This window comes from Mesorhizobium sp. ES1-4 (genome assembly GCF_020164745.1).
Taxonomy (GTDB): Bacteria; Pseudomonadota; Alphaproteobacteria; order Rhizobiales; family Rhizobiaceae; genus Mesorhizobium.
This window is the reverse complement of record NZ_JAIUGV010000024.1, coordinates 1-54,149: the sequence shown is the minus strand read 5'-3', so window position 1 is coordinate 54,149 and position 54,149 is coordinate 1. Positions and strand designations below refer to the sequence as shown.

Below are 54,149 nucleotides of genomic sequence, written 5' to 3'. Positions count from 1 at the left end.
GACTCTGGCAGAGCTTTGGAACTAGCCCTTAGCGAGGGAGTGACGCGCCACACCGATCCCGATCGCGGCAATGGGTTTCGACCGCTTTTTGTAGGCTTAGCTAACATTAGCCGCTTCATTCGCTTCAGGTCGGATGATCACAGTCGAGAGCTCATAAGAGCTGATGACGGGACCATCACCGCACTGACCAGGCAAGTTTCAAAGCTGAGTGGCTTCTTCTGCTCCGTGCTTTGTGAAGCAGTGGGTTCAACTTATCCATAGTTGTCCACAACGACTATGCTTATTCCTCCACCGCGCAGCTTCAACGCCGCGCTGGCGGGGGGCCCGCTGCCTCCGGCAGCTCCCCCGCTTTCGAAGCCTGTCATCGATCCACCGGATCGATGACTTGGCGCTACGCGCCAATCGGCTTCTCAATCCCCCATCTTCAGCGCCTGGATAAACGCCTCCTGCGGAATATCCACTTTCCCAAACTGGCGCATCCGCTTCTTGCCCTCTTTCTGCTTGTCGAGCAGCTTGCGTTTGCGCGAGACGTCGCCGCCGTAGCACTTCGCGGTGACGTCCTTGCGCAGGGCGGAAATGGTTTCGCGGGCGATGACCTTGCCGCCGATCGCGGCCTGGATCGGGATCTTGAAGAGGTGGTGCGGGATCAGCTCCTTCAGCTTCTCGACCATTTGCCGGCCGCGCTTTTCCGCCGCCGTGCGGTGCACCAGCATCGACAGCGCGTCGACCGGCTCCTCGTTGACCAGGATCGACATCTTCACCAGGTCGCCCTCGCGATAGTCGGTCAGGTGATAGTCGAAGGAGGCATAGCCTTTTGAAATCGATTTCAGCCGGTCATAGAAGTCGAAGACGACTTCGTTGAGCGGCAGGTCGTAGGTCAGCATGGCGCGTTTTCCGACATAGGACAGGTCGGCCTGGATGCCGCGCCGGTCCTGGCAGAGTTTCAGGATTCCGCCGAGATAGTCGTCGGGGGTCAGGATGGTGGCGCGGATCCATGGCTCCTCGATGGCCGTGATCTTCACCACGTCGGGCATGTCGGCCGGGTTGTGCAGCTCCTTCATCGAGCCGTCATTGAGCAGCAGCCGGTAGACGACGGAAGGCGCGGTGGCGATGAGGTCGAGGTTGAACTCGCGCTCCAGCCGTTCCTGGATGATTTCGAGATGCAGGAGGCCAAGGAAGCCGCAGCGATAGCCGAAGCCGAGTGCGGCGCTTGTCTCCATCTCATAGGAGAAAGAAGCGTCGTTGAGGCGCAGTTTGCCAACCGCGGCGCGCAGATCCTCGAAATCGGCGGCGTCGACCGGGAACAGGCCGCAGAACACCACCGGCTGCGCCGGCTTGAAGCCGGGCAGGGCGTGCGCGGTCGGGCGCTTGTCCTCGGTGATGGTGTCGCCGACGCGGGTGTCGGCCACTTCCTTGATCGAGCCGGTGAAGAAACCGAACTCGCCGGGGCCGAGCTCCTCGACATTGATGCGGGCGGGCGTGAACACGCCGGTGCGCTCGACCAGGTACTTGGCCCCGGTGCCCATCATGCGGATGGTCTGGCCCTTCTTCAGCACGCCGTCGATGATGCGCACCAGCACGATGACGCCGAGATAGGCGTCGTACCAGCTGTCGACCAGCATCGCCTTCAGGGGGGCTGACGCGTCGCCCTCGCGCGGCGGCGGCAATTGGTGGACGATGGCTTCCAGCACGTCGGGAATGCCCAGCCCGGTCTTGGCCGAGATCAGCACGGCGTTGGAGGCGTCGATGCCGATCACCTCCTCGACCTGCTCGCGGATGCGCTCGGGCTCGGCGGCCGGCAGGTCGACCTTGTTGAGCACCACGACGATCTCGTGGTTGTTGTCGATCGCCTGGTAGACATTGGCCAGCGTCTGCGCCTCGACGCCCTGGCTTGCATCGACCACCAGCAGCGAGCCCTCGCAGGCGGCGAGCGAACGCGACACTTCATAGGCGAAGTCGACATGGCCGGGCGTGTCGATCAGGTTGAGGATATAGTCCTCGCCATTGTTGGCGCGGTATTTCAGCCGCACGGTCTGCGCCTTGATGGTGATGCCGCGCTCGCGCTCGATATCCATCGAGTCCAGCACCTGCTCCTTCATGTCGCGCAGTTCCAGCCCGCCGGTCAGCTGGATCAGGCGGTCGGCAAGCGTGGATTTGCCATGGTCGATATGGGCGACGATGGAGAAATTGCGGATGTGGTCGAGGGGCGTGCTCATGCCGCGCGCTTTAGCAGGGGCGGCAAGCGGCGGCAAGGCTTGCGGCGCAAGGGCTGCCTTGCCGCTCACAAAGCGGTGACATCGGAAAAAAAACCGCAGAAACCGGCCTGTGGGCCAAGAATGCATAAACTTTGATCGATCACATTAGACCTTGGTTTGTCGGCTGCATGGTAATTGCAGGGTCACTAATGGTTGTTGGGGGTTCGAAATGTTCAGGGTTATGCGTGGCTTTGCCCATTCCCGCAGCGGGTCGATGATGCCGCTCTTCTTGGTGAGCCTGATGCCGCTGATCGCGGTCATCGGCTTTTCGGTCGACTATACCAGCGCGGTCCAGACCAGGTCCAACCAGCAGCAGGCGCTGGACGCGGCGATCCTGGCGATCACCACGATGGACACCACCTCGACGCTGGCCCAGCGCCAGACGCTGCTGCAGGATGCCTTCGCCGCCAACGGCGGACAAGGCAGCGCGACGCTGACCAACTTCGTGGCTGGCACCACTGCCACCTCCACCACCGCCCAGGCCACGGCAAGTTTCGCCATGCCGACCGTTTTCATGCAGATCGCCAGGATCGACACCGTGCCGATCACCGTCGGCGCGGCGGTAGCCAAGCCGCCGTCGCTGGTCGCGGCCACCTTCAAGGTCACCGGCGTGTCGGGCTACTGGAACAAGACGATGACGCTCTACGGCACGCAATTCGGTGCGACCGTGGCCAAGCCGCTGATGACGATCGACTACACCTACGGCAAGACCGGTGACCCGAAGGGCTACGGCACCACCAATGTCAACGTCCTGACCACCGATTCAGCCGGCAAGACCGTCACCACCCTGGTCCAGAAGCAGGTCTGTACCGTCGGCAAGGCGCCAACGGGCGTGACGCAGCTGCAGGACGCGAGCGGCACGAAATATTACTGCGTCGATACGATGTACCCGGCCAACAGCGCCGGCGCGGCGATCGACGTCAGCCAGATGGGCGGCCTTTACCTGCAGATGGACGTGCCGTCGGGCAACCCGAAAAAGCTGCTGTCGAACGACCCGACGACGTCCAACCGGCTCTATAGCGGGCTGAGCGCGAGCACCGTCACCGAGACCGCCACCGGTCAGCCCGTCGACATCTTCAGCGTCGTGCCTTGCGGCGCGACCAGCTATCAGGCCTGGGAAGACGGCGGCAACGCGGTCCCGGCGCCGGTCAGCAACGCCGACTTCTTCTACAACGTCACCGGCAAGTGCGACTTCAACAAGCGGCCCTCGGACACGGCCCTGACGCAGTGACGCTGCCTTCTTCCTTCTGCCCTTGAGGGAGAAGGTGTCGCCGAAGGCGACGGATGAGGGGTGTTCCAGCGGAGTGAGGCGTTGGCGTTCCCTGGAACACCCCTCATCCGTCTCGGCGCTGACGCGCCGATCCACCTTCTCCCACAAGGGAGAAGGAAGCGGCGTCGGCGCATCGATCACAAACCGGTGAGCGCTGTAACGAAGCGACAAGTGGCGGCGAAGTGGGGACATGACGGGCGCATCGTGGCGCCCTCCCCACGGAGCAAGCCGATGTCGCCAGTCAAAACCAGCAGGGTCCTCGCACTGTCCGGCCTCGCCGCGCTGGCGCTCGCCGGCACGCTCGCCGGCGCCGCCGCCCAGCCGCTCACCGTGGTCGAGCTGTTCACCAGCCAGGGCTGCTCGTCCTGCCCGCCGGCCAATGCCAACCTCATCAAGGTCAAGGACCAGCCCGGCGTGCTGGCGCTGTCGTTCAACGTCACCTACTGGGACTATCTCGGCTGGAAGGACACGTTCGGCAAACAGGAATTCACCCAGCGGCAAGTGCGCTACGAGCCGCCGCTCGGCCATGACGGGCCGTTCACCCCGCAAGTGGTGGTCAACGGCCATGCCGATGTCGTCGGCGCCGCGCCCGGCGAGATCCAGCACCTGATTTCGGCCAGCGGCCGCGTCAAGGGGCCGGCGCTGTCGCTCGCCGGCGGCAAGGTCAGCATCGGCGCCGGCGCGGCGCCGGGCGGCAAGGCCGACGTCTGGCTGGTGCGCTACACCAAGGGCGTCGTCGAGGTGCCGGTGGCGCGCGGCGAAAACACCGGCCGGACCCTGCCGCACGCCAATGTCGTCCACGCGCTGGAAAAGCTCGGCAGCTGGACCGGCGACGCCAAGACGCTCGACCTGCCGGCAGCCTCGGGCGGTCTCAGCACCGCCGTGCTGGTGCAGTCGCCCGGCGGCGGGCCGATCCTGGCCGCCGCCGCCAACTAGATCACGTTCCAGCAGAGATTTGCGCCGCCGCATGGGCGGCGGCGCAAAAGCCCGGCCGCCCGAAAGGGCGTGCCACCAACCCCACAAGGAAGCCTGCCATGACCAATTTCTCCCGCCTGACGCTGCCGGCGCTCGCCCTCGCTCTGTGCTCGACGGCGCTGTTTGCCGGCGGCATCGCGCGCGCCGACGATGCCACCAATGCGATGAAGCCCGCCGTGGACGCCATGAAGCCGGCCACCGATGCGATGAAGCCGGCAACCGACGCGATGAAGCCGGCGGACCCGATGGCCACCAATTCGATGAAGCCCGCCGCGGACGCCATGAAGCCGGCCACGGACGCCATGAAGCCGGCGACCGATGCGATGAAGCCGGCAACGGATGCCACGGCCAACTGAGATCGGTGCGTGGCCTTCTGTCCCTGGCGGGCTCCCTGTCCAGCCGGGGACAGTTGCCGGAGTCGTCCGGGAAAGCCTCAAACAGTTTTGGAATTGCGCCAGGACAAAAATGCGGGGGCGCACGCGAATGTGAGCCTTCGCCGCAACTCGCGCATCGCGCCACCGTAGCTGATCCAATAGAATGATACCCCAATGGACTGATCCCAGGGGAAGCCATGAGGAGTGCAACCATGACCAATATCAACAACCGTTCTATGGGCGTTGTCCGGGGTGCGCTGGCCGCACTCGCTCTTGCCGTCGCGGGCGCCGCCTTCTGGCTCAGCCCGGCCGTCTCCGCCGAGGACGCGGTGAAGATCCCGCCGCCGGCGATGGATGAAAAGGCGGCCTCGGGCAGCGAGACGGCGATCTTCGCCGGCGGCTGCTTCTGGGGCGTGCAGGGCGTGTTCCAGCACGTCAAGGGCGTCAGCAAGGCCGTCTCCGGCTACACCGGCGGGTCGAAGGAAAATGCCGTCTACGAAACCGTCGGCACCGGCCGCACCGGGCATGCCGAATCCGTCGAGATCACCTACGACCCCTCGAAGGTCACCTACGGCCAACTGCTTCAGGTCTATTTCTCGGTCGCCCACAACCCGACGCAGCTCAACTACCAGGGGCCGGACTCGGGCACCCAGTACCGTTCGACGATCTTTGCCGAAAACGACGCGCAGAAGAAGATCGCGCAGAGCTATATCGCCCAGCTCGACAAGGCCAAGGTGTTCCCCGAGCCGATCGTGACCACGCTGGAGACCGGCAAGACCTTCTACCCGGCCGAAAACTACCACCAGGATTTCCTGACGCTGAACCCGACCTACCCCTACATCGTCTACAACGACCTGCCCAAGGTGGCGAATTTGAAGGCGCTGTTCCCGGCGCTCTACAGCGAAAAGCCGGTGCTGGTGCTGTCGGCGAGCAATTGAGCATAATCTCCCCCCTCGAGGGGGAGATGGCCGGCAGGCCAGAGGGGGTCGGTCCGACCGGGCGCCGGCGCCCTCCGGCGAATGGAGGTTAGCGCCTCACGCGCGGCAACCCCCTCTGTCGCCTTCGGCGACATCTCCCCCTCGAGGGGGGAGATTACCCCTCAATCGTAGGTCAGATCCGTCGCCTTGCCGCCGAACACGCGGTAGGCATAGAACGAATAGAAGATGATGATCGGCAGCACCACCACGGTGCCGGCCAGGATGATGGCGAGGCTTTCGGTCGCCGCCGCCGCCTGCCAGATGGTCAGGCGATCGGGCACCACGAACGGATAGAACGACCAGGCAAGGCCGGCGAAGCCGAGCGCGAAGATGGCGGCCAGCGTCAGGAACGGCGTCAGCGCATGGCGGTCATCGGGCCGCGGCAGATGAAAGGTCTGCCGCCACAGCCAGACAAACAGCAGCGCCGACAGGATCGGCAGCGGCGACAGATAGAGCATCTGCGGCCAGACGAACCATTTGGCGAAGATGCGCGGGCTGGCGAAGGGTGTCGCCAGCGACACGGCGGCCATGCCGAGCGCGGTCAGCACCAGCGCCGTGCGCAGCCAACCCACCGCCTTCTTCTGCAGCGCGCCTTCGGTCTTGTAGATCACCCAGGCAGCGCCCATCGCGGCATAGGCCGCCGCCAGGCAGAACGCCACCAGCACGCCGAACGCCATGCCGCCCGGCCTGATATCGAGGCCGAGCACGTAGACGCCCAACATGTAACCCTGCGCCAGCGAGGCGATCAGCGAGCCCAGGAAGAAAATACGGTTCCAGCGATGTTTCTTGCCCGCCGGCACCTTGGCGCGGAAATCGAAGGCGACGCCGCGCAGGATCAGCCCGACCAGCAGCACGAAGACGGGAATATAGAGCGCGGTCAGGATGACGCCATGCGCCAGCGGGAAGGCGACCAGGAGCAGGCCGACGGCCAGCACCAGCCAGGTCTCGTTGGCGTCCCAGAACGGACCGATCGCCGCGATCATCGTGTCCTGCTCGGTGTCCTCGGCGAGCGAGAACAGGATGCCGATGCCGAGGTCGAACCCGTCGAGGATGACGTAGATCAGGATGGCAAGGCCCATCAGGCCGGCGAAGATCAGCGGCAGCAGGATTGGCCAGTCGTAGGTCATCTTTTCACTCTCCCGCGGCCGGTTGCGACAGCGCTGCGTTGAGAACGCCCGGCAGCGGCGAGGTGTCGCCGTCCTTGGCCGCCTTCAGTGCCAGGTGCACCAGCACGCCAAGATAGGCGATCAGCAAAAGCACGTAGAGGATGAGGTAGACGGCGAGCGTCAGCGCGACATGGCTGCCGGCCACCGGCCCGACGGCGTCGGCGGTCTTCAGCACGCCGGTCACCAGCCAGGGCTGGCGGCCGATCTCGGTCGTGTACCAGCCGGCCAGCGTCGCCAGCCAACCCGACAGCGCCATCGGCACCATCAGCATGGCGAGTGGCCTCGGCAGCGTATGCCGGCGCTTGAGGAAGAAGGCGGCCGACCACGAGACGGCGAGCATCAGGAGCCCGGTGCCGACCATGATGCGGAAGCTCCAGAAGAGCGGAAAGACCGGCGGATGGTTGCCGGGATAGTCGTTCAGCCCCGGCACGACACCGTCGGTGCTGTGCCGCAGGATCAGACTGGCCCCATCCGGAATCGCGACCTCGAATCTGTTTTCCCTGGCCGCCTCGTCGGGCAGCGCGAACAGCACCAGCGGCACGTTGGGGCCGGTGTTCCAGTTGGCCTCCATCGCGGCGATCTTCTGCGGCTGGTGCTCCAGCGTGTTGAGCCCGTGCTGGTCGCCGGCCAGGATCTGGATCGGGATCAGGATGGCGGCGGTGAAGACGCCGGTGCGCAGCGCCTTCCACATCGATTCCGAACGGTCGCCCTTGAGATAGCGCAGCGCCGACAGGCCGGCGATCAGGAACGACACCGTCAGCCCCGAGGCAAGCAGCATGTGCACCAGCCGGTAGGGCATGGACGGGTTGAAGACGATGGCCCACCAGTCGACGGCATGTGCGACGCCATCGCGCATCTCGAAGCCGGCCGGCGTCTGCATCCAGGAATTGAGCGCGATGATCCAGAAGGCCGATACAGTGGTGCCGCCGGCCACCAGCACCGTCGCCAGCGTGTGGACGCGGTTGGAGACGCGGCGGAAGCCGAACAGCATGATGCCGAGGAAGGCCGCCTCGAGGAAGAAGGCGGTGAGGATCTCGTAGGCGAGCAGCGGTCCGGCGATGTTGCCGACATGCTCCATGTAGCCCGGCCAGTTGGTGCCGAACTGGAAGCTCATGGTGACGCCTGAAACCACGCCCATGGCAAAGGACAGCGCGAACACCTTCACCCAGGTGAAATAGGCGCGCATCCAGGCGGAATCATTGGTCGCGTTGTAGCGCAGCTTGAAGAACAGCAGCACCCAGCCAAGGGCAATCGTGATCGTCGGAAACAGGATATGAAACGAAATATTCGCGCCGAACTGCATGCGCGAAAATATGAGCGGGTCCATGGCGGGCTCCGGCTGCTGCAAGTATCGGCGAAGGATAGGCCCGAAGCGGCTCCGGGTCAAAGCGGCGTCCTGCCGCGAGGCTGAACGCCACAGGACAATTTTGCCGGTTGCATGCCGCTGATTTCAGCGTGCGCCGGGCTTCGATGTCGAGAACTGTCAGCAGCGCCATTGACTTGCGGTTGCATGCAACGACAACAGGCCTATATCAGGGGACCTCTTTCAAGCAGCCGTTTTCAGCCATGCCCTCCATTCTCGCCATTTCCGGGGTCTCCAAGACCTACGCCACCGGCTTCACCGCGCTCAAGGAGGTCAATCTCGACATCCAGCGCGGCGAGATTTTCGCGCTGCTCGGCCCCAACGGCGCCGGCAAGACGACGCTGATCTCGATCGTCTGCGGCATCGTCAACCGCTCGTCGGGCACCGTCACCGTCGATGGCCACGACATCAGGAAGGACTATCGCGCCGCGCGCAGCCTGATCGGGCTGGTGCCGCAGGAACTCACCATCGACGCCTTCGAAACCGTCTGGGCAACCGTCAATTACAGCCGCGGCCTCTTCGGCAAGCCGCCCAATCCGGCCTTTGTCGAGAAGGTGCTGCGCGATCTCTCGCTCTGGGACAAGAAGGACGCCAAGGCGATCACCCTGTCGGGCGGCATGAAGCGGCGGCTGATGATCGCCAAGGCGCTGTCGCACGAGCCGCGCATCCTGTTCCTCGACGAGCCGACCGCCGGCGTCGACGTCGAGCTGCGCCAGGACATGTGGGCGATGGTGCGCCGGCTGCGCGAGGACGGCGTCACCATCATCCTCACCACGCACTATATCGAGGAAGCCGAGGCCATGGCCGACCGTGTCGGCGTCATCAGCCGCGGCGAGATCATCCTGGTCGAGGGCAAGGCCGAACTGATGCGCAAGCTCGGCCGCAAGCAGATGACCCTGGAGCTGCGCTCGCCGCTGGACAGTGTGCCCGACGGGCTCTCGCGCTACGCGCTCGAACTGTCGCCGGACGGCAGCCAGCTCACCTACACCTACGACAACCAGAGCGACCGGCCGGGCGTCGCCTCGCTGATCCGCGATCTCGAAGCGGCCGGCGTCCAGTTCCGCGATCTCGACACCAAGAACAGCTCGCTCGAAGAGATCTTCGTCAATCTCCTGAGGCAAGAGCCATGAATCTACGTGCGGTGTGGGCGATCTACCGGGTCGAGATGGCGCGTGCGTTCCGCACCGTCCTGCAGAGCATCATCTCGCCGGTCATCTCGACATCGCTCTATTTCGTTGTCTTCGGCTCGGCCATCGGCTCGCGCATCACCGAAATCGACGGCATCAGCTACGGCGCCTTCATCGTGCCGGGGCTGATCATGCTGTCGCTGTTGACGCAGTCGATTTCCAACGCCTCGTTCGCCATCTATTTCCCAAAATTCGTCGGCTCGATCTACGAGCTCCTGTCGGCGCCGGTGTCCTATCTGGAAATCGTCATCGCCTATGTCGGCGGTGCGGCCACCAAGTCGATCATCCTCGGCCTGATCATCCTGGCCACCGCCTCGCTGTTCGTGCCGTTGCACATCGAACATCCGTTCTGGATGCTCTCCTTCCTGGTCCTGACGGCGGTGACCTTCAGCCTGTTCGGCTTCATCATCGGCATCTGGGCGAAAAGCTTCGAGCAGCTGCAGCTGGTGCCGCTGCTGATCGTCACCCCGCTGACCTTCCTCGGCGGCAGCTTCTATTCGATCCACATGCTGCCAGGCATCTGGAAGACGATCACGCTGTTCAACCCGGTGGTCTACCTGATCAGCGGATTCCGCTGGAGCTTCTACGGCAAGGCCGATGTCTCGGTCGGCGTCAGCCTCGGCATGACGTTGGTGTTCCTGGCCGTCTGCATCGCGATCGTCGCCTGGATCTTCCGGACCGGCTACCGGCTGCGGAACTGATCGGCTGTAGGCGCCCCGCAGCCCGAGATTTGCCGATCTCCTAAATGGCCTTGACCAGCCGCAGCAAGCCCAGCATCTCGATATAGGTCCCCGATCGAAAGGCGATGAAGACCGGCTCCTCGGCGCCGTGGAAGCGGCGCTTGAATGCCGCCTGTCCCTGCAGGTTGAACCTGCGCCGGTTGACCCAGGGTGAATCGTAGGCGCGCTGGAAGGTGTCGCGCCAGAATGCGCTTTCGGCAAATCCGCTCGGGCCGACATCGACGAGCGGCGACAGGCCGAGCGTCACCACCGAAATACCCTCCTCGCGAAAGCGGTCGACGGCGAATTTGGTCAAGCCGATCTCGGCATGCGGCGAGGCATCGACATGCTTGCGCTTGAAGGCGGTGGTGTAGCCGATCACCTTGCCGTCGGCGAACAGCGGATCGAAGTCGAGCAGGGCAACCAACTCGCCATCGGGATGGTGCAGGACGAAACGGCGCATGTCGCTGCCGAGCTGATCGTAGAACGGACGGTTGAGGAAACCCATCTCCCAGCGCTTGACGATGCGGTCGCCGCGCCAGTTTTGCGAGAGGCGGGCAATCTCGTCGAGGTGGATCGTGCGTTTGTCCTCCTCGAACGAAAAGCCTTTCTTCAGCAGCCAGCGCTCGGAATAACGCACCGTTTCGTTGCGCTTGCCGGAAAAATCGTGCTCGGGGAGCTGCAGGCGGGTGTCGATGCCCAGCCGGTTGACCTTGTAGCCGAGCCCGGCCAGCACGTGTGCGGTCTTCGCGCCGACCTGCACGAACCACGGATTGCCCGCGGTCTCGACGAAGCGCCTGATCATGTCGGGCCGGCGGGCCGGAGCCGCCACCGGGTCGCCAAGGGCGAAATGATGCTTCATCTTGGTGCCGAAGGCGATGTAGCCGTCCGCGTCGCCGAAATAGGAAAGCTTGGGCTGCACGGCGGTGGAATAGGCGAGCGAGAAGTCGCCATGGCGGCGAACCAGCGCCAGCCGTTCGACATGCGTCAGCGCCAGCCGCTCGACCTTGGGCGAGGCGCCCTCGAGGATTTTGTCGAAATAGATCCGCAAGGAGGGCATGGTCGAGGATTCCGCGTGCCGTCTGCGGCGTCGCATGCCTTGAATGGCAAGCAAGACCGCCGTGGCGCCTTGATTTCTAGCGGGAAGCCGAATGGGTTACGGTTTCGAATTCCGCCGTCGGAAGAGGTCCGCCCGAACCTCGAATCAATCACATTGCCGCGACCTGATTATCGCCGATGCCGCGCATATGCCATATAGGGCTGGACGTATTCGGGCAGAAGCGGGCAACTGTTTCATGTCGTTGTTTTTGGCCGCTGTTGCGCGACCGACTGTTTTGCCAGGCGGCGGAATGCTCCCGAGCGAGACCGCGGCCTGGCGCAGGGCCTGGAAGATCGGCATCGATTCGCGTTCGGGCTTGCGCGCGATCAAACTGTTACAGCGGCCTGCGAGCCTTTCGGGCTTGCCGCAGGGGCGAATGGGATTCGAAAGTGGATGGCTGATACGACACCCGGGACCATGATGGAGCAGTTGGTGAGGGTCGAGCCTGCAATCGTCATTGGCGCCGGCGCTGCCGGGCTGACCGTCGCGCAGGCATTGATGAAGGCCGGCGTGGCGACGGCGATCCTGGAGAAGGAAAGCCGGCTGGCCGAGCCCTGGCGCCGGCGCCACGTGCAACTGCACCTCAACACCCACCGTGATCTCTCGGCGCTGCCCGGCCTTACCTATCCCAAGGGCACCCCCGCCTTTCCGCACCGGGATGTCGTCATCCGCCATATGAGCGATTTCCATGAGGCGAATCGTTTGCCGGTGGAGTTTGGCGTTTCCGTCGAGGCCATCGTGTCCGGGGGCGACCACTGGGTGGTGCACACCAGCGCCGGCTCGCGACTGGCGCGTCATGTCGTCGTTGCCACCGGCCGCGACCGGGAGCCCTACACGCCGCAATGGAAGGGCATGCAGGCGTTCGCGGGCCGGATCATCCATTCGGCGGATTTTGGCGATGCCCAGGCCTATGCGGGCAAGAAGGTGCTGGTTGTCGGCGCCGGCAATTCGGGCTTCGACGCCCTCAATCATCTGTCGGGCATCGATACCGCAGCTGTCTGGCTGTCGGCCCGCAACGGACCCGTCCTTTTGCCCAAGCGCGTCGGCAAGATCGCCGTGCATCGCCTCTCGCCGCTCATGGCGCGCCTTCCTTTGCGCGTCGCCGATGCGGTGATGGCGGTGACGCAGCGCCTGGTTTTCGGCGATCTCACCAAATTCGGCATGCCGCCGGCACCTGCCGGTGGCGCCAGCCGCCTGACTTCGGACTACACCGCGATCGCCGCGGACGACGGCGCCGTCGACGCCATCAAATCGGGCAGGATCGTTGTGGTGCCGGCGATACAGGAGTTCACCCGCGATGGCGTCATCCTGGCCGATGGCAGCTTGGTTGCACCCGACATCGTCATCGCCGCGACGGGCTACCGTACCGGGCTGGAGCGCATGGTCGGCAATCTCGGCGTGCTCGACGACAAGGGCGTTCCGCTCTTCAACGGCGGCCAGACCGATCCGAAACTGCCCGGCCTGTGGTTCACCGGCATGCGGCCGAGCATCCGCGGCTGCTTTGCCAATGCCGCCATATTGGCCAAGGCGATCGCCAGGCGCATCGCGGGTCCCGGCCAGCCGGGCGGCTCACGCTGATTTCGGCTCCAGCCGCCGGAAACCGACAGCCTCGGTCAGCGTGTCCTCGTCGACCATGCCGGCATTGTAGAGGGCAAGCAAGGTGAGAGCCAGTTCACGTGCTTCGGCGGATTCGGGATGAGCTTCGCGTCGGCGGCAAGCCTCGTCGAAGACACGTTGCAGGGTGGCCACTTCGGCCGGCTTGAGCAAGCCACGATCGTAGATCGACTTCGGCATGGCGGTGATCTCCTGATCACGATCTAGGGCGCCACGTGTAAATTGCCAATCTTTCCCGAGACTTGAGCAAGCCGATGCGAAAAAAGAGAGGCCTCGGTCCCCGAAGCCCCTCTCGTTTTGTCTCACCCGGCGTCAGATGGCGATCTTGCCGCCGCCCTGTCTGGTGATCGCCACGACCGCCGGCCGCACAGGCATGTCGGGCTTGAAATCGGGCCAGCGGGTCGACGGGTCCTCGTAGTAGGAGGGCCGGCCGAACGCTTCCCAGTCCTCGCCGCCGTCGCCTGGATGCTGGACGGCGACGAAGGCGGTCTGATCGTCCGGCGCGAACAGCGGGCCGCACATTTCTGCGCCGATCGGCACCCGGAAGAACAGTTTCGAGGTCGCCCGCGCCGATCCTTCCGTGTCCACCGCCCACAGGCCGTCGGTGCGGCCGGTGGCCTTCGGGCCCTGGCCGTCGGTGGCGACCCACAGACGCCCGGCCGAATCGACCGCGCAATTGTCCGGCATGCCGAACCAGCCATTGGCCGTCGTCGCGGTGGAGAAGGTGGCGCCGACATCGGCCACCGACGGGTCGCCGCATTTCAGCAACACTTCCCACTTGCCCTTCGTGGCGGCGAAATCGCCGCCGTCCTCGACGATCTCGATGATATGGCCGAAGGCATTTCCGGCGCGCGGGTTGGCGGCGTCGACCTGATCGGCCTTGCGCTTGGAGTTGTTGGTCAGCATGACATAGACCTTGCCGTTGCCGGCATTGGGCTGGATGTCTTCGGGCCGATCCATCTTGGTGGCGCCGAGCAGGTCGGCGGCGCGGCGCGTCTCGATCAGCACGTCGGCCTGGCCGGCAAAACCGTTTTCCGCCGTCAGCGGACCCTGGCCGAACACGATCGGCATCCATTCGACCGAGCCGTCCTCGCCGAATTTGGCGACATGCAGCGTGCCGTCGTCGAGCAGGTCCTTGTTGGCAGCGCGATCGTCGGCATTGAACGCGCCCTTGGTGACGAACTTGTAGACATAGTCGAAGCGCTCGTCGTCGCCGAGGTAGAAGACGACGCGGCCGTCCTTGGCGACGATCGATTCGGCGCCCTCATGCTTGAAGCGGCCCATGGCGGTGCGCTTGCGCGGCACCGAATTCGGGTCGTCGACGTCGACCTCGACGATCCAGCCGAAGCGGTTGGGCTCGTTCGGCTCCTTGGCGAGGTTGAAGCGGTCGTAATGCGCGCCCCATTCATAGGCGCCTTCCGGGATGCCGAGGCGCTTGTAGTTGGCGGCTTCCTTGTGGCCTTCCGGCAGCTCGCCGGAGAAATAGCCGTGGATGTTCTCCTCGGCCATCACATAGGTGCCCCAGGGCGTGACGCCGCCGGCGCAGTTGTTGATCGTGCCGAAGACTTTCGTTCCGGACGGATCGGCATTGGTCTTGACGCGGTCATGGCCGGCGACCGGGCCGGACAGCGCCATCTCGGTGTTGGAGGTGATGCGGCGGTTGAGCTTGCCGTCGCGCACAACCTGCCATTTGCCGCCATCCTTGCGGATTTCGACGATGGTGCCGCCATGGGCGGCCATCTCGACATCGACCTGTTCCTTCGAGAGCGGCGCCACCTCGGCCGACTTCTTGCCGTCCTTGTCGACGATCTTGACGATGCCGGGGAACATCAGATGCGGATTGGTGTATTCGTGGTTGACCACCAGCAGGCCATGCTCGGCCGAGCCGTCGATCGCGATATAGCCGACATAGTCGTTGTTGTAGCCGAACTGCCTGGCCTGCGCCTGCGCCGACTGCTTCGTCGGGTCGAATTCCGGCGAATCGGCGAACAACGGATCGCCCCAGCGCAACAGCACGTCGGCATCGTAGCCTGGCGCGACATGGTGCTTGTCGTCGATACCGGCCTCCAGCTCGTCGAATTTGAAGGCGGAGCCTTCCGCGGCGCGCGCATCGTCGGCGGCGATCATGGCCAGCGGGCTGACAGTGGCGGCGATCGCCGAGACGGCGAGCGAACCCTTGAGGAAGCCACGGCGTGAAAACCGCGCGGCGATGATCTCGCCCATCGTGCGGTTTTCGCTGGGATTGTTGGCCGGGCCTTCGTTTTCCTCGAGCAGGCTGGTGCGGAATCGGGCGTCGGGGGAGCGATGTTCGGTCATGGGAGCCTCTGGCTGGATTTGGCTGGAGCTTGTTGACTGCTCGACCGCCTTACAGTCGGCTGATCACATTTTCGTGACATGATGCTGCGCTGCCACCTCCAAACGCGGCTGGTCTAGGACTTTGGTCCAATCTTGCGCCTGCAAAGGTCCTGGGAGACAAACGCAACGGTCGGAGGCCGCTTCCGGTCGCCACGTCTTTCGGCGATGTTGGTTGCACTGCAACGTTGGGGTGGGCGCGCCGGCCCGATCGACGGAGATCAGTATGCACGGATCGATGACGGCCCGTTTTTGCCGTTTGGCTCTCGGATCAGCGGCCCTCCTGGCGCTGACCGTCGCTCCCTATGAGATTGCCTTCCATGGCTTCGTGCCAGGAATCGAGGGCGCGACCGCGCATGCCAAGGGTGGCAATGGCGGCGGCGGCAACAACGGCAATGGTGGTGGCAACAGTGGCAGCGGCGGCAACAGTGGAAATGGCAACGGTGGTAACAGCGGGAACGGAAACGGCAACGGCGGTAGCAACGGGAACGGGAACAGCGGCGGCAATTCCGACAACGGTGGCGGCGACGCGGGATCCGGCAAGGGTCAGAGCGACAACAACTCCAGCCATGTCAACGCCACGACCGGCGACCAGGTCGACGTGGACGGCAACCAGATTTCGGTCCAGCACCCCGACGGCATGACGGAAAAGATCGAGAACGGCCGTTTCAGGATGAAGGACGCGCTTGGCCGCACGATCATCGACCGCCGGGCCACACCGGCCGACTTTACCCGTCTCAAGGCCCTCTGAATCCAGGCCCTCCGGATTCAGGTCTTGTGAAGCTGGTCAACAGGCAACGACCAGTTTCACATGTCACCTCCGCCGCCCCCGGCGGAGGTGACCTCGTTTCGCGCGGCCTTCCATGCCGCGATGGCTCTATGGCCGGTCCCTCTCGCGGTCGCGGAACTCGCGCATCATGAGGGCCGCTTCAGTGCGGTTTCGCACGTTGAGTTTCGACAGCACCCCCGTCATGTGGTGTTTGACGGTCTTCTCCTGCAGCTCCAGGCGCAAGGCAACTTCCTTGTTGCTCAGTCCCTCCGCCACCAGCCGCAGGATTTCGGTCTGTCGGACGGTGAGTTGCCGCAGCCGGTCCGCTACGCCGTTGGCAGGCTGCAGGGACTGCACATCGGAAAGCAGCCGGGCCGACAACATCGGCGAAAGATAGCTTTCGCCAGCCGCCACGCTGCGCAGGATATCGGCGAGCCCGCGTGATCCCACTCCCTTGAGGACATAGCCGCGCACACCCGCGTTCAGGGCCTTGGTTACGTCGGCATTGGCCTCTGAAACGGTCAACATGACGATCTTCTGCGCGGGATGGCCGGCAAGGATGCCTGCAACCGCAGCCAGGCCGCCGCCCGGCATGGAAATGTCGAGCAGCATTATATCGGGCTGCATGGTCGAGGCGATGCGTTCCGCGTCCTGCGCGGTCGCACCTTCGCCGACCATCTCGAAGCCGCCGATCTCCGACAGGCTGCGCGTCACGCCTTCGCGGAACAGTGGATGATCGTCGACAATGGCGATGCGGATGGCGCCCATCATGCTTGCTCCTCGACCGAAAGACGGATCACCAGCTTGGTGCCTTTTGGCCCTGTCTCCGTCTCGAACTGTCCGCCAATGCTTTCAACCCGCTCCCGAATGCCGGCCAGCCCCAACCCCTCGGCCCGCGCCGGATCGAAGCCGGGCCCGCCATCCGACACTTCAACGAAAAGCCTGCCGTTCTTCATGCCCGCACGCACCGCCTGATCCTTGCCGCGCCCGTGGCGGTAGGCATTGTTCAGCCCCTCCTGCACGCAGCGATAGATGCTGATCTTTTCAGAAGGACCCGGTTCGGGCAAATGTCCGGGCAGCGTGAGCCTCACCGACGTGCCCGTCCGGCGCTCATGTTCGTCGACGGCCAGCCGCAACACGTCCACCACCGCTGCCGTTTCTATCTGCGGCAGCACCAGGCCGGTGCAGATGCCGCGTATCTCGCGCATCGCGTCCTCCAGCGTCTTGCGGATCATGGCGACCTCGGTCGAGCGGCCTTCGCTGCCATGGCTGTCGCCGGTAAACACCGGACTGTCCATGCGCAGCGCCGCCAGGGCCACGAGCTGGGCAGGGCCGTCATGCAGGTCGGCGCCGATCCGGCGCAGATATCTTTCGTTGAGCGCGGCGGCGCGGCGGGACGCCCGCTGCACGCGTTGCCGCAAGGCGCTGTTCTGCGTCACCAGGCCCTGCAGCTCAGACACCTGGCGGCGAAGCGCCCCGCGCTGATCGTCGATGGTGCGGCTGGCGCGCAGGACGATGCCCGACAGAAGCAGGAATGCCGTCAAGGTGGTGCCGGCCACGACCAGCCAGCTCGACAGCAGGGCGGAAGCCAGGGTGGCTTTGAAATCGGTCGCGATCTCATAGAATTCGGTGACCGCGACCACGTCGCCGGACCAGGGTTCGCGCACCGGATTGTAGATCTCGAGCAACGGCACAGCCGTGGTCCGTTCCTTGTCTTCGTTTTCGTCGAACGTATCGAACTGGGCAACGACACTGCCCTGGAAGGCGGAACGCAGATTTCTGTTCAGGTCGAAGCGGCGGCCGATCAATCTGGAGTCCTTCGCGTAGAGCACCGTGCCGTCGCGCCGCCAGAGCCTGAACGAGGCCAGGCGTTTACCGAGCGCGCCCTGGCCGAGCGTCTCGTCGAGTGCCTGTTTGACGGATTCGCTGAGCTGCTCGCTCGTGCGCAGGTCGGGCAGCAGCGGTGCGATCACGCTGTCGACATAGAGTGCCGTCGTTGCGGCCGAATTGCGGGTGACGCCGTCCCGGATCTGCGTCGTCACCCAAGTGCCTACGATCAGCATGACGCCCAGGAGGCCAAAGCCGCCGGCAATGACGAATTGCACGGCGAGGGAAAGCTCGCTCCAGCGCCGCGTCAAGTTCTGATGAATACGAATCATGGGCCCCTGACCGCCCTTCTATCGACAGACCGGGCGATTCCGGCACATTGAGCTTCACTCTCGCCGTTGCCAAGACCTTCCTTGGAACGGGTAGTGGGTCAGCTTGGAATTCCATTCAGGACGGGTGGCCGAAAACAATCAAGATAAGCGCCATCACACCGAAGGTGCCGAAAAAGACGATAGCGCCATATGCTATTGTACGACGCGCCATCTGGAAGCGGGGCGACGAAAATTCAGCATGAAGCCTGGAATCCCGGCTTCCCATTCGCTCGCTCCAAGGAAGGTTCTGCTCATCAATCGAGCCATAGAAATCGGTGCGTAGAATTATGCTTGCGAGTGAGACGAACATAGTTGCGAAGCTCAGCGCCAATACAACGGCGCAGGCTGTTACTGGAATAAACAGGTGAGGATTGTCCGCCCATTCGTACTTCAAATTTCCTCGCTCCGCTTTTTGCAGGCACAGCGAACCATTGGCTTCTCTGCCTCTCTAGCCTCGATCAGCGCAACAATATCGCCGATTTCCCATAGCTTGTGAGTGACACCTGCAGCCATTGCCGGGGTCATCCGCAGAGAAGCATGAATGCGGACAAAATTGTAGTAGATGAAATGCGGCGCAGCCGCTTTAGCGTGGGCCTCAACCTTCTTTGAGAACCCGTTGGTCAGGCGGGTGAAGAAACTGACCCACTATCTTGGAACGACGTCGCTTGACGTCTTGGCGCGCTTCGGAAACAACGTCCGCGATATCAGGCGAAAGCCGCTTCGAGGGGGACGGGACGTTGAGTTTTTCGGGACTGCTGCAGCTTGTCTTTTCGACCGTGATCTTCCTTCTGGCGGCGACTGCCGCCAAGCAATGGGGACTGGCGCCGAGCCTGGGCAAGATCCTGCTGACGCTGGCGCTCTATTCGCTGGGCAATTTGATCATGCTGCGGCTGATCCGCGAGTTCGGCATGTCGGTGTCGTTCAGCCTCTCGGCGGTGATCCAGCTGGTCTCGGTCAATGTCGTGGCGCTGGTGTTCTTCGGCGAGCGAGTCAACGCGCTGCAGGCGACCGGCATCATGCTGGCGATCGCCGCGGTGGCGCTGATCACGCTCGGGCCCTATCTGCAAGGGCGGTTGTAATGGTGCCGATGAAAAACGTCGCGAATGCCCTGCTCAACCGGGTCGAATTCCCGGTGCTGCTGGCCGGCCTGGTCATCGCCGGCGGGCTGTGGGCATTCGAGGAATTGATGGAGGTGGCACGGGCCACCACGCCGCACGCCTTCGATACCGAGATCCTGCTTGCCTTCCGCCAGAGCGGTCAACCCGGAATCCCAATCGGCCCGCCATGGCTGGAAGGGGCGATGCGCGACATCACCAGCCTCGGCAGCACCAGCGTGCTGGTGCTGATCACGGCGGCGACGATCCTCTACCTGCTTTTGATCCGCAGGCGGGGAACCGCGCTTCTCATCTTCGTCGCCGTCGCCGGCGGCCAGGTCTTGTCGAGCCTGCTGAAAGTCGGCATCGACCGGCCGCGCCCGGAACTGGTTTCACATCTGGTCAACGAGACGTCGCTTTCGTTCCCGAGCGGCCACGCCATGCTGTCGGCGGTGACTTATCTGACGCTCGGTTCGCTGGCGGCGCGCTTCCTGCCGGGCCGGACGACCAAGGTCTACGTGTTGTTCCTGGCGGTGCTCACGACGGTGCTGGTCGGCGTCAGCCGCGTCTATCTCGGCGTCCACTGGCCATCGGATGTGCTGGCCGGCTGGTGTGCCGGCTTCGCCTGGGCGATGCTATGCTGGTTGGTGGCGAGGCTTCTGCAGCGGCGCATGGCGGTGGGCGACGATGCCTGACCTCGCCGTCAGATCAACCTGTTGATGAGGTGTCCACCACAGCCCGCCAGTGCCAGAACCATCGACAGCAAGCATGCCGATGTCATCAAAGTCTTGAAAACGGTCAACCGCGTTACCCCTGCCCGGATGGACACCATCCTAGCTTGAAATCCTCGGGAGCACAAAAAATGGGCAACCATGCGACGACGATTACGTTTGTCGCATCTATAATGATGCTTGAAACATCATAATGATGGTATTATACATTATTTCCGCAGACTCAGACATGGGTTCCGGCCAATGATCACTGCCGCACAGATGCGTGCCGCGAGGGCCCTGGCCGGCATCGACCAGAAGACGCTCGCCGAGCGCGCCGGCGTCTCGCTTCCGACCATCCAGCGCATGGAAGCGAGCGATGGCGTGGTCAGGGGCGTGGTCGACACGCTGATGAAGGTCATCCAAGCTCTCGACGGGGCCGGGGTGGAGTTGATCGGCGAGAACCAGGCCAGCGAGCGCGGCGGCAGGGGCGTGCGCCTCAAGCCCGCCGTATCGCCGGATCCCAAGGCTGAGCCGGCATAAGTCGCGACGACGACCGCCGACAGTCCTGCCGACGATCCCGCCGCCATTGCAGGTGCGGAAGGCAGTCCATGGACCAAGCGCGTCAAGCAGTGCATGAATCGGTCCATCAACCGGTGACGCCGACATTTTCCGAATTGTTCACGCCGAAGCTGGTGACAGTCTGGCGGGAGGGTTACCACCTGCCGCAATTCAAGGCCGACTTCATGTCCGGCCTGACCGTCGCCATCGTCGCGCTGCCGCTGTCGATGGCAATCGCGATCGCTTCGGGCGTGACGCCGGAACGTGGCCTCTACACCTCCATCGTCGGCGGCTTCATCATCTCGGCCCTTGGCGGCAGCCGCTTCCAGATCGGCGGGCCGGCCGGCGCCTTTATCGTGCTGGTGGCGGCGACGGTCGCGCGCGTCGGTGTCGACGGCCTGCTGCTGGCGACGATGATGGCAGGCATTTTCCTGCTTGCCATCGGGTACCTCCGGCTCGGCACCTACATCAAGTTCATTCCCTATCCGGTCACCGTCGGCTTCACCGCCGGCATTGCCGTCATCATCTTCTCCGGCCAGATCGTCGAATTGTTCGGGCTGACCTTGCCGGGCAGGGAGCCCGGGCCGTTCGTGCCCAAGCTGATCGCGCTTGGTGAAGCAGCCGGCACCATCAACTTCGCGGCGACCTTCGTGGCGGCGCTGACCATCGCGACCATCGTCCTCCTGAAGCGCTGGCGGCCGAAATGGCCTTCCATGCTGATCGCCATCGGGCTTGCCTCGCTCGTCGTGGCGCTGTTCGCGCTGCCGGCCGAGACCATCGGCACGCGCTATGGCGGCATTCCGCGCAGCCTGCAATGGCCCGCACTTCCACCCGTCAGCTTCGGTAGGATGCTCGACGTCCTGCCGGATGCCATCGCCTTCGCGCTGCTCGGCGCCATCGAATCGCTGCTGTCGGCCGTCGTCGCCGACGGCATGACGGGGCGGCGGCACCGGTCCAATTGCGAGCTGGTGGCGCAGGGCTTCGCCAACATCGCGTCCGCCCTGTTCGGCGGCATCTGCGCCACCGGCACCATCGCCCGCACCGCCACCAATGTGCGCGCCGGCGCGCACGGCCCGGTTTCGGGCATCGTCCACTCGGCCATCCTGCTGGTGCTGATGCTGGCGGCGGCGCCACTCGCCAGCTACATTCCGCTCTCGGCCCTTGCCGGCGTGCTGGCGGTGGTCTGCTGGAACATGTTCGAGAAACAGGCCTTCGCCACGCTGCTCAGGGCATCGCGCGGCGATGCGCTCGTGCTGCTGGCGACTTTCCTGATCGTCGTCTTCCGCGACCTCACCGAAGGCATCGTCGTCGGCTTCGCGCTCGGCTCGATCCTGTTCATCGACCGCATGGCCAAGTCCGTCGCGGTCGAGGCGGATCTGGTGCAGGAAGACGTCGCCGACCGTGTCAACGGCGCCAGCGCCTATGATTCCAGCGAGGCAAGCGACGCCGACACCGTCGTCTACCGCATCTCGGGCGCCTTCTTCTTCGGTGCTGCCTCCACCGTCGGCAGCGTGCTCGACCGCATCGCCGACCGGCGCCGCAACTTCATCCTCGACTGTTCGGCGGTGCCGCTTTTCGATTCGACGGCGGCCAATGTCATCGAAAGTGCGGCGCGCAAGGCGAACCGCGCCGGCGTGCGCTTCGTCATTTCGGGCGCCTCGCCGCGGATACGGCGCATGCTGATCAACCACGGCGTCAAGCGGCCGCTGGTGACCTATGCCGCCTCGATCCGCGAGGCGCGGGCGCAACTGGCGGGAGAACAAGAGGCGAAGCAGCCGTCCGTCACCGACTGAGCGATGCCGGGCCGCTGACGAACGGGCTTCCCTTGAGGTAAAATCGCAGCAGGCGCTCGGCGTCCTTCGTGATGCCGATCCTGATGCTCTGCCCGATCTCGCCTGTTTCAGCGCCATCGCGTGCGAGCCATAGCGGACCTTCCCGGCAAAGGTCGATCCCGTCGAGTGAACGATCGATCCGCAATGCCGAGGCCAGCCTTCCCGGCCCGCGCGCCAGGTCGCGCAGGCGCTCGACGCCACGGTTCAACCGCATGATCGCGACGCCTTCCAGCGGCTCCAGCGCCCGGATCAGAACGCCGGTTCCGGTGCCCTGCGTCTCGCTCGAAACGTTCAGCATGAAGGAGGTGCCATAGGCGAGATAGACATAGGCGTGCCCGCGCTCGAGAAACAGCGACCGGTTGCGCGGCGTCATTCCCCTAAACCCATGCCCGGCGGCATCGCCCACGACATAGGCCTCGGTCTCGACGATGCGGCCGCTGACCCTGCCTTCAGGCAAGTCGCGCACCACCAGCTTGCCGACGAGCGCGCGGGCGAGGGCGGCCGTATCGTCCGGCAGTTCGTCTCGCGCGAGCGGCCGATGATTGCCGCCTTGGCTCACGGCGTCCGCTGGGCCGCTCTTGTCTTCCGGCCGTCCATGGCACACCTCCTTGATCATCGCCTTGGATGGACCCGTCTACCACGGTCCATCCAAGGCTGTCAGCGAAGGGTCGCGCGGCTCGGCTCCGCGGTGGCGGTCCTCAGTCCAGCTTCAGGGCCGCGACTTCGCCTTCGTTCATCAGCGGCACGTAGAGGATCGACTTGCCGTCGGTGCCGATGTCGGCGCTGCCCGGCTTGAAATGCGCCACCGCTTCCGGCGCACCGCCTGGCTTGTATCGGTAGAGCGTGCCGGTCATGTAGGCGGTGGCATAGATGGTATCGCCAATGGCGATGACGCCATCGAGGTCGGCGAATTTCTGCGCGCCGGGCAGCGGCGAAACCATCTTGCTGGCAAGGTCGACCGCCAGCAGCCCGCCAGGCTCGGCCGTGCTGAAGTCGGCCCTGATGCCCTTGCCCCACGACGCCACGATCAGCCTGCCGCCGTCGGCGAAGACGCCGTTGGGTGAAGCGAGCAACGGGTCCTTGACGAACAGCTCCGCCCTGTCGCCGTCGATGCGGTAGATCGTGTCGGCCAGCATGTCGGTGACATAGACCTTGCCGGACCGGTCCGATGTCATGTCGTTCAGGAAGACGGCATGCGGGACCACGATGCTGTCGATCAGCTTGCCGCTGGCGAGATCGACGACACGGACCTTGGTTATGTCGGCGACATAGAGCTTGCCGCCCGATATCGCCATGCCCTTTGGGGCGTCCATGCCGTCGGTCCAGTGTTGGGTGACGATGTGGCCGTCGAGAGACAGCACGCTGAGATAGCCATTGCCGTCGGCGTCGCCCGGATTGCCTGCTATGTTGGAGACGATGATGCGGTTGCCGGCGGCGTCGAACAGCGCCGATTCCGGCTGTTCGAAGCCCGTTGCGCGCCAGAGTTCGCCGGCCTGGGCGGGTGCCGCGATGCCGATGGCGGCGATGAAGGCTGAGGTGATGAGGCGTTTCATGTCCGGTCTCCTGTGATGACGCTAAGACCTATGATTTTCGATACTTTTCAGGAAGGGTGATTGCCCCTAGTATCGGATATCGATACGAAACCGCCGACAAGAGGTGCATCCCGTGAACGGTCTGATCTTCGAGGCGCTGAAGCGGACGCTGAAGGCAAAGGGTGTCACCTATCGCGGGCTCGCCGAACGCATGGGGGTTTCCGAGCCGACGGTGAAGCGTATCTTCCATGAGAAGAACTGCAAGCTCGACCGGCTGGTGGAGATCTGCGCCGCCGCCGGCGTGGAGCTGGAAAATGTGCTCGGCTCGATGAACAGGGGGCCGGGGCCGGTCAACCACGTCGCGCCCGAGATCGAACGCCGGCTCGCCGGCCGTCCGGCACTGCTGTTCGTCTTCGTCATGCTGTCGGAAAAATTCACGCCTGAAGGCATCATGCGCTCGCAGGGCCTGAGCGAAGCCTCGATGTTCCTCTATCTGCGCGACCTAGAGGAACTCGGGCTGGTCGCGCTCGGCCGTGGCCTGTCGGCGAGATTGCTGATCGAAACCCCGATTCAATGGAATTTCGAGGGGCCGCTCAGGCCGCTGTTCGAGATGACCAACAAGAATTTCATCGGCTGGGCGATCACCCATCTCGAGCGGGAGGCGACCTTCGTCAGCTTCTCCAGGCGGATGCGTCCCGAGACCGCGGAGATGGTGCGGCGCGAGGCCGAGGAACTGGCCGATCGGGCGAAACTGCTGGCCCATCACGACCAGCACACCACGCCCGAGGAGGGGTTGGTCGGCTACAAATGGACGTTTGCCTTTGGCGCCACGCCGTTCGAGGCGATCATGCCGATCGGCCCGCACCCGCGCGACGCCGGTGCGCGAGCGAAGGGTCAGCCTTCCCCCGCAAAACAGCCACGGCCACTGCCGGCATGATGGGGAAGCAACAGGCGGGAATGTCGCCGCTATGGACCCGCCATCGATGCAGGCTCGCCCCGGGAGGCCCAGGATCAACCGGCAGCGCCGGCCTGATCGTCCGCGGACGAGGCGCCGGCCAGATCGTCGCGGGCCTTGCGGGCTAGCCTTTTCGTCGAGCGCTTCGGGCTGTCGCCGAACAGTTCGGCCGCTTCGGCAAGGCACGCCTTTTTGAGGCTCTTTTCCGAACGCTTGAGCAGCTTGCCCAGAAGTTTCGTATCCTCGGGCGTCCCCAGCGGCTCGCTGTCCGCCTCGTGCAGCGCGCGCATGACGAACACATCATGCAGTTCGCCGAGCCGCTCGCCCAGCGCATCCACGGCCTTGCGCCGCTCCTTGATGGGGGTCGGCCACAGCCTGCCCAGCAGCGACAGGTGCATGCCATGCGTCTTGGCCGCCTTGCGCAGGTCGTGGAAATCGTCGGCCGCGCCGTGCGAGCCGGCCTTGTCGAGTGCCTTCCTGGCACGGCGCAAGGTGGCGCGGGCGCCCTCGGCGAGCACGTCGGCGGCCTGTTCCGGCTGGTCGGGCAGGACAAGCGTCTCGATGCGCTTCATGCCGTCTTCGCAGGCGGCGGTGGCCGCGCCGATCGCCGCCTGGAGCCCGGCGCCTTCGTGCAAATCATGCTGGCGTTGGATCAGTCTGTCGCGCACGGCATCGAGCCCGCCATCGGCGCTTTCCTTGGCGAAGCCCGCCGCCAGTCGATCGATGGTTTCGATCAGGGCTGTGGCTTCACGCGGGCCGGCAAGCAGCGCCGCCACATTGCGATAGCATTGGTTTTCCGTGGCACAGAATGTTTCGTCACCGGAACGAACGAGACGCAGCAGGGCACGCGCGCTCTTCAGCCGCTTGCGGCATTTGTGCAGCCCCTGTTCCGGCCGTGTCCGCGCCGCATCCAAATGCAGCAGCGCCTTGCCGATTTCCTCGGCGAGGATGCGTCTCACCTCGTCGGTCAGCGGCATGCGCGGGTCTATGCGAAAGCTCATGCGGCGATCTCCGGTATCCCCCCGAGGGCGAGCGACGCGTTGTAGAACTTCTGTTCGCCGGTGACTTCACGGTCGAGCCAGTCCGGCAGCATTTCGTCGGGCACGTCGTCCGGCGTCTCGAGTTCGGCCACCACAAGTCCCGCGAGCGCGCCACCAAAGACGTCGACTTCATAGAGATAGCCGCGATGCCTAACATGATGACGTGTCTTCTCGATGACACGTCCGAGGGCGAAGTCCAGCATATCCAGCGCGTCGGCCAAGGGTATCGGATACTCGAATTCGTCACGTTCACGCGCGGCACGGCCAAATTTGAGCGTCAGCGTGGCGGACGCGCCATCGCTGATGCGGATCCGGACGGTTCGTCCGGGTGCCGTGGCGAGATAGAATTGGAGAATGCGGATATCCGCTTCCACCTGATCCCGCCATGCGGTGCCGGAGACCAGGAACTTGCGCTCGATTTCCTTGCCCATGGCGTCACACTAAAGCGCTTGCCGAAGGCGATAGCAAGGCAGCACCGTAAAAGTTGACTTTAATCAATCGATTGATTAAAGGTTTTTCACCATGGCCAGATCGTCAGACGCCAAGACGCCCCGCGGCGGGACATCCCCGGCAGAGCTGACGCGCGCCGCGCTCGTGCGGGCGGCGCTGAAATTGTTCGGGCGCCAGGGTTTCGACGGCACTTCGACGCGCGAGATCGCGGCCGAGGCAGGGGCCAACATCGGCTCGATCGCTTATCATTTCGGGGGCAAGGAAGGCCTTCGCACGGCTGCCGCCGATTTCATCGTCGAGACCATTCAAGCCGTCGCGGGTCAGGCGCTCGGCGATGGGCAGACGGCGACGGCGAGCGACCCGGATATCGCGCGCGCGCAGCTCTTCGCGGCACTGGAGCGGATGGTCGGCTTTGTCGTGGCGACGCCGCAGGCCGGCGAGATCGTGCAGTTCGTGCTGCGCGAACTGTCGCATCCGACGGCAGCACTGGACCGCATCTATGACGGCGTCTTCGAGCCGACGCATCGCCGTCTGTGCCTGATCTGGGAGCAGGCGACCGGCGAGCCGGCCGAAAGCGAACGGACCCGGCTCACCGTCTTCACGCTGATCGGCCAGGTCATTTATTTCCGCATCGGCCGCGAAGCGGTGATGCGCCGCATGGGCTGGCACGACATCGGTGCCGCCGAGGCCGCCAAGATGGTGGCGGTCACCACGGACAACCTCGACGCCATACTGGCCGCCCGAAAGAAGGCGGGGACAAAGGGATCAAAACAATGAGCTTTCTGTGTGCGCTGCCGCTCGCCGCCCAACTCTTCGGTGCCTGCGCGCCGGCGGCACCGCTCGCCGTCGGTTATGTCGAGGGCGACTATGTGCTTCTGGCGCCCATCGAGGTGGCGCAGGTCGAGACGGTGACGGTGAAGCGCGGCGATCGCGTCACGCCCGGGGCCACCGTGGTGACACTCGAAAATGCCGACGCCAAGATCGCCGTGGCGCAAGCGCAGGCGGCCCTTGCGCAGGCGCGGGCGCAGTACGCCGACCTTCAGGTCGGCAAGCGGCCGGAGGAGATCGCGGTGCTGAAAGCCGAGGTCGACATGGCCAAGGCGCAGGCCGCCGACGCCAAGCGAAAGTACGACCGCGCCGCCGACCTGTTCAAGCGCGGCACCGGCACCCAGGCCGACTACGACACCGCCTCGGCGACGCTGGAAACCGCCAACGCCCAGGTTGGCCAGGCCGAGGCCAATCTCGCCGTCGGCGGCCTGCCGGCGCGCCCCGAGACGATCAAGGCCGCCGACAACCAGGTCAAGCAGGCGCAGGCGGAACTGGAACAGGCGCAATGGCGCCTGTCCAAGCGCACGCTCGCCGCCCCTTCGCCCGGCCGCGTCAACGACGTCATCCGCAATCCTGGCGACACCGCCGGTCCGACCGCGCCTGTCATCTCGGTGCTTCCCGACGGCGCGGTGAAGCTCAGTGTCTACATACCGGAGACGGCCTTTTCCTCGGTCAAGGTGGGCAGCCTGCTCAGCGTCCATTGCGACGGCTGCGGCCCGGACGTAAAGGCGCGCGTCAGCTATATCTCGCCCGATCCCGAATTCACCCCGCCGGTGATCTACTCCTTGGAAAACCGGCAGAAACTGGTCTATCTCGTCGAGGCGCGGCCCGAGGGCGATGCGGGTCCGCTGCAGCCCGGCCAGATCGTCGATGTCGATCTCGCGGTTTCAGGACAATGAACGTCATCGACGTTCACGGCCTCGTCAAGCGCTTCGGCGACAAGACCGTCGTCGACCACGTGACCATGTCGGTCGCTGAAGGCGAGATCGTCGGCTTCCTCGGGCCGAACGGCTCGGGCAAGACCACCACCATCCGCATCATGTGCGGCCTGCTGACGCCGGACGAAGGCGACGGCACGGTGCTGGGTTTCGACATCCGCACCGATGCGCTCAGGATCAAGCGTGAAGTCGGCTACATGACGCAGAAATTCTCGTTCTACGAGGATCTGACGATCGGCGAGAATCTCCAATTCGTGGCGCGGCTCTACCAGTTGAAGCCGGTCGAGGAGTATGTCGCCAGGACGTTGGAGGAACTCGGGCTGGCGACGCGCCGCAACCAGTTGGCAGGTACCTTGTCCGGCGGCTGGAAGCAGCGGCTGGCGCTGGCCGCCTGCATCATGCACAAGCCGAAACTGCTTCTGCTCGACGAGCCGACCGCCGGCGTCGACCCGAAGGCGCGGCGCGAGTTCTGGGACGAAATCCATCGCCTCGCCAGCGGTGGGCTGACAGTGCTGGTCTCCACCCATTACATGGACGAAGCCGAGCGCTGCCACCGCATCAGCTACATCTCCTACGGCAAGATGCTGGCCACCGGCACCGTCGCCGAAGTGGTGAAGAATGCGGGCTTGACCACTTTCGTCCTGCAGGGCCCGCGGCTCGACGAGGTGGCGCAGGCGTTGCAAGGCCGGCCTGGCGTCGACCAGGTGGCGCCGTTCGGTGCCACGCTGCATGTCGTCGGCTCCGACAAGAACAAGCTCGAGACGGCCCTCGCCGATGTCGAGAGAGAGCACAAGGGCGTGACGGTGACGCCGGGTGAAACCAGCCTGGAGGATGTCTTTATCCAGTTCATGTCGGGATCGAAGGACAATATGGCATGAACAACGTGCTTTCCTTCGCCAGGCTCGGCGCCTTGCTGATCAAGGAGTTCATCCAGATGCGGCGCGACCGCGTCACCTTCGCCATGATGCTGGGCGTGCCGTTGATGCAGCTGGTGCTGTTCGGCTTCGCCATAAACAACGACCCCAAGAGCCTGCCGACCGCGCTCGTCGCCATGAGCAACGACCAGTATACGCGCGCCATGGCCTCCGCTCTGCAGATGACGGGCTACTATCGCTTCGATTATGTGGCGCAAAGCGCCGCGGAGGCCGAGGAGCTGATGGCCAAGGGCGCCGTTTCCTTCGTGGTGACGATCCCGGCCGACTTCGGCCGCCGGGTCGAGCGCGGCGACAATCCGCAGATCCTCATCGAGGCGGACGCAACCGATCCCTCGGCGGCGAGCGGTGCCGTCTCGACCTTGAGCACGGTGGCGAGCCAGGCGCTGCTGCGCGCCCAGGGCATGCAGGCGGCGGCAGCCGAAGACGCCAGGGGGCAGCTGCAGGTGGTGGTGCACCGGCGCTACAATCCCGAAGGCATTTCGCAATACAACATCGTGCCCGGCCTGCTCGGCGTTATCCTGCAGATGACCATGGTGATGATGACGGCCATGGCGCTGACCCGGGAAACCGAGCGCGGCACGATGGAAAACCTGCTCGCCATGCCTTCCAGCCCGGCCGAGATCATGCTGGGCAAGGTGCTGCCCTTCCTTGTCGTCGGCGCGGTGCAGATGGTGGTGGTCCTGGTCGCGGCGAAGCTGCTGTTCAGCATTCCCTTCGTCGGCTCACTGACGCTGCTTCTGTCGGCGGTGCTTGTCTTCGTGCTTTCGCTGGTGCTGCTCGGCTACACGATCTCGACCATGGCTGGCTCGCAGATGCAGGCAATGCAGTTGACCTTCTTCTTTTTCCTGCCGTCGATCATGCTGTCCGGCTTCATGTTCCCATATCGCGGCATGCCCGGATGGGCGCAGGTCCTGGGCGAAATCTTCCCGCTGACGCATTTCCTGCGCATCACCCGGGCGGTGATGCTCAAGGGCGCCGACCTCCATGCGATAGGAGCCGAGGTCGGCTGGCTGGTACTGTTCGTGGTGCTGTTCGCCGGCACGGCATTGGTGCGGTTCAGGCGGACGCTGGATTAGGATCCGGGGCCGCCCTTCACGGGTTTTCCAGTCAGCTCGACCTTCAAGGCGGCTGAGCACTGCCCGCCGATGCCGTGACCGGCATCGGCTCCCGCGCACGGCGTCCCAATCGCGATGTTTATCGGGCCGCCATGATCCCGGCATAGGTGTCGAAATCGACATTGCCGCCGGACAGCACCACGGCGACGCATTTGCCCGACAGACCGATCTCGCCGGATGACAGCGCCGCCAGCGCGACGCAGCCGCCGGGCTCGACCACCAGCTTCAGGTGGGCCATGGCGTCGCGCATCGCCTGCGCGGTCGCCTTGTCGGAAACCGCGATGGCGCCGGCGAGGTTGCGGCGGTTGATCTCGAAGGTGATGGCGCCCGGTTCGGCGGTGAGGATAGCGTCGCAGATCGAACTGTGGCCCGGCTCGTTCGCAACCCTGGCGCCGGCTGCCAACGAGCGGCGCGTGTCGTCGAAATGCTCGGGCTCGACCGCCCAGATTGCGGTGGCGGGCGAGGCATCCTTGACCGCGACGGAAATGCCGCTGGTCAGGCCGCCGCCGCCACAGGGGACGACGACCGCGTCGAGCGATACACCCAGCGCCCGCGCCTGCTTGACCAGCTCCAGCCCGATCGTGCCCTGTCCGGCGATGATGGCCGGGTCGTCGAAGGGCGGCACCAGCGCCATGCCCTTGTCGAGATAGGGGCGAACCACCGTCATGCGGTCGTCCTTGAAACGGTCGAACGGCACCACCTCGGCGCCCATCCTGCGGACGTTGGCGATCTTCATGTCAGGCGCATCTACCGGCATGGCGATGACCGCCTTGACGCCGAACATGGCGGCCGAAGCCGCCACTCCCTGCGCATGGTTGCCCGAGGAGAAGGCGACGACGCCACGGGAGCGCTCGTCCTCGCTCAGCGTGGACAGCTTGTTGTAGGCGCCGCGGAACTTGAACGAGCCGGTGCGCTGCAGCGTCTCCGGCTTGAACAGGATGCGGCCGCCGAAGCGCCTGTTCAGCTCCTGCGATTCGATCAACGGCGTTTCGACGATCAGCCCGAAGAGGCGCGCGGCGGCGGCGTGGATGTCGGCGATGCCGGGAGGGGAGGGGGTTGTCATGCGAGGTCCAGCAAGAGGGGCGATCCTCTCATAATGCCCGTAAAGACACGCGGCGCACCAATGTAAAAATGTGACCGTTACAAGTTGCCAGGCCAACCCGCCGGACGGCGTTGCCCCACCAAGCTATTTTCTCCCCGTTTGCGGAGGAAATGCCGGCGGAGCAACGAACGCTGCGATCGGCCAATTGACCGCTCCTGTCGGTCGGGCCATTCAGCCCCGATCTCAGCCTAGCAACGTCCGCTGCCTTTTTGTCCCGCCCAGCTTGCGCCAGCTGTTGAACCGATGCGTGGCGGCGGCAAACGAGATCTTCATCTGCTGGGCGACCGAATAGCGCGACTTGCCTTCGTCGAACATGCGGTAGCAGCACTCGACGCCTTCCTCGGTCAGTTTGCCGTCCGGCGCCTTGTTGTGCGGATTGGCGGGGTCGAACTTCTCGACCTGTTGCTCGACCAGGCCTTTCAGGCGTTGCAGGTCGGCTTCGATGCTGGCGATGAGATCGAGAACCGGCTTCGGGTCATAGGCGTGTGCGGGCTTCTTTGCCGTCATCGGCGTGTTCCTTCCATGGTTCGGCCCCACATATAGGTGGACATTCAGCGATAATGAAGGGCGCTGCACAAGCAGGAGCTTCAACTATTCTCGACCGCGGCCAAGCGGGCGATTGACCACGGGCTCCGCAAACCATAGTTTAGAACAATTCTAAACTAGGGTGATTTCCTCATGCTTTCCCGTGTTTTCGGCTTCGGCCGCCGCCCCTTCGACACGCTCTCCGAACAGGAGATCCTGGCGCTGGCCATTTCATCGGAGGAAGATGATGGGCGCATCTACCGGGCTTATGCGGACGGTTTGGCCGAGAGTTTCCCGCAATCGGCCAAAATGTTCGAGGCAATGGCCAAGGAGGAAGACGGCCATCGCGATTCGCTGATCGAGCTCCACCGCAAGCGTTTTGGCGAGCGCATTCCACTGATCCGCCGTGAACATGTGAAGGGTTACTATGAGCGCAAGCCCGACTGGCTGGTACGGCCGCTCGGCATCGAGGCCGTGCGCGGCCAGGCCGAGGCGATGGAGCGGCAGGCCTACCTGTTCTATGTCGAGGCGGCCAAGCGCACCACCGACGCCTCGACGCGAAAACTGCTCAACGATCTGGCACTGGCCGAACAAGGCCATGAAACGCTTGCGCAGCGGCTTGAGCACAAGCATGTGCCGGGCGATGTGAAGGATGAAGAGGCCGCCGCCGAGCAGCGTCAGTTCATCCTGACCTATGTACAGCCCGGCCTGGCCGGATTGATGGATGGATCGGTATCGACACTGGCACCGATCTTTGCCGCCGCCTTTGCCACGCATGACACATGGCAGACCTTTCTGGTCGGCCTCGCCGCCTCGATCGGCGCCGGCATTTCGATGGGCTTCACCGAGGTCGCCTCCGACGACGGCAAGCTATCGGGCCGAGGCTCGCCCATAAAGCGCGGCATCACCACCGGCATCATGACGGCGTCCGGTGGGCTTGGCCACGCATTGCCCTATCTCATCCCGCATTTCTGGACGGCGACCGCGGTCGCCGCCGTGGTCGTGTTCTTCGAATTGTGGGCCATCGCCTTCGTCCAGAACCGCTACATGCAGACGCCTTTCCTGCGCGCTGCCTTCCAGGTGGTGCTGGGCGGCGCCCTGGTGTTCGCGGCCGGCGTGCTGATCGGCAATGCGTGAGCGTCTTTTTACCTTCTCCCCTTGTGGGGTCCGAAGGACGGGGCGAGACCTGTGGGGCTCGCCCCCGGGCGGTGGATCGGCGCGCAGCGCCGAGACGGATGAGGGGTGTTGGACGGAGTGAGATGTTGGCACTTGTCACCGTGCGTCCAACTGGAGCACCCCTCATCCGACCGAGCTTCGCTCGCCCACCTTCTCCCACAAGGGGAGAAGGAAGAACCAGCCCTCACCCGTTCACCGCCCGGCTGTCCGCCGGCGCCTCGTCCCGCTCCGTCAGCCCGTAATCGCGCACCACATGTGCGATCCGCAGTCTGTAGCCGGCAAAGATACCGCCGCGCCCTGCCTTCTGCGCCTGCCGGTGTTCTTCCGTGTTGCGCCAGGCCTTCACCGCCTCCTCGTCGCGCCAGAACGACAGCGACAGGATCCGGTTCGGGTCGGCCAGGCTCTGGAAGCGCTCGATGGAGATGAACCCGTCGACGCCCTCGAGCAGCGGACGCAAGTCGGCGGCGATGCCGAGATAAGCTTCGCGCCGGCCCGGTGCGGGCTGCACCTCGAAGATGACGGCGATCATGCCTTCACCAGCGGCGCATGCGGGCCGGACGCCAGTTTCAGGAACATGCGGTCCTCCCTGAGGATGAAGCGTTCACGCTTGGCGAACTCGTAGTTTGTCTTGCCGGCCGGGTCGGCGGCAAGTCGGGCGCGATAGGCTTCGTAGGCGGCCAGGCTTTCGATGTTGTAGGCGGCGTAGGCCGTCGTGGCCGAGCCCTCGTGCGGCGCGAAATAACCGATCAGATCGGCGCCGCAGCGCGGAATGGCCTGGCCCCAGTTGCGGGCATACTCCTCGAAGGCCGCCTTGCCGAACGGGTCGATCTCGTAGCGGATAAAGCAGGTGATGGTCATCTCGGTCTCTCCTTGCGGGTGCGTCGATGGTTCGAGCGGCGTCGAAACGTCCTGTGGGTGGATGTGTTAGGCATTCCCTCGGCGGTCATGCCTGCCAGAAGGATTTCGCGCATTCGCGGCGCACGTCCTGCCGTGTCAGGCCGAGGTCGCGCAGCAGGTGGTCGTCGATCTCGCAGAGGTCGCGGCGCTGCACGTGGCGGTCATGCCGGCGCCAGCAGCCGCGAGCGGATCCAGGTGATGACAGGGAACGACCGGCGGCGGGGCAACGGCGCAGGGGTGGAAGCGGCTCGTGCGGTCATCGTCATCTCCTTGATCTGGCCGGAGAATAGTGGTTATCTCACAAGAATGCTTCGATGAGGATCAAACCATGCGTGAAGGACCCGACATTGCCCGCATCGCCAGCCTGGTCGGCGACCCGGCCCGCGCCAACATGCTCAACGCCCTGATGGGCGGCACGGCATTGACCGCGAGCGAACTGGCGCTGGAGGCCGGCGTATCGTTGCCGACCGCCTCCTCGCATCTATCCAAGCTGATGGAGGGTGGCTTGCTGACCTTGGCCAGCCAGGGCCGGCATCGTTATTACGGGTTGGCCGGCCCGCAAGTGGCCGGCATGATCGAGGCCATCACCGGCGTGGCCGAGGCGGTCGGCCCAAGGCGCGTGCGGCCGGGCCCCCGCGACGGTGCGATGCGCGTCGCGCGCGTCTGCTACGATCACCTTGCCGGCGAGCAGGCCGTTGCGATGCTGGATCGCCTTGTCGACAAGAACATACTGCTCCGCGACGACAAGGAGATCAGGCTCGGCCCGTCGGCGGCCTCCCACTTCGCGGCGATAGGCATCGATGTCCAAACCAGGCCGCGGCGGCCGGTGTGCCGCGCCTGCCTCGACTGGAGCGTGCGGCGCTCGCACCTTGCGGGCACGCTGGGAGCCGCCATCCTCGACAAGATCCTCGCCGAGAAATGGGCGCGCCGCGAGAAGGATAGCCGCGCCGTGGTGTTTTCGCCGCCCGGCAAGCAGGCGTTCGAGCGGGTGTTTTTGGCGTGAGCCGGTTCAGCCCCGCTTCAACACCTTGCCCTTCTTGAAAAAATCCGCCCATGGATCGGCTTCCGAAAGCCGCTTCAGCGTCGTCTTGTCGCCGATCGGGAAGGCGTTCGGCGCCAGCCCGGCCTCGATCTCGGCCCAGGTCACCGGCATCGATACCGTCGCACCTGGCTTGGCCCGTGACGAATAGGGCGCGACGGTGGTCGCGCCGCTGCCATTGCGCAGATAGTCGACGAAGATTTTTCCGGTCCGCGCCTTCTTCGACAGCGTCGCCGTGTAGCGGTCTGGCGCGCCCTGCTCCAGTGCCCTGGCGAAATCATGGGCAAAGCCCTTGACCTCGGCCCAATCCGCCGATGGTTTCAGCGGCACGACGACGTGAAAGCCCTTGCCGCCCGATGTCTTGACGAAATTGGGCAGCGACAGCTCGTCGAGCTTGCCCCTGATGTCGAGCGCCGCCTCGCGCACCGCCTTCACATCGACGCCCTCATCGGGGTCGAGGTCGAAGACGATCTGGTCCGGTTGTTCAAGCTTGTCGATCGTGCAGCCCCAGATGTGGATCTCGACCACGCCGAGCTGGACCAGCGCCGCGATGCCGTCGAAATCGCGGATGAACAGGATTTCCTCGCCATCGGTGGGATCCTTCGTCTTCTCGATCTTCGCATGCATGCCGGCCGAGGCATGCTTCTGGAAGAAACGCTGGCCGCCGATGCCATCCGGCGCCCTGACCAGGCTGAGCGGGCGCTCGACCACGAATTGCTTCATGCGCGGCCACACCAGCGCGTAGTGATCGAGCAGGGCCTGTTTCGATATCTTTTCGACGGGCCACAAAAGCTTGTCGGGATGGGAGAGCTTCACGGTGGTTTTCGCCGCGATTCCTGCCGCGTTGGCCCCGCTTGCCGCCGGCTTGGCCTTGGCCGGACCCTGGCTTGTCGCTGCCTTGGGCGCCCCTGCCTTGCCTGTCGCCGGCTTTGGCCTTTCCTGCACGACTTCCTCCGCCGGCTTGTCCTCGCGCAGCCCCTGGAAGGAAGCATGGCGTATTATACGGTCCGACGTCCAGCTGCGAAACTCCACTTCGCCGACCAGTTCCGGCTTGACCCAGACCAGCCCCTTGCCCTTCGGCACGGCCGCGTCGAAGGGCGAGGCGTCCGCCTTCAGCGCGTCGAGCCGCTTCTTCAGGTCGTTGGCGCCCTGGGTGGAGAAGCCGGTACCGACACGGCCGGCATAATGCAGGCTGCCGCCTTCGAAATAGCCGACCAGCAGCGAGCGCAGGCCGCGTCCGGTCTTGTCCGACGGCAGATAGCCGCCGATGACGAATTCCTGCCGTGCCGTGCATTTCGATTTGACCCATGTCGGGCCGCGCCCGCTGCGATAGGTCGCATCGGCGCGTTTTGAAACGACGCCTTCCAGCCCCATGCGGCAGGCATGTTCCAGCATGATCTTGCCGGGCTCGGCAAAATGGTCGGAGAAGCGCACCGCCGCGGTGTCGGACGGCTGGCCGAGCAGGTCCTGCAAGGCCTGCTTGCGCTCGACCAGCGGTTCGCGGCGCAAATCCTTGCCGTCGAGCCGCATCAGGTCGAAGACATAATAGATAAAGCGGTTCGTCCGCTTCGCCGACAAATCCTGCTGCAGCAGCGCGAAGGACGACACGCCGCTGTCGGCCAGCACCACGATCTCGCCGTCGAGGATGGCATCGCTGCATTTCAGCCCGGCGAGTTCGGCTGCGATCTCGCCGCCGAATTTCTCCGTCCAGTCGAGGCCGGTGCGGGTCAGGAGCCGAACGTCGGTTCCGGCGATCTGCGCCTGCATGCGATAGCCGTCGAACTTCACTTCGTGCAGCCAGTCCTGGCCCGATGGCGCGTCCCGCTCGAGCGTCGCCAGCTGCGGCTCGATGAAGTCGAGTTTCCTGGCTGTGCTTTTCGCCTTGCTGGCGGCCGGCCTGTTCGAATGCCAGACCTTCGGCTTCTCGCCCTTGGCCGCCTTGCCCGCCCCGACCTCCTCGATCGTCAGGCCTGATTTCACCGACTTCGGCTCGTCCTTCAGAATATCCTCGCCGGGGCGTGCGTCGTCGTCGTCGGACTTGATCAGCAGCCAGTTGTCGCGTTTCTCGCCCGGGCGCGGCCGCAGCCGCACCAGATGCCATTTGCCGCGCAGCTTGTGGCCCTCGAGCTCGAAATTGATATGGCCCTTCTTCATCGCCTGGGCCGGGTCGCCCTCGGGCGTCCAGGTGCCCTCGTCCCAGACGAGCACCGAGCCTCCGCCATATTCGCCCTTGGGGATGGTGCCTTCGAAGGCGGCATAGTCGATGGGGTGATCCTCGACATGCACGGCCAGCCGCTTTTCGTGCGGATCGAGGCTGGGGCCGCGCGTCACCGCCCAGCTCCATAGCACGCCGTCATGCTCGAGGCGAAAATCGTAGTGCAGCCTTGTGGCGGCGTGCTTCTGGATGACGAAGATGCCGCCGTCCTTTTTCCCGCGCGCAACCTTGCCGGCCGGCTCGGCGGTCTTCTTGAAGTCCCGCTTTGAATGATACTGTTCGAGGCTGCTGGCCATCTCGTATCCTCAGGCCGATTTGCGCTTCGGGGCAACGCTTTTCGCCTTGGCGCGCTTGGCCGCCGGCTTAGCTTTCGCGGATGATGATGACTTGGGCGAGCTTGAATCCGACGACAGGCTCTTCTTCAGTGCGTCGAACAGGTTGACGACGTTGGATGGTTTGGGGGCCGCCTTGGCCTTCGGCGCCTTATGCCCGGCCTTCTTGGCGCGGATCAGCTCCAGCAGGGCCTCCTCATACTTGTCGTCGAATTTCGAGGGATCGAACTTCGTCTTCTTCTTGTCGATGATGAGTTCGGCCAGGTCGGTCATCTCCTGGTCGGTCTTCACCGCCTCGATGTCGCCGAAGACGGTCTCCGGCTGGCGCACCGTATTGTCGTAGCGCAGCGTCGTCAGCACCATGCCCTTGCCGAGCGGCTCGATGACGACGGGACGCTCGCGCCGGTAGAGCACGATACGCGCCAGGCCGGCCATCTTCTTGCCGGCCATGGCGTCGCGGATGACGGCGAAGGCTTCTTCCGAAACTTTGTCGGCAGGCGCGACATAGTAGGGCGTGTCGAGATAGATCTGCTGGATCGAGGCTTTGTCGACGAAACCGTCGAGGCTCATCGTGTGCGAGGATTCGATCTGCACCGCCTCGATCTCGTCCTCCTCTATGTGGACGAAGTCGCCCTTGTCGATCTCGTAGCCCTTGATCTCGTCGCCGTCCTCGATCGGTTTGCCGGTCTCGGCATCGACATAGACACGCTTCACCGTATTGCCGGTCTTGCGGTTCAGGATGTGGAACGAGACCTTGTCGGCATGGGTCACGACATTGGTCAGTTCGATGGCGCAAGTGACCAGCGAGAGCTTCAGATAGCCTTTCCAGGCCGGGCGCGGCGCCATGATGATTTCCCGTTGAGAAAGATCAGCTGGAACGGACGACCACCCCGCTCGGTTCCAACCAAGTCCGGCCGGAGCCGGCGCGGTTGCCGCCGGCTCCGGCTTTCAGCCCCTATTCGGCGGCTTGCAGGTTGATCTTGCTTTCCGCGATTTCGGTCAGCTTGCGATCCGTCGCCTGCTCTTCCTTGAGGTTCTTGGCCAGCACATTGGCGCAGTCGCTGCGGCCGAGCTGCTTGGCCCACGCGATCAAGGTGCCGTAGCGGGTCATTTCATAGTGCTCGACAGCCTGGGCGGAGGCGATCAGCGCGGCATCGAGAACGTCCTTGTCATCGACATCGCCACTGACGTCGTCGGCCTCCTCGAGAATGCCGTCGATGGCCGGGCAATTCACCTGCTTGGCCTTCACGCCGAACAGTTCGAACACCTGCTCGACGCGTTCGATATGGCCCTTGGTCTGTTCGAGGTGTTTTTCGAAGCCGGCCTGCAGCTGCGGCTCGGTTGCCTTGTCGATCATCTTCGGCAGCGCCTTCTCGATCTGCTTCTCGGCATAATAGATGTCGCGCAGCGTGTGCACGAAGAGATCGTCCAGTGTTTTGATGTCCTTCGAAAAGAAGCCCATGATTTCAGCCTTTCCATTGCTCTTGCTTGTGTCGGGGATCGCGGCCCGCCTCCGGCAGCACCTGTGAGCCGGCAACGCCGGTCCTGGGACCCAACGTCCATTGCCCGGGCCGGTTCCGGCCCTGCCGCGCATCCGGCAAGGAAATTCCGGCGACGACTCGAAAGTCGAAACACAAGCGCGCCAAGGCGACATTCAAACGAAACATATGTGGTGCAAAAGTCACACAAGCCGAAATGACGACAAAGAGCACCGAAACACCCCGAATCAGCCGCATTCCGGCCACGAAGCGACGGGGTTTCGACCAGAAATTAACATCACGTTCACTGAGTATTCACGCCTCGATGCTATCATTCTCGCAATTCGGAAGGGACATCCGAAAATCGGGACAGGGACAGGTAAAATGAACTTCCTCACGCACCTCATCGGCTATGCCGCCGCCATCCGCGAGTTCGTCGCGCCGACCTATCGGCCCGAGCGCTATTACATGCGTGGTCCCGGTCCGGCCTGCGCCCGTCGCGGCACCTCGCTGGGCGCGCACTGACCATGACGTTCGAGAGCCGCCACAACAGCCGCATCTGCCGGCCGGGTGCCGATACCCGCGCCACCGCCTATCGCGCCGAGCGTCCCGCTCCGGCCGAAGGCGTGCGGCATCGCCGCGTCCTTTGACGTCGCCATCGGTTGGCTTGGTGTCTTCAGGGACATAAGCAGCCGAGGCCAGCGTAACCGACGTCCCAAGTCCGCCTTCCCTGCCCTTTTATGAGACCCGTCGAGGACGGAAAGTTCCGCCTCCCTGTCGAGATATCGCAGCCGCACCGGCTGATCGTGCGCTATCGCGGCGGGCTGGAGCCTGCGGCATCGCACGGCTCGAGCGAGATCGTCCCGCCCGCTGCCTTGCCGAGTTCCAGGCAGCCCTTAGCCGTGCACAGCGTCCACCCGTCGCCGGTCGCGCCGGAGGCGGCGAGGATGACGCGAGGCTGCACGTTCACCCTCGGCGCATAGATCCACCAGCCGTCGCGCAGCACGGCGCCTTCCGGCGGCTCCATGCCGGCGCCCGAACCCTCGATGCGGGCCTCGACGACTTGCAGGCCGGACGGCGTCACCTTCCAGTCCTCCTCCCAGCGCGTGTGTTCCACCGAATGCGTCCAGGCCAGCGTGAAGGTGGCAACGCCGAGCGCCACGGTCTTGCCGGCGGCGATGATGCAGAGGCTCATGGCGGCGGCGATCGACGTACCCCCGGTCCGGAGTCCGCAGTGCCCCGGTCGGCGTTTGCCATGCCCCGGCTGCGGTACCAGTGAGCCGCGATCATCAAGGCGGAAAGCGCAAAGCCTGCTTCATCGGTCATCGGCAGCGCGGCGACCAGCATGAAGGCGGCGAAAGCGGCGAGCAGCCGCTCCCAGGCCAGCAGCCGGGTGCGCAGGAAGCCGATCACCGCCGCCCCCCACAGGCCGATCGCCAGCACCGCCTTGACGACGATGTAGGCGACCGCCGGCCAGTAGCCGATTTCGGTTGCCAGGACGCCGCCGTCCTGCAGCATCAGCGCCGGCGTGTACACCGCCATGAATGGCACGACAAAGCCGGCGGCGGCGACCTTTATCGCCTCGAACGCTATCTTCAGCCCGCTTTCGCGCGCGATCGGGGCGGCCGCGAAACAGGCCAGCGCCACGGGTGGGGTCAGGTCGGCCAATATGCCGAAGTAGAAGACGAACATGTGGCCGACCAGAAGCGGCACCCCAAGCTGTAGCAGCGCCGGCCCGGCGATCGATGCCGTGATGATGTAATTGGGGATGGTCGGGATGCCCATGCCCAGCACGATGCAGGTGATCATGGTCAGGATCAGCGACAGAAACAGGCTCGACTGGCCGACCGAGACGATGAAGGCGCCGAAAGTGGTCGCCGCGCCGGTCAAGGTCATGGTGCCGACGATGACGCCGACGACGGCGCAGGCAATGCCGACCGGAAGCGCGGTGCGGGCGCCCTCGGCCAGCGAATCGCGGCAGGCGGCCAGCGTATCGCGCCCGCCCGCGACGAACAGATTGGCGATGATCAGCAACAGCGCCGCGACCAGGATGGCGTTGATGCCGATCTTGAAGAAGCTGGCGGCGACCAGGCCGAGGCCGATCCAGAAGATGACGCGCAGCGCCATCGACGAAAACCCCAGCGCCACCGAGCCGCCCAGGATCAACAGCACCGTCATGGCCAGGCCGATGGTGCCGGCGTAGAGCGGCGTGTAGCCCGAAAACAGGAGATAGATGAGGACGCCGAGCGGCAGGATCAGGTACCAGCGCTCGCGAAATGCTTTCAGCGGCGACGGCAGGTCGGCGCGCGGCAGGCCGAGCAGGCCATGTTTGCCGGCTTCCAGATGCACCATCCAGAAGGCCGAGGCGAAGTAGAGCAGGGCCGGGATGATCGCCGCCTTGACGATTTCGTAATATTGCACGCCGAGCGTCTCGGCCATGATGAAGGCGACGGCGCCCATCACCGGCGGCATGATCTGGCCGCCCATGGACGCGGTCGCCTCGACGCCACCGGCAAAGGCGGCGCGGTAGCCGAAGCGCTTCATCAGCGGAATGGTGAACTGGCCGGTGGTGACGACATTGGCGACGCCCGATCCCGAAATCGTGCCCATCAGGCCAGAGGCGATGACCGCCACCTTGGCGGCGCCGCCGCGCGCATGGCCGACGAAGCCAAGCGAGACGTCGGTGAACAGCTTGATCATGCCGGCCCGTTCCAGGAACGAGCCGAACAGGATGAACAGGAAGATGTAGGTGGCCGACACGTAGATCGGAATGCCGTAGATGCCTTCCGTGCCGTAGGCCATCTGGTCGATGACCTGCGAAAAATCATAGCCGCGATGGTTGAGCGGCCATGGCAGATCCTGGCCGAACAGCGCGTAGAGCAGGAAACAGCCCGATATGATCGGCAAGGCCGGTCCCATCATCGCATAGGCGGCGGCGAAGATGGTGACCAGCGCCACGACGCCGAAGACGAGATCGAGCGTGTTGAGGTCGCCGGCGCGGAAAATCAGCGGCTCGTACTCGATGTATTGATAGGCCGCGACCGCCACCCCCGCGAGTGCCATCACCCAGGCAAACGCCTTGCCGGCGGCGGGCAGGCCGCGCGCCGAGGCGACGAGCGGGAAGGCCAGAAGCATCAGGAAGCCGACATGGACGGCGCGCAGCACCTGGCTCGGCACGGTCAGGATATGGGCGGCCGTGGCGATCTGGAACAGCGAGAAGGCAACCGCGATCCAGAACAGCAGCCGGCCCTCCAGCGTGTCGGCGAAACCGCGTCCGGTCGGATCGTGGAAATCGTCCGTGACGGCCTGCGCATCATGGCTGTTGGTCATCGGCGCCTCGAAAGCGGAGTTCCATCGATGAGAAGGGGCCGGCCGCCGGCCGGCCCTTGCCGTTCGCGGCGCAAAGGCGCGCTGCTACAGCAGGCCCTTTTCCTTGTAGTAGCGCTCGGCTCCCGGATGCAGGGGGATCGGCAGCCCCTTGACCGCGTCCTCCAGCTTGATCGACTTGGCCGCGCTGTGAGCCGCGACCATCTGGTCGAGATGCTCGAACAGCTGCTTGGTCATCTGATAGGCCTCGTCGTCCGACAGGTCGGAACGCGTGACCAGGATGTTGGTGATGGCCAGCGTCGGCACGTCTTCCGTCTGGCCCTGATAGGTGCCGGCGGGGATGTTCGCCGCCTGGAAGGGCGCGCCGAGCTTCTGCGCGACTTCGGCCGGCACGGCCACCACGGTGATCGGCACCGAGGAGGCCAGGTCCTTGATCGAGGCGACGCCGAGGCCGGCCGACTGCAGCGTGGCGTCGAGTTGCCGGTTCTTCATCAGCTCGACCGATTCGCCGAACGGCAGGTATTCCGTCCGCGACAGGTCCTGGTAGCTCATGCCGAGCGCGCCGAAGATGGCGCGGGCGTTGAGTTCGGTCCCTGATTTCGGCGCGCCGACCGACAGGCTCTTGCCCTTCAAGTCGGCGAAGGACTTGATGCCGGCCTCCTGGCTGGCAACGATCTGCACATAGTTGGGATAGATGGCCGCGATCGCGCGCAATTTGTCGAGCTTGTTGGGGAAACCGGCTTCCTTGTCGCCCTCGGCCGCCGCCTTGACAGAGTCGCCAAGGGCGAAGGCGATCTCGCCCTTGCCCTGCTGCAGCAGGTTCAAATTCTCCACCGACGCCTTCGTCGCCTGCACCTGGGTGCGCACACCCGGGATATTCTTGCCGTAGATTTCCGACAGCGCCACGCCGAGCGGATAGTAGACGCCCGAGGTTCCGCCGGTCAGCACATTGATGAATTCCTGTGCTTTGGCCGACGCCGCACCAAGGCCGAGTGAAAGCGCCATCGCGCCGGCGGCAACGAATTTCGTTCTGAAATTCAACATCTGGTCTCCTCCCTAGAATGGTGGCCGCATCACCTCCTTGATGCGAACAGGGGCGAGTTTAGACAGCAGCGGGGAAATGCCAACCCGCAATTCCACACGTTGGACAAATGATTGAGAGGTCGCCGGACACATGCCCGCTTGCACAAGGCGCGGCCGGAGCCGAAAGTTTTTTCCGCAACCTGTCGAAATCCGTCGCCGCCGCGCGACATACGTCTGGCCCCGCAAGGACGCGGCCTTCCAAACCACGGGAGAAGACCCATGCGATACATGCTTTTGATCAACAACGACGAAGCCGCGCTGGCGAACACGCCGGTCGAGAAGGCCCAGCAGATGAGCGCGGCCTATGGCGCCTATACCGAGGCGTTGAAGAAGTCCGGCGCGTGGCTGGCCGGCGAAAGGCTGCGTCCCACCCAGGCGACCACCTCGGTGCGGATCGCCGACGGCAAGACCAACGTGATCGACGGTCCCTATGCCGACACCAAGGAGCAACTTGCCGGCTTCTACATGATCGAGGCGGCCGATATCGACACCGCCATCGACTGGGCGGCGCGCTGCCCGGCGGCCAGTACCGGCACGGTCGAGTTGCGGCCGATCTGGGAAATGGCCGACTATATGCCCAAGAAGTGACGGCGCGATGGACAGTCGCCCGGAGATCGCCCGGGCGGCCGCCGAGGCCGCCGCCCGGCAGAGCTATGGCAAGCTGGTCGCCTGGCTCGCCGCTCGCACGCGCGATGTCGCCGCCGCCGAGGACGCCCTGGCCGACGCCTTCGCCGCGGCGCTGGAACGCTGGCCGCGCACCGGCGTCCCGGAAAAGCCGGAGGCCTGGTTGCTCGCCGTGGCAAGGCGGCGGCGTGTCGATGCGGTGCGGCGGCGGCTCACCAGCGAAGCCGGCCGCGATCATCTCAAGCTGATTGCCGAGGAGGCGGAGGCGCGCATGACCGACGAGGACCTGCCCGACGAACGGTTGCGGCTGATGTTTGCCTGCGCCCATCCGGCGATCGAACCCGGCGTGCGCGCGCCGCTGATCCTGCAGACCATCCTCGGCTTCGATGCCGCCACCATCGCTTCCGCCTTCCTGCTCTCGCCGGCCACCATGGGTCAGCGGCTGGTGCGCGCCAAGGGTCGCATCCGCGAAACCGGCATTCCGTTCCGCGTGCCGGAGCGGACCGAACTCGGCGAAAGGCTGGACGCGGTGCTGGAGGCGATCTACGCCGCGTTCGCGGAGGGCTGGTCCGACCCGGCCGGCACCGAGACGCGGCGCCGGAACCTCGCCACCGAAGGTATCTGGCTCGGCAGGCTGGTGGCCTCGCTGCTGCCGGACGAGCCGGAGGCATTGGGCCTGCTGTCGCTGATGCTGTTCGCCGAGGCGCGCCGCGCCGCGCGCCGCGACCCGGCCGGAGACTATGTGCCGCTCGCCGAGCAGGACCATGCACTCTGGGATCATGCCCTGGCCGACGAGGCGGAAGCCCTGCTCGGCCGCGCCGCCGCCATGGGCGCCATCGGCCGCTATCAGCTCGAGGCGGCGGTACAGTCGGCGCATGTGGCACGACGGCTTAGCGGCCGCACCGACTGGATGGCGATCCGCGAGCTCTACGACGCGCTGTTTTCGATCGCGGCATCGCCGGTCGTGGCGATCAACCGCGCGGTGGCGATCGCCGAGACCGAGGGCGCGGTGGCGGGGCTGGCGGCGCTTTACGTGCTGGGCGACGACAGGCGGCTTGACGGCTACCAGCCCTACTGGGCCGCGCGTGCCGGCCTCCTGGCCAGGCTCGGCCAGCAGTCGCAGGCGGTCGAAGCCTATGACCGGGCGATCGGCCTCGAGCGCGATCCGGCGGTGCGCCGCTTCCTGCAGGCAAGACGCACCGCGCTCATACAGTGAGGTCCCGGGCGCGGGCAGTAGGCCGGACCGTCCCGTTCAGGCCGGCCACATTTCGTGCGACGTGTTGAGCGTCTTCAACAGCGGATGCTCGCGCAACCGCGCCCACAGGCGTTCGATATCAGGCCAGGCCGCGCGCGCCCTGTCGATGTCGGGATGCCAGGCCACGAGCATGACGAGATAGATGTCGGCCAGCGACATCGCGTCGCCGGCGAGCCAGTCACGGCCCCGCAAGGCTGCATCCATGACGGCAAAACCACGGTCCATCTCGGCGACCGCCGCCTGTTTCACCGCTTTCGCACCCCCGGCATCCGTCGTGTAGCGATGAGCATAGTAGAACCGCAGCGCGGCCGGGTAGAGCACGCAGGACATGAACGCCATCCAGCGCAGGAACTCGGCGCGCGCCGGTTCGTCGGCCGCCGGCGCCAGGCCGGCCTGGGGGTGGCGCTCGGCAAGCAGGATGCAGATCGCCGCCGATTCGGTGACCGAGCGGCCGTCCGGCAAGGTCAGCACCGGCACCTGGTTCAGCGGGCTGATGGCGAGGAAGGCCGGGTCGGGCGCCTCGCTCTTCGGCACGTCGATCTGCTCGAACGGCGCATCGGCCAGCGCCAGCGCCGCCTCGACGACGAAGCCGCCGCTGCCGGGACGCGTGTAGAGCTTGTACATGGAATCCTCCCCCGGCCCGTCTTGCGCGCCGGAGCTGATATGAACCCGAAACAGGGGTCTGCTCAAGCGGCGCGGCGGCGGCCACGGGGCGTTTTTCAGCGGACCAGTCGGAGCGACCTTTTCAGCGGCAGCACGATCGCCGGGCCTTTTCTCCTCCCCCAGGCGGAGGAGGGGAGAATGCGAGGGTTAAGCCCCAAGCCCCTCGAACAGGATCGTCGACAGATACCGCTCGGCGAAAGACGGGAAGATCACGACCAGGGTCTTGCCTTTGTTCTCGGGCCGCGAGCCGACGACGATTGCCGCCTGCAGGGCCGCGCCCGACGAGATGCCGACCGGCACGCCTTCGAGGCGGGCGATGAGGCGGGCATTGGCGACGGAATCCTCGTTCGAGACCTTGACGATCTCGTCATAGACGGTGGTGTCGAGGATCTTGGGCGCGAAACCGGCGCCGATGCCCTGGATCTTGTGCGGGCCGGGCTGGCCGCCCGACAGCACGGGCGAGGCCTCCGGCTCGACGGCGACGACATGCAGCGAGGGCTTGCGCTTCTTCAGAACCTGGCCGACGCCGGTGATGGTGCCGCCGGTGCCGATGCCGGCAACGAAGATATCGATCTCACCCTGGGTGTCGTTCCAGATTTCCTCCGCTGTCGTCTTGCGGTGGATTTCCGGATTGGCCGGGTTTTCGAACTGCTGCGGGATGACGGCGTTGGGGATCGTCGCGGCCAGTTCGTCGGCCTTGGCGATGGCGCCCTTCATGCCTTTCGGGCCTTCTGTCAGCACCAGTTCGGCGCCGAGCAGCGCCAGCATCTTGCGGCGCTCGACCGACATCGTCTCCGGCATGGTCAGGATCAGCTTGTAGCCCTTGGCCGCGGCGGCGAAGGCAAGCGCGATGCCGGTATTGCCCGATGTCGGTTCGATCAGCGTGCTCTTGCCGGGCGCAATCGCGCCGGTTGCCTCCAGCGCCTCGATCATCGCCACGCCGATACGGTCCTTGACCGAGGCGATCGGATTGAAGAATTCGAGCTTGCCGACCAGATTGGCGACGATGCCCTTCTCCTTGGCGAACTTGTCGAGCCGTACCAGGGGCGTGTCGCCGATCGTGTCGGTGATGGACTCGTAGATGCGGCCACGGCCGGGCGCGCGGGCTGAGGTGACGGGCTTGTTCATTGGTTTCGCTCCCCTGGATTTCAGGCAATTGGCAGTGGCCGATAGAATAGGGCTTTCAACCGCGCAAGATAGGCTGCGGCTGGAAAATATCCGAGTGGGGCGTGTGCTGAAAACGCTCGGCCCTCGGAAAAGCATTCCCTGAAACAGCCGGGTAGGGGAATGGTTTGGCCGAAAGGCCCTATTGACGAGCTGCGATCGCGGCGGCGGCGCCAACCATGAACCCGGCGGCCGTGCGGTTCAGCAGCTTCAGCGCGCGCGGCGATTTCAGGAACCAGCGCGCCTTTGCCGCCAGCGCAAGATAAGGCACCAGCACGACGAACAGGACGACGACCGTCAGCGCGACGAGAATGCCATAGTCGGCCGGCGTGATGGTCTTCAGGTCGACGATGGTCGGCGTGATGGCGAGGTAGAAGATCATCGTCTTCGGATTGCCGAGCGTGACGGTCAGGCCGGCGACGAAGCTCGACAGCAATCCGCCCTTGCCCTTCTTGGCTTCGATGGTTTCGGGCGTGATGCCGGCGGTCCAGAAGCGCCAGCCGAGGAAAGCCAGATAGGCGACGCCGGCCCACTTGATCGCCAGGAAAATCATGCCGAACTCCTGCGCCACGAAGGCCAGGCCCAGCACCACGGCGCTCAGGTAGGTGAGATCGCCAACCATCAGGCCGAAGGACATGGCGAGCGACGAGCGAAAGCCGGAGCCCAGCGCACGTGCGACAAGCGCGGTGATGCCGGGGCCGGGAATGGCGGCGGCGATACCGAGAGCGGCACTGTAGGCGAGGAATCCGGTGATGGTCATGGCGTTGGCGTCCAAGGGCGGTCAGGCCCTTGTCGCACGGGGCAATCTCCGGGAGAAAGCCGTGAACCGGGATTCGCTTGCACCAGATAGCAATGCCCGGTCCGCGAGGACGGATCAGGAGCGGCCGCCATCATAGGTAACACGCCAGATGGTGCCGTTGCCGTCCTCGGTGACGATCAGCGCCCCGTCGCTGGCCACCGCCACACCCACCGGTCGTCCCCACACCTCCCCGCTGGAGGCGACGAAGCCGGTCATGAAATCCTCGTATTCGCCGGTCGGCTTGCCATCCTTGAACAGAAGGCGGACGACCTTGTAGCCGGTCCTGTTGCCGCGGTTCCACGAACCGTGCAGGGCAACGAAAGCGTCGCCCTGATACTCCGCCGGAAAGCTTTTGCCGTCGTAGAAGGCGATATTGAGCGGCGCCGAATGCGCCTGCATCAGCACGTCGGGAATGTCAGCCTTGCCGGCGAGGTCGGGGCGCTCGCCCTTGTGGCGCGGGTCCTCATTGTCGCCGATGTAATACCAGGGCCAGCCATAGAAGGCGCCGTCCCTGACCGCCGTCGCGTATTCGAACGGCACATTGTCGCCGAGCGCGTCGCGCTCGTTGACGACGCACCACAGCGCGCCGGTCCCCGGCTGCACGGCCATGCCCGAACAGTTGCGCAAGCCGGTCGCGACGATGCGGCCGTTCCCCCCGTCGGGATCGAAGGCCTTGACGTCGGCGCGGCCTTCCTCGGCACCCCAACTGGCACCCAGCGGCTTCGACTTGACCCAGGCGTCGAGCCCGCCTCTGGGTCTTTTTCCCATGTCCTCGGCGACATTCGAGCCGGAGCCGACGGAGAGGTAGAGTGTCTTGCCGTCGGGCGAGAATGCGATGTCGCGCGTCCAGTGGTGATTCGCCGGAATGTTGTCGACAATGGTTTCCGGGTCGCCCGAGGCCTTCAGGTCGCCGTTGCGATAGGCAAAGCGCACGATGCTGTCGCTGTTGGCGACATAGACCCATCGCGGGTCATTGCCGGGCGGATAAAAGGCGATGCCATAAGGCTGGTTGAGATTGCCGGCGAAGATGCCCTTCTCGGCGGGTTTCGCGCTGCCCTTTGGCAGCCGGTAGATGCGGACCTGGTTGGCCTCGCTGTCGGCGACGAACAGGTCGCCGTTGGGTGCGACGCGCACGACGCGCGGATTGTCGATCCCCGAGGCGATCAGTTCGGCCGCGAACCCGGGTGGTAGGTGCGGCTTCGCGTCCGCCGGCATGTCGGCGATGCCGGCGGCGTTGGAGGCGGATTTGGTGACATAGGGCTTTGGCAGGTCTTCCGGTTTGATCAGCCGGCGCACGCCCGGCTTGTCGGCCCGCCAGTCGCCAAAGGCGGCTGCGCCTTTGAGCACAGGCTGATCGGCGGCGAACGCGACGCCGGCATAAAGCGTGATGATCGGAATGGCCGCCATCGAGGCAAATCGGATCATGGGAATCCTCCGGATCGTGTCGGCAATCGGCATCTGGCCACGGCCAGAGGCAACGGCCGGCATCGCCGATTGTTCCCCGCCAGATGCCGAACTGATGCAACGGCCCTCAGGCTTCGGCGGCGTCGAGATCGCTGTCGAGGCGCTTTTCCAGCTCGACCAGATCGGCCGGCAGCGGCAGGCCCATGGCACGCATCTCCCGTAGCTTTTCGCGCAGTTGCTCCTGCACCTCGTGCGCGTCTTCCGGCTGGTTGACCATCTCCTCCAGCAGCAGGCTGATCTGGGCCTTGAACGATTCCAGCGCCATTCTTCTTCTCCTTTGCTGCCTGTCTGGTCTATCCGGGGTCCAAGGCGTTGCAGGCCCGCTTCACCCGAATATCAATACACCTAGCGAAGCATGCGGGAAATAAGCTGCGCCGTATAGTCGACCATCGGCACGATGCGGGCATAGTTGAGCCGGGTCGGGCCGATGACGCCGAGCGCACCGACGACACGGGCGTCCTTGTCGCGATAGGGCGCGACCACCAGCGATGAGCCCGACAGCGAAAACAGCTTGTTTTCCGAGCCGATGAAGATGCGCACGCCCGATCCCTGCTCGGCAAGGTCGAGCAGCTGGATCAAGCCATCCTGCGTCTCCATGTCCTCGAACAGGTGGCGCAGCAATTCGATGTCGGCCTGGGCGGTGACGTTTTCGAGCAGGTTGGCGCGACCGCGCACGATGAGCCGTGCCGGCAGCCCGCTTTCGGCACCCGCCCACACAGCCAGCCCCTTCTCGACCAGGTCCTGCGACAGCGTGTCGAGCGCCGCCCTCGTCTCTTCCTTGATGCGGGCGATCTCGGTGCGTGCCTCGGCCAGCGTGCGGCCGCGTATATGCGCGTTGAGGAAATTCGAGGCCTCGTGCAGTTGCGAGACGGTGATGCCGGCGGGCAGGTCGACGACACGGTTCTCGACGTCGCCATTCTGCGACACCAGCACGGCAAGCGCCTTGGTCGGTTCGAGCTGGATGAATTCGATGTGCTTCAGCGCCACCTCGTTCTTGGCGGCCAGCACCAGGCCGGCGCCGCGCGACATGCCCGACAGCATCTGGCTGGCCTCGGTCAGCATGTGCTCCAGCGTCGCGCCCGAGCCGGAAGCCCGTACCTGCGCCTCGATGGTGCGGCGCTCCTCGTCGGAGAGGTCGCCGAGTTCCATGAAGGCATCGACGAAGAAACGCAGGCCGGCCTGGGTCGGCAGACGACCTGCCGAGATGTGCGGCGCGTAGATCAGCCCGAGATGCTCGAGGTCGCTCATCACGTTGCGGATGGTGGCCGGCGACAGCGAGGAAGGCAGGATGCGCGACAGGCTGCGCGAGCCCACGGGCTCGCCATCCCTGAGATAGGAATCGACGATGCGCCGGAAGATGTCGCGCGAGCGCATGTCGAGTGATTGAAGTGCAAGCGGCTGTGAAGCGGGATCGACTGCCTTGGTCATTCGGCCAAAAACCTCCGGTTCAAGGATATAGACTTCGGTGGGCCGCGCGCAACCCGGTGTCTGGGTGAGATCACCCCGGTTCCTTTTCCTTTGCGCCGTGCGCTGCATGCGTCTAAAAGCCGGCCACGATTCAAAAAATGACAAGAAAGCAAGCCGAATGCGCCCCTCCAAACGCCAGTTCGACGAAATGCGCGCCATCTCCTTCGAGCGCGGCGTCTCCAAACACGCAGAAGGCTCGTGCCTGGTGAAGTTCGGCGACACCCATGTCCTGTGCACCGCCAGCCTCGAGGAAAAGGTGCCCGGCTGGATGCGCAATTCCGGCAAGGGCTGGGTGACGGCCGAATACGGCATGCTGCCGCGCTCGACCGGCGAGCGCATGCGCCGCGAGGCTTCGGCCGGCAAGCAGGGCGGGCGCACGCTGGAAATCCAACGCCTGATCGGCCGTTCGCTGCGGGCCGTGGTCGACCTGCAGGCGCTGGGCGAACAGCAGATCACCGTCGACTGCGACGTCATCCAGGCCGATGGCGGCACCCGCACCGCTTCGATCACCGGCGGCTGGGTGGCGCTGTATGATTGCCTGCGCTGGATGGAAGCGCGGCAGATGGCCAGCGTTTCGAAAGTGCTGAAGGACCATGTCGCGGCGATTTCCTGCGGCATCCATGACGGCCAGCCGGTCATCGACCTCGACTATATCGAGGATTCCTCGGCCGGCACCGACGCCAATTTCGTCATGACCGGCAAGGGCGGCATCGTCGAGATCCAGGGCACGGCCGAGGGCGAGCCCTTCTCCGAGGACCAGTTCGCGGCGCTGATGGGCCTGGCCAAGAAGGGCATTTCCCGGCTGGTCAGCCTGCAGCAGATGGCGGTGGCCTGAGGTTTCGATGCCGAGCCTCGTGACACCCTCCGCGATCCTGGAATCGGCCCTATACGTAACCGACCTCGACGCCGCCGAGCGCTTCTACGGCGACATTCTCGGCCTCGAGCCGCTCGGCAAGGTCGAAGGCCGCCACCTCTTCTTCCGCTGCGGCCCGGGCGTCCTGCTTATCTTCAACGCCGAGGCGACCAGAATTCCCCCGGCGCCCGATGCGCGGCTGAAAGTGCCGCCGCACGGCGCGGTCGGCGAAGGCCATCTGTGCTTTGCCGCGACCGCCGATGAAATCGAGCGTTGGAAAGCCCATCTTCAGGCAGAGAACATCGCCGTCGAAAGTGAATTCGAATGGCCGCAAGGTGGCCGTTCGATCTATATACGCGACCCTTCGGGCAATTCGATCGAATTCGCCGAGCCGAGAATCTGGGGCCTTTGATGCATTCGCCAACCGTTCATACGCTTGATGGCAAGAAGATCGTCGTTGCCAGCCACAATGAAGGGAAGCTGCGCGAATTCGCCGACCTGATGGGCCCATTCGGCTTCGAGGCGAAATCGGCCAGGGAGTATGGCCTGCCCGAACCGGACGAAACCGGCACCACCTTCGAGGAAAACGCCTACATCAAGGCCTTCGCCGCCGCGAAGGCGACCGGCCTGCCGGCGCTGTCGGACGATTCCGGCCTCTGCGTCGACGCGCTTGATGGCGCGCCGGGCGTCTACACGGCCAACTGGGCCGAAACACCGGACGGATCGCGCGATTTCGCCATCGCCATGCAGCGCACCGAAGTGGCGATGCAGGAAGTCGGCGCGGCCACGCCCGAACGGCGCACGGGCCGCTTCGTCGCCGTCATCTGCCTCGCCTTCCCCGACGGCGAAGCCGAATATTATCGCGGCGAGGCAGAGGGCACGCTGGTCTGGCCGCCGCGTGGCGAGCTCGGCTTCGGCTACGATCCGGTGTTCCTGCCCAACGGCTTCGACAAGACCTTCGGCGAGATGAGCGCGGAGGAAAAGCACGGCTGGAAGCCCGGCCAGGCGACGGCGCTGTCGCACCGCGCCCGCGCCTTCCAGAAATTCGCCGAAGCGAGATTGGGGCAGGCATGAGCATGCTGCTCGACCGCAGCCCCGGCTTCGGCGTCTACGTGCATTGGCCGTTCTGCGCGGCCAAGTGCCCCTATTGCGACTTCAACAGCCATGTCCGCCACCAGCCCGTCGACCAGGAGCGCTTCGCCGCCGCCTTCGAGGCGGAACTGCAAACCATGCGCCAGCGCACCGGACCGCGCGACGTGACCAGCATTTTCCTCGGCGGCGGCACGCCGTCGCTGATGAAGCCGGAGACGGTGGCCAGGGTCCTGGACGCGGTGGCCAGGAACTGGACGGTGCCTGCTGGCATCGAGGTGACGCTCGAGGCCAACCCGTCCTCGGTCGAGGCCGAACGGTTTCGCGGTTACCGGGCGGCGGGCGTCAACCGGGTCTCGCTCGGCGTGCAGGCGCTGAACGACAAGGATTTGCGTTTCCTCGGCCGGCTGCACAATGTCGAGGAAGCCTTGCACGCCATCGGCCTGGCGCGGGAAATATTCCCCAGGCTCTCCTTCGATCTCATTTATGCCCGGCCCGGCCAGACGCCGGACGATTGGCAGGCGGAGCTCGAACAGGCGATCGGCCATGCCGCCGACCATCTGTCGCTCTACCAACTGACCATCGAGGAAGGCACGCCCTTCCATGCGCTGCACGCGGCGAAGAAATTCGTCGTTCCCGACAATGATCACGCCGCCGATCTCTATGCTTTGACGCAGGAGGTGACGTCGGCGCACGGCCTGCCGGCCTACGAGATTTCCAACCACGCCAGGCCGGGTGCCGAAAGCCGGCACAATCTGACCTACTGGCGCTATGGCGAGTATGTCGGCGTCGGCCCCGGCGCGCATGGCCGCTTCGTCGAGAGCGGCCATCGCGTGGTCACCATCGCGGAACGAATGCCGGAAACCTGGGCCAACCTGGTCGAGGCCAAGGGCCATGGCGTTACCGGCGGCGAGGTGCTGACGCGCTCGGAAGAGGCGGACGAGTTTCTTTTGATGGGACTGCGGCTCGCCGAAGGCATCGACCTCTCGCGCTATGAGGCGTTCTCCGGACGCGGCCTGTCGAGCGCGCGGCTGTCGGTGCTGCAGGGCGAGGGACTGGTGGCGCCGATCGGCAATGCGCGCCTGCGCGCCACACCGGCCGGCATGATCGTGCTGGATGCCGTGGTGGCGGACCTGGCGCGCTGAGTAAGGCCCCGAAAAGTCAGCGAACGCAAAAAATGGGTGAGGAACGCGGCCGAGCAACCGCGCTTTCGTCATCAACTCTGAGGAATGATGGCGTCTCTAAGCCTAGCGTTTAGGGTGACGATGATCTTTCGCATGACGGCAGCG

58 protein-coding genes and 1 pseudogene (1 of these 59 running past the window's edge) are annotated in these 54,149 nt (G+C 64.8%); 28 read left to right on the top strand and 31 right to left on the bottom strand.

The genetic code is table 11. The annotated features are described in order from the left end of the window. A protein-coding gene (locus LB556_RS29265; protein WP_224571009.1) for an ATP-binding protein crosses the window boundary here: on the top strand, positions 1 to 261 show its 3' end. 543 nt of this gene lie to the left of the window's left edge; only the last 261 of its 804 coding nucleotides appear in the window; its start codon lies off the left edge, out of view; it ends in the stop codon at positions 259 to 261. 149 nt (positions 262 to 410) lie between these two features. Here LB556_RS29265 and lepA read toward each other — a convergent pair whose 3' ends face one another. Further along, on the bottom strand, positions 411 to 2,216 hold the full coding sequence (gene lepA / locus LB556_RS29260; protein WP_224571008.1) for a translation elongation factor 4: 1,806 nt from the start codon (positions 2,214 to 2,216) through the stop codon (positions 411 to 413). Positions 2,217 to 2,424: 208 nt separating this feature from the next. On the opposite strand from lepA, the gene LB556_RS29255 reads away from it, so the two are divergent. The 4 genes from LB556_RS29255 (at position 2,425) to msrA (ending at position 5,812) form a co-directional block, all read left to right on the top strand. Then, positions 2,425 to 3,486: a TadE/TadG family type IV pilus assembly protein gene (locus LB556_RS29255; RefSeq protein ID WP_224571004.1), complete on the top strand. Its 1,062-nt coding sequence runs from the start codon at positions 2,425 to 2,427 to the stop codon at positions 3,484 to 3,486. Between the two features lie 270 nt (positions 3,487 to 3,756). Further along, positions 3,757 to 4,461: a DUF1223 domain-containing protein gene (locus LB556_RS29250; RefSeq protein WP_224571002.1), complete on the top strand. Its 705-nt coding sequence runs from the start codon at positions 3,757 to 3,759 to the stop codon at positions 4,459 to 4,461. 98 nt (positions 4,462 to 4,559) lie between these two features. Continuing rightward, on the top strand, positions 4,560 to 4,856 hold the full coding sequence (locus LB556_RS29245) for a hypothetical protein (protein WP_224571000.1): 297 nt from the start codon (positions 4,560 to 4,562) through the stop codon (positions 4,854 to 4,856). Positions 4,857 to 5,086: 230 nt separating this feature from the next. Next, positions 5,087 to 5,812 carry a peptide-methionine (S)-S-oxide reductase MsrA gene (msrA, locus tag LB556_RS29240; RefSeq protein WP_224570999.1) on the top strand — a complete coding sequence of 242 codons (726 nt, stop codon included), beginning with the start codon at positions 5,087 to 5,089 and terminating at the stop codon, positions 5,810 to 5,812. Between the two features lie 161 nt (positions 5,813 to 5,973). Here the strand turns inward: msrA and LB556_RS29235 are convergent, their stop codons facing one another. Together LB556_RS29235 and LB556_RS29230 are read right to left on the bottom strand one after the other, a co-directional pair. Next, a complete protein-coding gene (locus LB556_RS29235; protein WP_224570998.1) occupies positions 5,974 to 6,978 on the bottom strand; it encodes a cytochrome d ubiquinol oxidase subunit II in 1,005 nt (334 codons plus the stop codon). A gap of 4 nt (positions 6,979 to 6,982) precedes the next feature. Next, entirely contained in the window at positions 6,983 to 8,344 is a 1,362-nt protein-coding gene (locus LB556_RS29230; protein WP_224570997.1) for a cytochrome ubiquinol oxidase subunit I, read from the bottom strand. A gap of 239 nt (positions 8,345 to 8,583) precedes the next feature. Here LB556_RS29230 and LB556_RS29225 point away from each other — a divergent pair, with 239 nt between their 5' ends. Together LB556_RS29225 and LB556_RS29220 are read left to right on the top strand one after the other, a co-directional pair. Continuing rightward, on the top strand, positions 8,584 to 9,510 hold the full coding sequence (locus LB556_RS29225; RefSeq protein WP_224570996.1) for an ABC transporter ATP-binding protein: 927 nt from the start codon (positions 8,584 to 8,586) through the stop codon (positions 9,508 to 9,510). Further along, on the top strand, positions 9,507 to 10,268 hold the full coding sequence (locus tag LB556_RS29220) for an ABC transporter permease (RefSeq protein WP_224570995.1): 762 nt from the start codon (positions 9,507 to 9,509) through the stop codon (positions 10,266 to 10,268). The genes LB556_RS29225 and LB556_RS29220 overlap by 4 nt, the downstream gene beginning before the upstream one ends. Positions 10,269 to 10,308: 40 nt before the next feature. Here the strand turns inward: LB556_RS29220 and LB556_RS29215 are convergent, their stop codons facing one another. Continuing rightward, positions 10,309 to 11,346, bottom strand: a complete 1,038-nt coding sequence (locus LB556_RS29215; protein ID WP_224570993.1) for a phosphatidylglycerol lysyltransferase domain-containing protein — start codon at positions 11,344 to 11,346, stop codon at positions 10,309 to 10,311. 432 nt (positions 11,347 to 11,778) lie between these two features. Here LB556_RS29215 and LB556_RS29210 point away from each other — a divergent pair, with 432 nt between their 5' ends. Continuing rightward, a complete protein-coding gene (locus LB556_RS29210) occupies positions 11,779 to 12,963 on the top strand; it encodes a flavin-containing monooxygenase (RefSeq protein WP_224570988.1) in 1,185 nt (394 codons plus the stop codon). On the opposite strand, the gene LB556_RS29205 is transcribed toward LB556_RS29210, so the two are convergent. Both LB556_RS29205 and LB556_RS29200 read right to left on the bottom strand, forming a co-directional pair. Continuing rightward, on the bottom strand, positions 12,955 to 13,179 hold the full coding sequence (locus LB556_RS29205; protein ID WP_224570987.1) for a hypothetical protein: 225 nt from the start codon (positions 13,177 to 13,179) through the stop codon (positions 12,955 to 12,957). The genes LB556_RS29210 and LB556_RS29205 overlap by 9 nt on opposite strands. A gap of 132 nt (positions 13,180 to 13,311) precedes the next feature. After that, entirely contained in the window at positions 13,312 to 15,315 is a 2,004-nt protein-coding gene (locus LB556_RS29200) for a PhoX family protein (protein ID WP_224570986.1), read from the bottom strand. A 262-nt stretch (positions 15,316 to 15,577) separates the two neighbouring features. Here LB556_RS29200 and LB556_RS29195 point away from each other — a divergent pair, with 262 nt between their 5' ends. Beyond that, on the top strand, positions 15,578 to 16,102 hold the full coding sequence (locus tag LB556_RS29195; protein ID WP_224571019.1) for a hypothetical protein: 525 nt from the start codon (positions 15,578 to 15,580) through the stop codon (positions 16,100 to 16,102). A 126-nt stretch (positions 16,103 to 16,228) separates the two neighbouring features. Here the strand turns inward: LB556_RS29195 and LB556_RS29190 are convergent, their stop codons facing one another. From LB556_RS29190 to LB556_RS29175, 4 genes and pseudogenes are all read right to left on the bottom strand, one after another. Further along, positions 16,229 to 16,891 carry a response regulator gene (locus tag LB556_RS29190; RefSeq protein WP_224570985.1) on the bottom strand — a complete coding sequence of 221 codons (663 nt, stop codon included), beginning with the start codon at positions 16,889 to 16,891 and terminating at the stop codon, positions 16,229 to 16,231. Beyond that, positions 16,888 to 18,279: a sensor histidine kinase gene (locus LB556_RS29185; protein ID WP_224570984.1), complete on the bottom strand. Its 1,392-nt coding sequence runs from the start codon at positions 18,277 to 18,279 to the stop codon at positions 16,888 to 16,890. Before LB556_RS29185 ends, LB556_RS29190 begins: the two co-directional genes overlap by 4 nt. A gap of 115 nt (positions 18,280 to 18,394) precedes the next feature. Further along, positions 18,395 to 18,712: a hypothetical protein gene (locus LB556_RS29180; RefSeq protein ID WP_224570983.1), complete on the bottom strand. Its 318-nt coding sequence runs from the start codon at positions 18,710 to 18,712 to the stop codon at positions 18,395 to 18,397. Next, positions 18,709 to 18,951: pseudogene (locus tag LB556_RS29175) on the bottom strand (IS1 family transposase); the annotation flags it as partial. The pseudogene LB556_RS29175 and the gene LB556_RS29180, both read right to left, overlap by 4 nt. A gap of 104 nt (positions 18,952 to 19,055) precedes the next feature. On the opposite strand from LB556_RS29175, the gene LB556_RS29170 reads away from it, so the two are divergent. The 4 genes from LB556_RS29170 (at position 19,056) to LB556_RS29155 (ending at position 22,476) form a co-directional block, all read left to right on the top strand. Next, positions 19,056 to 19,397, top strand: coding sequence for a hypothetical protein (locus LB556_RS29170; protein ID WP_224570982.1), 342 nt, complete (start codon positions 19,056 to 19,058; stop codon positions 19,395 to 19,397). 8 nt (positions 19,398 to 19,405) lie between these two features. Next, complete coding sequence (locus tag LB556_RS29165; RefSeq protein ID WP_224570980.1) at positions 19,406 to 20,107, top strand: phosphatase PAP2 family protein; 702 nt, start codon at positions 19,406 to 19,408, stop codon at positions 20,105 to 20,107. A gap of 279 nt (positions 20,108 to 20,386) precedes the next feature. Further along, positions 20,387 to 20,665, top strand: coding sequence for a helix-turn-helix domain-containing protein (locus LB556_RS29160; protein WP_224570977.1), 279 nt, complete (start codon positions 20,387 to 20,389; stop codon positions 20,663 to 20,665). Positions 20,666 to 20,733: 68 nt separating this feature from the next. Continuing rightward, positions 20,734 to 22,476 carry a SulP family inorganic anion transporter gene (locus tag LB556_RS29155; protein ID WP_224570976.1) on the top strand — a complete coding sequence of 581 codons (1,743 nt, stop codon included), beginning with the start codon at positions 20,734 to 20,736 and terminating at the stop codon, positions 22,474 to 22,476. Here LB556_RS29155 and LB556_RS29150 read toward each other — a convergent pair. Together LB556_RS29150 and LB556_RS29145 are read right to left on the bottom strand one after the other, a co-directional pair. Further along, complete coding sequence (locus LB556_RS29150; protein WP_224570975.1) at positions 22,466 to 23,131, bottom strand: DNA-3-methyladenine glycosylase; 666 nt, start codon at positions 23,129 to 23,131, stop codon at positions 22,466 to 22,468. The genes LB556_RS29155 and LB556_RS29150 overlap by 11 nt on opposite strands. Positions 23,132 to 23,213: 82 nt before the next feature. Next, a complete protein-coding gene (locus LB556_RS29145) occupies positions 23,214 to 24,068 on the bottom strand; it encodes an SMP-30/gluconolactonase/LRE family protein (protein WP_224570974.1) in 855 nt (284 codons plus the stop codon). Between the two features lie 112 nt (positions 24,069 to 24,180). Between LB556_RS29145 and LB556_RS29140 the strand changes: the two genes are divergently transcribed. Beyond that, positions 24,181 to 24,984 (top strand): helix-turn-helix domain-containing protein, encoded by an 804-nt coding sequence (locus LB556_RS29140; RefSeq protein WP_224570973.1) that lies wholly within the window; start codon positions 24,181 to 24,183, stop codon positions 24,982 to 24,984. A gap of 74 nt (positions 24,985 to 25,058) precedes the next feature. On the opposite strand, the gene LB556_RS29135 is transcribed toward LB556_RS29140, so the two are convergent. Both LB556_RS29135 and LB556_RS29130 read right to left on the bottom strand, forming a co-directional pair. Further along, positions 25,059 to 26,003, bottom strand: coding sequence for a CHAD domain-containing protein (locus tag LB556_RS29135; protein WP_224570972.1), 945 nt, complete (start codon positions 26,001 to 26,003; stop codon positions 25,059 to 25,061). Then, positions 26,000 to 26,473, bottom strand: a complete 474-nt coding sequence (locus LB556_RS29130) for a CYTH domain-containing protein (protein ID WP_224570971.1) — start codon at positions 26,471 to 26,473, stop codon at positions 26,000 to 26,002. The genes LB556_RS29135 and LB556_RS29130 overlap by 4 nt, the downstream gene beginning before the upstream one ends. Positions 26,474 to 26,564: 91 nt before the next feature. Between LB556_RS29130 and LB556_RS29125 the strand changes: the two genes are divergently transcribed. From LB556_RS29125 to LB556_RS29110, 4 genes are read left to right on the top strand one after another with little or no spacing between them, the layout of a single operon-like run. Continuing rightward, positions 26,565 to 27,269, top strand: coding sequence for a CerR family C-terminal domain-containing protein (locus tag LB556_RS29125; RefSeq protein ID WP_224570970.1), 705 nt, complete (start codon positions 26,565 to 26,567; stop codon positions 27,267 to 27,269). Then, positions 27,266 to 28,219: an HlyD family secretion protein gene (locus tag LB556_RS29120; RefSeq protein ID WP_224570969.1), complete on the top strand. Its 954-nt coding sequence runs from the start codon at positions 27,266 to 27,268 to the stop codon at positions 28,217 to 28,219. Before LB556_RS29125 ends, LB556_RS29120 begins: the two co-directional genes overlap by 4 nt. After that, positions 28,216 to 29,136 (top strand): ABC transporter ATP-binding protein, encoded by a 921-nt coding sequence (locus LB556_RS29115; protein WP_224570968.1) that lies wholly within the window; start codon positions 28,216 to 28,218, stop codon positions 29,134 to 29,136. The genes LB556_RS29120 and LB556_RS29115 overlap by 4 nt, the downstream gene beginning before the upstream one ends. Further along, on the top strand, positions 29,133 to 30,269 hold the full coding sequence (locus LB556_RS29110) for an ABC transporter permease (protein ID WP_224570967.1): 1,137 nt from the start codon (positions 29,133 to 29,135) through the stop codon (positions 30,267 to 30,269). The genes LB556_RS29115 and LB556_RS29110 overlap by 4 nt, the downstream gene beginning before the upstream one ends. Before the next feature lie 118 nt (positions 30,270 to 30,387). Here LB556_RS29110 and LB556_RS29105 read toward each other — a convergent pair whose 3' ends face one another. Then, positions 30,388 to 31,371 (bottom strand): threonine/serine dehydratase, encoded by a 984-nt coding sequence (locus LB556_RS29105; RefSeq protein WP_224570966.1) that lies wholly within the window; start codon positions 31,369 to 31,371, stop codon positions 30,388 to 30,390. A gap of 222 nt (positions 31,372 to 31,593) precedes the next feature. Further along, on the bottom strand, positions 31,594 to 31,917 hold the full coding sequence (locus LB556_RS29100) for a hypothetical protein (RefSeq protein WP_224570965.1): 324 nt from the start codon (positions 31,915 to 31,917) through the stop codon (positions 31,594 to 31,596). 171 nt (positions 31,918 to 32,088) lie between these two features. Between LB556_RS29100 and mbfA the strand changes: the two genes are divergently transcribed. Then, positions 32,089 to 33,072 (top strand): iron exporter MbfA, encoded by a 984-nt coding sequence (gene mbfA / locus LB556_RS29095; RefSeq protein WP_224570964.1) that lies wholly within the window; start codon positions 32,089 to 32,091, stop codon positions 33,070 to 33,072. A gap of 223 nt (positions 33,073 to 33,295) precedes the next feature. On the opposite strand, the gene LB556_RS29090 is transcribed toward mbfA, so the two are convergent. From LB556_RS29090 to LB556_RS29080, 3 genes are all read right to left on the bottom strand, one after another. Continuing rightward, the gene (locus LB556_RS29090; protein WP_224570963.1) at positions 33,296 to 33,640 is read right to left on the bottom strand and encodes an antibiotic biosynthesis monooxygenase family protein; all 345 of its coding nucleotides are present in this window, start codon (positions 33,638 to 33,640) and stop codon (positions 33,296 to 33,298) included. After that, positions 33,637 to 33,969 (bottom strand): NIPSNAP family protein, encoded by a 333-nt coding sequence (locus LB556_RS29085; RefSeq protein ID WP_224570962.1) that lies wholly within the window; start codon positions 33,967 to 33,969, stop codon positions 33,637 to 33,639. Before LB556_RS29085 ends, LB556_RS29090 begins: the two co-directional genes overlap by 4 nt. Positions 33,970 to 34,054: 85 nt before the next feature. Next, positions 34,055 to 34,162, bottom strand: coding sequence for a DUF1127 domain-containing protein (locus LB556_RS29080; protein WP_318011338.1), 108 nt, complete (start codon positions 34,160 to 34,162; stop codon positions 34,055 to 34,057). Between the two features lie 174 nt (positions 34,163 to 34,336). Here LB556_RS29080 and LB556_RS29075 point away from each other — a divergent pair, with 174 nt between their 5' ends. Beyond that, positions 34,337 to 35,011 (top strand): ArsR/SmtB family transcription factor, encoded by a 675-nt coding sequence (locus tag LB556_RS29075; protein WP_224570961.1) that lies wholly within the window; start codon positions 34,337 to 34,339, stop codon positions 35,009 to 35,011. 6 nt (positions 35,012 to 35,017) lie between these two features. Here the strand turns inward: LB556_RS29075 and ligD are convergent, their stop codons facing one another. The 3 genes from ligD to LB556_RS29060 form a co-directional block, all read right to left on the bottom strand. Next, complete coding sequence (gene ligD, locus LB556_RS29070) at positions 35,018 to 37,558, bottom strand: DNA ligase D (RefSeq protein ID WP_224570960.1); 2,541 nt, start codon at positions 37,556 to 37,558, stop codon at positions 35,018 to 35,020. Positions 37,559 to 37,567: 9 nt separating this feature from the next. Next, positions 37,568 to 38,440 (bottom strand): Ku protein, encoded by an 873-nt coding sequence (locus tag LB556_RS29065; RefSeq protein WP_224570959.1) that lies wholly within the window; start codon positions 38,438 to 38,440, stop codon positions 37,568 to 37,570. A 109-nt stretch (positions 38,441 to 38,549) separates the two neighbouring features. Then, on the bottom strand, positions 38,550 to 39,056 hold the full coding sequence (locus tag LB556_RS29060; protein ID WP_224570958.1) for a ferritin-like domain-containing protein: 507 nt from the start codon (positions 39,054 to 39,056) through the stop codon (positions 38,550 to 38,552). Positions 39,057 to 39,456: 400 nt separating this feature from the next. On the opposite strand from LB556_RS29060, the gene LB556_RS29055 reads away from it, so the two are divergent. Continuing rightward, positions 39,457 to 39,597 (top strand): hypothetical protein, encoded by a 141-nt coding sequence (locus tag LB556_RS29055; RefSeq protein ID WP_013892047.1) that lies wholly within the window; start codon positions 39,457 to 39,459, stop codon positions 39,595 to 39,597. A gap of 2 nt (positions 39,598 to 39,599) precedes the next feature. Then, complete coding sequence (locus LB556_RS31770; protein WP_263485600.1) at positions 39,600 to 39,722, top strand: hypothetical protein; 123 nt, start codon at positions 39,600 to 39,602, stop codon at positions 39,720 to 39,722. A gap of 161 nt (positions 39,723 to 39,883) precedes the next feature. Here the strand turns inward: LB556_RS31770 and LB556_RS29050 are convergent, their stop codons facing one another. The 3 genes from LB556_RS29050 to LB556_RS29040 all read right to left on the bottom strand — a co-directional run bounded on the left by LB556_RS29050 (position 39,884) and on the right by LB556_RS29040 (position 43,443). Then, positions 39,884 to 40,267, bottom strand: a complete 384-nt coding sequence (locus tag LB556_RS29050) for a DUF1850 domain-containing protein (protein ID WP_224570957.1) — start codon at positions 40,265 to 40,267, stop codon at positions 39,884 to 39,886. Beyond that, positions 40,264 to 42,402, bottom strand: coding sequence for a TRAP transporter permease (locus LB556_RS29045; protein ID WP_224570956.1), 2,139 nt, complete (start codon positions 42,400 to 42,402; stop codon positions 40,264 to 40,266). The genes LB556_RS29050 and LB556_RS29045 overlap by 4 nt, the downstream gene beginning before the upstream one ends. 84 nt (positions 42,403 to 42,486) lie before the next feature. Then, positions 42,487 to 43,443 (bottom strand): TAXI family TRAP transporter solute-binding subunit, encoded by a 957-nt coding sequence (locus LB556_RS29040; RefSeq protein ID WP_224570955.1) that lies wholly within the window; start codon positions 43,441 to 43,443, stop codon positions 42,487 to 42,489. A 258-nt stretch (positions 43,444 to 43,701) separates the two neighbouring features. On the opposite strand from LB556_RS29040, the gene LB556_RS29035 reads away from it, so the two are divergent. Then, entirely contained in the window at positions 43,702 to 44,070 is a 369-nt protein-coding gene (locus LB556_RS29035; protein ID WP_224570954.1) for a YciI family protein, read from the top strand. 7 nt (positions 44,071 to 44,077) lie between these two features. Then, a complete protein-coding gene (locus LB556_RS29030; RefSeq protein WP_224570953.1) occupies positions 44,078 to 45,322 on the top strand; it encodes an RNA polymerase sigma factor in 1,245 nt (414 codons plus the stop codon). 36 nt (positions 45,323 to 45,358) lie between these two features. On the opposite strand, the gene LB556_RS29025 is transcribed toward LB556_RS29030, so the two are convergent. From LB556_RS29025 to hrcA, 6 genes are all read right to left on the bottom strand, one after another. Beyond that, entirely contained in the window at positions 45,359 to 45,985 is a 627-nt protein-coding gene (locus LB556_RS29025; RefSeq protein WP_224570952.1) for a glutathione S-transferase family protein, read from the bottom strand. Between the two features lie 186 nt (positions 45,986 to 46,171). Next, positions 46,172 to 47,152: a cysteine synthase A gene (cysK, locus tag LB556_RS29020; protein ID WP_224570951.1), complete on the bottom strand. Its 981-nt coding sequence runs from the start codon at positions 47,150 to 47,152 to the stop codon at positions 46,172 to 46,174. 178 nt (positions 47,153 to 47,330) lie between these two features. Continuing rightward, on the bottom strand, positions 47,331 to 47,948 hold the full coding sequence (locus tag LB556_RS29015; protein WP_224570950.1) for a LysE family translocator: 618 nt from the start codon (positions 47,946 to 47,948) through the stop codon (positions 47,331 to 47,333). Positions 47,949 to 48,062: 114 nt separating this feature from the next. Continuing rightward, on the bottom strand, positions 48,063 to 49,412 hold the full coding sequence (locus tag LB556_RS29010; protein ID WP_224570949.1) for a PQQ-dependent sugar dehydrogenase: 1,350 nt from the start codon (positions 49,410 to 49,412) through the stop codon (positions 48,063 to 48,065). Between the two features lie 106 nt (positions 49,413 to 49,518). Beyond that, complete coding sequence (locus LB556_RS29005; protein ID WP_224570948.1) at positions 49,519 to 49,716, bottom strand: hypothetical protein; 198 nt, start codon at positions 49,714 to 49,716, stop codon at positions 49,519 to 49,521. Between the two features lie 80 nt (positions 49,717 to 49,796). Then, positions 49,797 to 50,879 carry a heat-inducible transcriptional repressor HrcA gene (gene hrcA, locus LB556_RS29000; protein WP_224570947.1) on the bottom strand — a complete coding sequence of 361 codons (1,083 nt, stop codon included), beginning with the start codon at positions 50,877 to 50,879 and terminating at the stop codon, positions 49,797 to 49,799. 157 nt (positions 50,880 to 51,036) lie between these two features. On the opposite strand from hrcA, the gene rph reads away from it, so the two are divergent. From rph to hemW, 4 genes are read left to right on the top strand one after another with little or no spacing between them, the layout of a single operon-like run. Then, a complete protein-coding gene (gene rph / locus LB556_RS28995; RefSeq protein ID WP_224570946.1) occupies positions 51,037 to 51,753 on the top strand; it encodes a ribonuclease PH in 717 nt (238 codons plus the stop codon). 19 nt (positions 51,754 to 51,772) lie between these two features. Next, positions 51,773 to 52,183: a VOC family protein gene (locus tag LB556_RS28990; protein WP_224571016.1), complete on the top strand. Its 411-nt coding sequence runs from the start codon at positions 51,773 to 51,775 to the stop codon at positions 52,181 to 52,183. Beyond that, positions 52,183 to 52,845: an RdgB/HAM1 family non-canonical purine NTP pyrophosphatase gene (gene rdgB / locus LB556_RS28985; RefSeq protein WP_224570945.1), complete on the top strand. Its 663-nt coding sequence runs from the start codon at positions 52,183 to 52,185 to the stop codon at positions 52,843 to 52,845. Before LB556_RS28990 ends, rdgB begins: the two co-directional genes overlap by 1 nt. Beyond that, the gene (gene hemW, locus LB556_RS28980) at positions 52,842 to 54,005 is read left to right on the top strand and encodes a radical SAM family heme chaperone HemW (RefSeq protein ID WP_224570944.1); all 1,164 of its coding nucleotides are present in this window, start codon (positions 52,842 to 52,844) and stop codon (positions 54,003 to 54,005) included. Before rdgB ends, hemW begins: the two co-directional genes overlap by 4 nt. Positions 54,006 to 54,149 lie beyond the last annotated feature (144 nt).

Bases quoted from the DNA above. Each gene is read 5' to 3' on its own strand.
- LB556_RS29110 (WP_224570967.1), top strand. From the start codon at position 29,133: ATGAACAACGTGCTTTCCTTCGCCAGGCTCGGCGCCTTGCTGATCAAG.
- LB556_RS29060 (WP_224570958.1), bottom strand. From the start codon at position 39,056: ATGGGCTTCTTTTCGAAGGACATCAAAACACTGGACGATCTCTTCGTG.
- LB556_RS29250 (WP_224571002.1), top strand. From the start codon at position 3,757: ATGTCGCCAGTCAAAACCAGCAGGGTCCTCGCACTGTCCGGCCTCGCC.
- LB556_RS29100 (WP_224570965.1), bottom strand. From the start codon at position 31,917: ATGACGGCAAAGAAGCCCGCACACGCCTATGACCCGAAGCCGGTTCTC.
- LB556_RS29185 (WP_224570984.1), bottom strand. From the start codon at position 18,279: ATGATTCGTATTCATCAGAACTTGACGCGGCGCTGGAGCGAGCTTTCC.
- LB556_RS29010 (WP_224570949.1), bottom strand. From the start codon at position 49,412: ATGATCCGATTTGCCTCGATGGCGGCCATTCCGATCATCACGCTTTAT.
- LB556_RS29160 (WP_224570977.1), top strand. From the start codon at position 20,387: ATGATCACTGCCGCACAGATGCGTGCCGCGAGGGCCCTGGCCGGCATC.
- LB556_RS29145 (WP_224570974.1), bottom strand. From the start codon at position 24,068: ATGAAACGCCTCATCACCTCAGCCTTCATCGCCGCCATCGGCATCGCG.
- LB556_RS29005 (WP_224570948.1), bottom strand. From the start codon at position 49,716: ATGGCGCTGGAATCGTTCAAGGCCCAGATCAGCCTGCTGCTGGAGGAG.
- LB556_RS29055 (WP_013892047.1), top strand. From the start codon at position 39,457: ATGAACTTCCTCACGCACCTCATCGGCTATGCCGCCGCCATCCGCGAG.
- LB556_RS29130 (WP_224570971.1), bottom strand. From the start codon at position 26,473: ATGGGCAAGGAAATCGAGCGCAAGTTCCTGGTCTCCGGCACCGCATGG.
- LB556_RS29165 (WP_224570980.1), top strand. From the start codon at position 19,406: ATGAAAAACGTCGCGAATGCCCTGCTCAACCGGGTCGAATTCCCGGTG.
- LB556_RS29030 (WP_224570953.1), top strand. From the start codon at position 44,078: ATGGACAGTCGCCCGGAGATCGCCCGGGCGGCCGCCGAGGCCGCCGCC.
- LB556_RS29035 (WP_224570954.1), top strand. From the start codon at position 43,702: ATGCGATACATGCTTTTGATCAACAACGACGAAGCCGCGCTGGCGAAC.
- LB556_RS29105 (WP_224570966.1), bottom strand. From the start codon at position 31,371: ATGACAACCCCCTCCCCTCCCGGCATCGCCGACATCCACGCCGCCGCC.
- LB556_RS29135 (WP_224570972.1), bottom strand. From the start codon at position 26,003: ATGAGCTTTCGCATAGACCCGCGCATGCCGCTGACCGACGAGGTGAGA.
- mbfA (WP_224570964.1), top strand. From the start codon at position 32,089: ATGCTTTCCCGTGTTTTCGGCTTCGGCCGCCGCCCCTTCGACACGCTC.
- LB556_RS29235 (WP_224570998.1), bottom strand. From the start codon at position 6,978: ATGACCTACGACTGGCCAATCCTGCTGCCGCTGATCTTCGCCGGCCTG.
- LB556_RS29230 (WP_224570997.1), bottom strand. From the start codon at position 8,344: ATGGACCCGCTCATATTTTCGCGCATGCAGTTCGGCGCGAATATTTCG.
- LB556_RS29200 (WP_224570986.1), bottom strand. From the start codon at position 15,315: ATGACCGAACATCGCTCCCCCGACGCCCGATTCCGCACCAGCCTGCTC.
- LB556_RS29255 (WP_224571004.1), top strand. From the start codon at position 2,425: ATGTTCAGGGTTATGCGTGGCTTTGCCCATTCCCGCAGCGGGTCGATG.
- lepA (WP_224571008.1), bottom strand. From the start codon at position 2,216: ATGAGCACGCCCCTCGACCACATCCGCAATTTCTCCATCGTCGCCCAT.
- LB556_RS29050 (WP_224570957.1), bottom strand. From the start codon at position 40,267: ATGAGCCTCTGCATCATCGCCGCCGGCAAGACCGTGGCGCTCGGCGTT.
- LB556_RS29205 (WP_224570987.1), bottom strand. From the start codon at position 13,179: ATGCCGAAGTCGATCTACGATCGTGGCTTGCTCAAGCCGGCCGAAGTG.
- LB556_RS29215 (WP_224570993.1), bottom strand. From the start codon at position 11,346: ATGCCCTCCTTGCGGATCTATTTCGACAAAATCCTCGAGGGCGCCTCG.
- LB556_RS29195 (WP_224571019.1), top strand. From the start codon at position 15,578: ATGCACGGATCGATGACGGCCCGTTTTTGCCGTTTGGCTCTCGGATCA.
- LB556_RS29245 (WP_224571000.1), top strand. From the start codon at position 4,560: ATGACCAATTTCTCCCGCCTGACGCTGCCGGCGCTCGCCCTCGCTCTG.
- LB556_RS29155 (WP_224570976.1), top strand. From the start codon at position 20,734: ATGGACCAAGCGCGTCAAGCAGTGCATGAATCGGTCCATCAACCGGTG.
- LB556_RS29045 (WP_224570956.1), bottom strand. From the start codon at position 42,402: ATGACCAACAGCCATGATGCGCAGGCCGTCACGGACGATTTCCACGAT.
- rph (WP_224570946.1), top strand. From the start codon at position 51,037: ATGCGCCCCTCCAAACGCCAGTTCGACGAAATGCGCGCCATCTCCTTC.
- LB556_RS29220 (WP_224570995.1), top strand. From the start codon at position 9,507: ATGAATCTACGTGCGGTGTGGGCGATCTACCGGGTCGAGATGGCGCGT.
- LB556_RS29115 (WP_224570968.1), top strand. From the start codon at position 28,216: ATGAACGTCATCGACGTTCACGGCCTCGTCAAGCGCTTCGGCGACAAG.
- ligD (WP_224570960.1), bottom strand. From the start codon at position 37,558: ATGGCCAGCAGCCTCGAACAGTATCATTCAAAGCGGGACTTCAAGAAG.
- LB556_RS29040 (WP_224570955.1), bottom strand. From the start codon at position 43,443: ATGTTGAATTTCAGAACGAAATTCGTTGCCGCCGGCGCGATGGCGCTT.
- LB556_RS29015 (WP_224570950.1), bottom strand. From the start codon at position 47,948: ATGACCATCACCGGATTCCTCGCCTACAGTGCCGCTCTCGGTATCGCC.
- LB556_RS29125 (WP_224570970.1), top strand. From the start codon at position 26,565: ATGGCCAGATCGTCAGACGCCAAGACGCCCCGCGGCGGGACATCCCCG.
- LB556_RS29210 (WP_224570988.1), top strand. From the start codon at position 11,779: ATGGCTGATACGACACCCGGGACCATGATGGAGCAGTTGGTGAGGGTC.
- msrA (WP_224570999.1), top strand. From the start codon at position 5,087: ATGACCAATATCAACAACCGTTCTATGGGCGTTGTCCGGGGTGCGCTG.
- LB556_RS29150 (WP_224570975.1), bottom strand. From the start codon at position 23,131: ATGATCAAGGAGGTGTGCCATGGACGGCCGGAAGACAAGAGCGGCCCA.
- LB556_RS31770 (WP_263485600.1), top strand. From the start codon at position 39,600: ATGACGTTCGAGAGCCGCCACAACAGCCGCATCTGCCGGCCGGGTGCC.
- LB556_RS29190 (WP_224570985.1), bottom strand. From the start codon at position 16,891: ATGATGGGCGCCATCCGCATCGCCATTGTCGACGATCATCCACTGTTC.
- LB556_RS29075 (WP_224570961.1), top strand. From the start codon at position 34,337: ATGCGTGAAGGACCCGACATTGCCCGCATCGCCAGCCTGGTCGGCGAC.
- cysK (WP_224570951.1), bottom strand. From the start codon at position 47,152: ATGAACAAGCCCGTCACCTCAGCCCGCGCGCCCGGCCGTGGCCGCATC.
- LB556_RS29090 (WP_224570963.1), bottom strand. From the start codon at position 33,640: ATGATCGCCGTCATCTTCGAGGTGCAGCCCGCACCGGGCCGGCGCGAA.
- hemW (WP_224570944.1), top strand. From the start codon at position 52,842: ATGAGCATGCTGCTCGACCGCAGCCCCGGCTTCGGCGTCTACGTGCAT.
- LB556_RS29085 (WP_224570962.1), bottom strand. From the start codon at position 33,969: ATGACCATCACCTGCTTTATCCGCTACGAGATCGACCCGTTCGGCAAG.
- LB556_RS29065 (WP_224570959.1), bottom strand. From the start codon at position 38,440: ATGGCGCCGCGCCCGGCCTGGAAAGGCTATCTGAAGCTCTCGCTGGTC.
- LB556_RS29120 (WP_224570969.1), top strand. From the start codon at position 27,266: ATGAGCTTTCTGTGTGCGCTGCCGCTCGCCGCCCAACTCTTCGGTGCC.
- LB556_RS29225 (WP_224570996.1), top strand. From the start codon at position 8,584: ATGCCCTCCATTCTCGCCATTTCCGGGGTCTCCAAGACCTACGCCACC.
- hrcA (WP_224570947.1), bottom strand. From the start codon at position 50,879: ATGACCAAGGCAGTCGATCCCGCTTCACAGCCGCTTGCACTTCAATCA.
- rdgB (WP_224570945.1), top strand. From the start codon at position 52,183: ATGCATTCGCCAACCGTTCATACGCTTGATGGCAAGAAGATCGTCGTT.
- LB556_RS29025 (WP_224570952.1), bottom strand. From the start codon at position 45,985: ATGTACAAGCTCTACACGCGTCCCGGCAGCGGCGGCTTCGTCGTCGAG.